The following is a 46,732-nucleotide window of genomic DNA, read 5'->3' on the forward strand; positions in this document are numbered from 1 at the left end:
GGCCGTACCGCGCGCCGAGCCAGTGCCCCAGCTGGGCGCCGGCGATCGCGCAGATCGGCCCACCGATCAGCAGGCCGGCAAGCGAGAGGCGGGTGCCGTCGCCGAAGATCGCGTCCGCCACCGGTGACGAGGCGACCCCGGCGAGGAACAGCAGCGAGTCACCCGGGAAGAAGAAGCCCACCAGCAGGCCGGTCTCGGCGAAGAGGATCACCCACACGCCGATCAGCCCGAAGGTCTGCAACAGATCCTTGGGATCGAGCGGGTTCAGGGCGACGCTCTCCACGAGAGCGCGGGTCTTCTCAGCTGTGTCCACGGCCACAAAGGGTACCGAAGCCCAGGGCCCCGGCCGCGCCGGACCGGCCCGTCACCACCCGCCCGCGTCGTGGGGTCCGACGACAGAGTCCCCGCGCCCTGGGGTCCAACCGACAGCGTCCCGGCGTCGTGGGGTCCAACGACGGTGCCCCGCCGACCGTGGTGGTCGACGGGGCACCGGTGGTGCGGGATGGGTCAGGCGACGAAGCGGGTCCGGCGGCGCTTGGCCACCAGGTAGCCGCCGGCGCCCGCGGCGAGCAGCAGCGCGCCGAGGCCGGCGATCAGCCCGGTGGACTGACCGGTGATCGGCAGGGTGCCGCCGTCACCGTCACCGTCGCCACCGCCCGTGCCGCCGGCCACGTTGACCAGGATCTTGGCGACGTCGTTGGCCGGCTTCAGGTCCTCGGTGAAGCCGTCGCACTCGCACTTGGCGTTGATGGTGACGGTGCCCGCCGCGTTCTCGATCACCTTGTCGATCCGGAGGCCGATGTCGACCAACTGCTTCTCACCGACACCGATGAAGATGTCCGGGTAGCAGCGGTAGAGCTTCGCGCCCGGCTTGCCGGCGTTCTCCCAGTCCTGCTCGTCGCCGTTGAGCGGCGCGCAGAACTCGGGAACCTCGACTGCGGTGGTGCCCGCCGGAACGGCGATGTCGATCTTGGTGACCGGCGTGCCCGAGCGGCCGAAGTCCAGAGCGGCCGGGCCGTCGTTGCGGACTCCGACGGAGGCCGTGACCACGTCGCCGGCCTTGCCGGTCAGCTGGCCGCCGACCGCCACCAGGTCCGTGCCGTTCTTGCCGGTGACCTTGACGTTCATGCCGGACCAGTTGTTCATCGGGTCGGTGTCAGCCTGGAAGCCGCGCGCCCCCATCTCGGACGGGACCTCCGGAAGGCTCAGGACCGGACCGTTACCGGGCTTCCCAACCGAGATGCCCCCGGCCTGGAGGTAGGCGTTGAAGTCCTCGAACTCGGCGATCGTCATCCAGTTGTAGTAGCCGTACTCGCTGCCCGGCGCGTAGGTGTCCTTGCCGAGCACGTAGGACAGCGAAACCGAGCGGGCCTTGCCGGCGGCGGTTACCTCGTCGAAGGCGCAGGTCCGCAGGTGACCGTCCTCGTAGGTGCAGTTGCTGTACTGCTTGTCGGGGCGGATCGCGTAGTCGAGGTCGAAGACCGCGACCGCTCCCTTGGCGGTGGTCTTGCCAGCGTTGCTGAGCGTCAGCGGAGCGCTGAACGTGCCGCCAGGAGCGGACGAGATGTTGGTTTCCTCGCCCGGGGCAGCCAGGTCGACGCCCTCGCCGATCCGCAGCTTGGCGGTGTGGCTGGCCGGAGCGAGGCCTTCGGCGCTGACCGTGACCTTGAGGTTGCCGGTGTCGCCGTCGGCAGCCTTCGCGGCCGGCGTCAGGGCCACCTCGAAGAGGCCGCCGAAGGCCCACTCCTCGAGACCGATCTCGAAGGGGTCGGTGCAGACCAGAACGCCGGCCTCCGGCGACTTGCAGTCGAAGCTCGACGATTCGGGCTTGACCTGGACGACACCGCTCAGGTCCCGGTAGTCGTAGGTGACAGTGAGGCCTTCGACCACCACCGGCTCGGAGGCGAACAGGAGGGGGGAGTCGATCTTGCCTTCGGACTCCGCAGCAATCGTGGTGTCGCTGAAATAGACGCCCAGTTCGATGGGCGCCTCCGGGGCGGCGACGGCCGGGCTGGCGGAGGCAGCGACGAACGCGCCTGCTACGCCCAGTCCGGCGAGCCAACGCCGGGTGGAGTGGGTGAGCATGAGGGGGTTCCTCCAGTTGGGGGATCAGGTGGAGCCTGCGGATCTTAAGGAATCGCTAAGGCTGATTGCAGCCCTCGGAGCCGTCCACTGGATAAGACCAACCAAAAGGTTGATCAGAGTCACCGCAACGTTCGGTCGGTCCGCTTCCGTCATCTGTGGCAGGAACCCCCGGGAGGTGCAGTGACGTACGAGGAGTTCGCGGACGCGCGGCTGGCCCCGCTACTGCGGTACGCGGTGATGCTGACCGGCGAACCACACCAGGCTCAGGATCTGGTCCAGGAGACCATGGTCCGGGTCCAGCTCAACTGGCGTCGGGTCGCCCGCGCGGACTCGCCCGAGCGTTACGTACGCCGGATGCTCACCAACCAGTACGTCGACTGGCGGCGCGGCTCGTGGGTGCGCCGAGTGCTGCTGCGCGGGGAGCCCGACGCGTCGGTGCCGTTGTCCACCGACCACGCCCAGTCCGCCGTGGACCGGGACCAGGTCTGGTCCTGGCTTTCCCGGCTGCCTCGTCGGCAGCGGGCTGCTCTGGTGCTGCGCTACTACGAGGACCTGCCCGACGTCGAGATCGCCGACATCCTCGGCTGTGCCGTCGGGACCGTCCGTTCGTCCATCTCCCGGGCCCTGGCCACGCTCCGGGCCGAGTACGTGGAGGCGTGAACATGATCGAGGATGACCTGCGTGCCGCGTTCGCCCGGCACGAACCGTTGACCCCGTCGACCGGCCCGCTGCGGGTCGCGATCGACCGGCTCGCCGCTGTCCGCCGTCGTCGCCGGCAACGGTTCCAGGCCGCTGGTGTCACGCTGGCCCTGCTCGGCGCGCTCGGAGTCGGGGTGCCGCAGCTGCGACCCGATCGACCAGCTGCGGATCCGTTGATGTCGGGAAAACCGGCTGACGCGCAGTCCGGGGCGCTGAATGTCCTGCTGCTCGGCGTGGACGGATTGGGCGAGCAACCGCCGTACCGGTTGGCGGACTCCGTCCTGCTGGTGCACATCCCGGCGGACCGGAGCCGGCCGTACCTCATCTCGTTGCCGCGCGACCTGGAGGTGTCGATCCCCGGCCGGGGGATCGACAAGCTGAACAGGGCGTTCCACAGCGGTGCCGGCGAGCCCCGGCCCGACCTGGACGCCGGCTACGACCTGACCCGCCAGGTGGTCGCCGACCTGACCGGGGTACGCGTCGACGCCGGCGCGGTGCTGACCTTCGCCGGGCTGCGCCGGATCACCGACGCTGTCGACGGGGTGGAGGTCTGCCTACCGAAGGAGGTTCGTTCCTGGCACACCCGCCGGGTCTTTCCGGCCGGCTGTCAGCGGCTCGACGGAGCTTCCTCCGTGGACCTGCTGCGGCAACGGCGGTACCTGCCCGATGGTGCGTTGGACCGGGACCGTAACGCCCAGCGCTATGTCGCCGGGTTGATCCGAGCGGCGGTCGCCAAGGAGGTGCTGACCAATCCGGTGCGGCTCAACGCACTGCTGTCGGTCCCCGGTAAGGGTCTGGCGGTCGACGACGACGGCCTGCCACTGACCAGGCTGGTGGCGGTGCTGCCCAAGCTGAAGAGCGTCGACCCGGTGGGGCTCAGCCTCCCGGTCGGCCAGCCGGTGGATGACCGTACGCTGCTGCCGCTGGACCCGAAGCAGGGCCGGGCGTTCCTCGCCGCTCTGCGCGAGGATCGGTTGGCGCAGTGGGTGGCGCAGCACCCGGAGCAGGTCAACCCCGCACGATGACGGACGGGGAATTCGCGACGGTGCCCCGCTGTCCAGCTAGGGGACGGCGGGGCACCGGTCGGCGGGTTCGGTCAGGCGCCGAAGCGGGTGTCGCGGCGCCGGGCGAGCAGGTAGCTGCCCACACCGGCGAGGAGCAGCAGGCCGCCGATGCCGGCGATCAGGTTGGTGGGGGCGCCGGTGATGGGCAGCGAACCACCGCCACCGCCACCGCCACCGTCGCCTTGGCCACCGCCGCCCTGGGCCGCGTTGACCACGATGGTGGCCCTGTCGTTGGCCGGCTTGATGTCGTCCTGGAAGCCGCCGCCGGCGGGGCACTCGCACGGCGCGTTGACCCGTACCGCGCCGCGGGCGTTGGGAATGACCTTGTCGATGCGCAGCCGGAACTTCATGGTGTACGTCTTCCCGGCCACCAGGAGCATCTCCGAGGCGCACAGGTACGTGCGGGTGGCGTCCTGCCGCAACCAGCAGTTGTCGGGGACCTCGACGGCGGTGGTGCCCGGCGGTAGCTCGACGTCGGTGTGGGTGGCGGCCTCGTACTCTTCGCTGACGTTGTCGAGCGTCGCCGGGCCGTTGTTCCGGAAGCCGACGGTGGCCGTGACGACGGTGCCGGCCGTGCCCTTGAGCGTGGCGCCGATCGCCGCGAGGTCGGTGCCGTTCGTGCCGGTCGCCTTGACGGTCCACCCGGTGTATTCGTTGCCCGGACCGACGTCGGTCTGGTCGGCCTGCCGCGTTGCTCCGGGCGCCTTGGCCAGAGTCAGTTTCGGGCCGCTGCCGGGGGTGGCCGCGCGGGCGCCGGCTGCTTCCCGCACCCGGGTCAGGTCCTCGAAATCGGCAACGGTCATGAACTGGGCGTAGCCGGAGTGGTTGGCCGGCGCGTAGGTGTCCTTGGCGAGTTCGAGGTTCAGCGTGGTGGCCAGCCCGGTGCCCACCGGGATGTCCACGTCGAACTGGCAGGAGACCAGGTGGCCGTCGGAGTAGCTGCAGTTGCTGAACCGGTCCTTGGTCCGGATCGAGTAGGGGAGGTCGAAGACCGTGACGAATCCGGTGACGGTCTTGTCGCCGGCGTTGACCACGACCAGCGGCACCGTGAACTTCCCCCCCGGCTTGGCGGAGAGGCTGGTGAACTCCCCGCCGGCCAGGTCGACCCCCTCGCCGACCCGGACCCGGGAGGTGTAGCTGCCGCGCCGTCCCCCGGCCGCCTGGAAGCTGACCGCGACGTCGCCGGAGTCGCCGAGCTGCGCATCTTCGGTGAGGCCGAGGTGCACCCGCTTGGCCCCGTTGCGGTAGATCCCGCCGCCGAGCGGCGGCATCTCGTACAGGACGACATCGGAGGGCTCCGTGCAGACGAGAACGCCCGGCTCCGGCGCGGTGCACTTCTGGCCGTCGGCAGGAGTCACAGTGATCTTGTTAGCCAGGGAGCGGTAGTCGTACCGCACGGAGACGTCGCTGAGGACCGTCGGCTCGTCGGAGTACAGCAACAGGCCGCGGATGGTCGCCTCCGAGCCGATGGCAAGGGTGGCGTCCTGGAAGTAGGGCTCGATCGCGGGTGCGGCGACGGCGGGGGTGGCGGAGGCGGCGATCAACGCGCCTGCGGCGCCGAGCCCGGTCAGCCAGCGGAGCGAGTGCTTGAGCATGGGGGTCCTCCCGTGGGGATGCAGGTGGCGCTCGTCCAACTTAGGGACGCCACGACCCCTCCGGTAACCCTCTCGGATCGACATTTGTCTAATGACCCGAACGGGTGAACACCCCTGTCGCAATGGGCAGCCGGAATCAGCGGTAGTCGTCCTCGTCCCCGGTGACCACCCGGGCCTGCTCCATCGCGTCCCAGTCGTCGACCTCCAGGCCGCGGTGCGGCTCACTGTCGACGTCGGCCGGGCCAGCGACCGTCGCCTGATCGACAGCGTCGGCCGGGTCCGTCTCGGGGTCGCGTTCGTCGGGCGTGAGGTGGTCGCCGGGGATGAAGCCCTCGTCGGGCTGACCCATCGTCCCTCCCGGGGGTCTCGGGGCACGTTCCCACCCACCGTACGGGCTGGGCGGGCACACCGCCCGGAAGCGGAGTAGGCGGAATCAGCCCTCGGCGACGCGACCCGATGCCAGGATGGTGCCGTGGGCTTCCTCATCAGACTGGCGATCACCGCGGTTGCGTTGTGGATAACCACGCTGATCGTGCCCGGGGTGGACGTGCACGGCCGCTCGGGTGGCAACACAGTGCTCACCCTGATCGTGGTGGCGCTGATCTTCGGCGTGATCAACGCGGTGCTCAAACCGGTGATCCGGGTCGTCGGTTGCGTGTTCTACCTGCTGACCCTGGGCCTGTTCGCGCTGGTGGTCAACGCGTTGCTGTTCCTGCTCACCGACCGGATCGCCAGCGGGCTCGACCTGCCGTTCCAGGTGGACGGATTCTGGCCGGCGTTCTGGGGAGCCATCGTGATGACCGTGGTGACCTGGTTGATCAGCGTCATCGTGCCGGACAACCTGGACCGCCGGTGAACGGCTAGCACCCGGGTCGGTTGTTCCGGCGCACCTCACCTACGGGATACTTCCGGGTGGAGGACAGCGCGGTCCGGCGCACAAATGAAGAACAGCGGCCAGCACGGCCGAGAGTGGTAAGTAAGGAGCGCATCACATGCCCATCGCTTCCCCCGAGGCTTACGCGGAGATGCTGGACCGCGCCAAGGCTGGCCGGTACGCGTACCCCGCGATCAACGTGACCTCCTCCCAGACGCTGAACGCAGCGCTCAAGGGCTTCGCCGACGCGGAGAGCGACGGCATCATCCAGGTCTCCACCGGTGGCGCCGAATACCTCTCCGGCCCCTCGATCAAGGACATGGTCACCGGCGCGGTCGCGTTCGCCGCGTACGCGCACGAGGTCGCCAAGAAGTACTCGGTGAACATCGCCCTGCACACCGACCACTGCCCGAAGGACAAGCTGGACGGGTTCGTGCGTCCGCTGATGGGCATCTCGCAGGAGCGGGTGAAGCGCGGCGAGGAGCCGCTGTACCAGTCGCACATGTGGGACGGCTCGGCCGTGCCGGTCGCGGAGAACCTGCAGATCGCCGCGCAGCTGCTCGACGAGGCCGCCAAGGCCAAGATCGTCCTTGAGATCGAGGTCGGTGTCGTCGGTGGCGAGGAGGACGGCGTCGAGAACGCCATCAACGACAAGCTCTACACCACCACCGATGACGGCCTGGCCATGGTCGAGGCGCTCGGCCTCGGCGAGAAGGGCCGCTACATGGCGGCGCTGACCTTCGGCAACGTGCACGGCGTCTACAAGCCGGGCAACGTCAAGCTGCGTCCGGAGATCCTCAAGCAGATCCAGGACGCCGTCGGCGCCAAGTACGGCAAGGACAAGCCGCTCAGCCTGGTCTTCCACGGCGGCTCGGGCTCCCTGCTGAGCGAGATCCGTGAGGCTCTGGACTACGGCGTGGTGAAGATGAACATCGACACCGACACCCAGTACGCCTTCACCCGGCCCGTCGTGGACCACATGCTCCGCAACTACGACGGCGTGCTGAAGATCGACGGCGAGGTCGGCAACAAGAAGCAGTACGACCCGCGCGCCTGGGGCAAGGCCGCCGAGGCCGGCCTGGCCGCCCGGGTCGTCGAGGCCTGCGAGCACCTGCGTTCGACCGGCACCACGATGACCAAGTAACGACGTCCCACCCCGACGGCCGACTCCCCGCACGGGGGTCGGCCGTCGTCGTCAATTCGTCAGCAGGCGTACGGCCTCGCGAACGTCGTCGGTGAGGTGAATCGTCGACGACAGGTCACCGAACGGGGACGCGGCCAGCAGCGGACGCAACAGCGCCTCCACCGGCAGCTCGACTGTCCAGTAGGCGCGGTCCAGGAAGATGTAAGCCCCGCTGGCCCCGTCGGTGCCGTAGTAGGTCTTGGTGGCCGCCTGGAACACCTCCTGCACCGTGCCCGCCCGCCCCGGCGCGAAGACGATGCCGCCCCGGGCGAGGCGCAGGATGGTGTCCTCCCGGATCGCGTTCGAGAAGTACTTGGCGATCCGCCCGGCGAACAGGTTCGCCGGCTCGTGCCCGTACAGCCAGGTCGGAATGGCCAGACCACCCGCACGCGCCCAGCCCAGGTCGTCGCCACGTTGCCGGGGCACCCCCGCGTACCGCTGGCGGACCGTCAGCGCCGTGGCCGTGTACCGGTGGTGGTCGGTGAAGTCGGGGGCGGTGGCCAGCAGGTCGATCGCCGCCGTCACATCGGTCGCCGGCCGGTCCGCCAGGTAGGCGCCGAGGTTCGCGGCCTCCATCACACCCGGGCCGCCGCCGGTCACCACCAGCCGGTCGGCCCGCGCCAGCTCCCAACCCAGCACGGCCGCCATCCGGTACGCGGGACTGCCGCGCCGCACCGCGTGCCCGCCCATGATGCCCACCACCGACTGCGGCCCGTGTGCGGCCAACCAGACCCGGGTGGCGTCGGCCAGCGCGTTGTCCACGCCGTGGTCGTGCAGCCGCTGACCCAGCGCCTCCTTGACGTCCGGCAGCGCGCCGCCGTGCGCCCGGTAGTGGTCGTACACCCGGGTGTCGTACATCCCGGTGAACCCGCCCTCGGCGAACCCGGCGGCCAGGTCGTCCGGGGTGTAGAGGTGCGTCGGCTGGGTCGGGTACGGCAACCCGGAGAACGGCGGCACCACGTTCGCGCCGCGCCGGACCAGGTCGGCGCCCACGTCCCGGGACGCGAACCGGCAACCGACGAAGAGGGTGCCGGCGACGTCGACGCCGGTCAGGTCGGGCACCGGCGCGAGGTCGAGCCGCAGGCCCTGCACGGTCAGCCCGGTCAGGCGACCGGTGGTCAGCTGTTGGTCGAACTCGGCCTGGGTCTGAATCTCACCGGCGTGCAGGTGCGGCTCGATGACGTCCGCGGGAGGTGGGGTCGGCACCCGGCCATCCTGCCCCTCCGCCAGGGCCGGTCAAACCTCGGGCCAGGGGTGGAACCGACAGGAGCCCGATGGTCGTGGCCACCGGGCTCCTGCATAACCGGTTCCTGGGGAGGCTCCGGACTATTAGTTGTAGTGGAAAACACCAGGCAGCGGCATAGGCCGCAGGCGTGACCAACTCCTCAGCCGTTCAGCGGGACACGTCGGCCGACCCGCTCGCGTGTCGCCCTGTCCAGCGGGTTGAATGGGGCGATGCAGAACCTTTTGCCAGAGCCACCGGCCACCCGCCTGCCCGTGAACGACGAGGCCGACGCCGCCCTGGCCGCCGCCGACGAGGCCGGCACCGATGAGGCGTACGCCAACGTGGCGGCCGGCTTCCCGACCTACAGCGCGGCCTGGGCGGAGCTCGCGGCGCGGGCGTTCGCGCAGGGCCAGGTGGTGACGGCGTACGCGTACGCCCGCACCGGCTACCACCGGGGGCTCGACCAGCTGCGCCGCAGTGGTTGGAAGGGGCACGGCCCGGTGCCGTGGTCACACGAGCCCAACCAGGGCTTCCTCCGCTGCCTCTACGTGCTGTCCCGCGCCGCGGACGAGATCGGCGAGGCCGACGAGGCGGCCCGCTGTGCCCAGTTCCTGCGCGACTGCGACCCGGAAGCGGCGGACGCGCTCGCGAGCAACTGACCCCGCCCCGACGGCCGGCCCGACATCGGGCCGGCCGTCGGCGGGTCTGGGCTTTGACGCAGGCCCTAAAGCCCTTCGGCGACCGCGGCGGCGATCTTCAGCCAGGCGTCCCGGGTGGCCGAGGAGAGCCCGCCGTACCGGATCGGCTCACCGCTGTCGATGAGCCGCTCGTACGGGGCCAGCAGCACCGCCCGGGTGCGGGCCGCGAAGTGCTCCTGGATGGCCGGCAGGTCGATCTCCTTGCGGGACGGCGGCATCGACACCACAGTCACGGCCTGACGGACCAGCCGTTGCCGGCCGCTCTGCTCCAGGTGGTCGAGCATCCGGGCGGCGGTCTCGGCGGAGTCGTTACGGGCCGACATGGTGACCACCAACTGGTCGGTGGCGTCCATCGACGCCTGCCAGTTCTGCGCCCGGACGTTGTTCCCGGTGTCCACGAAGATCAACTTGTAGAACCGGCTGACCACCTCCCGGATCTCGGCGAACGCGGCAGCCGTCAACATCTCGCCACCGGTCGCCGACTCGTCCGAGGCCAGGACGTCGAACATCCCCTCGCCCTGCGAACGGACGTACTGCGACAGGTCGCCGACCCGCCCGTGCGCGCCCTGGAACTGCCCGAGGTCACGCAGCATGTCCCGCACCGTGCGGGAGTGGAAGTCCTGCTGGGCGCGCATCCCGAGAGTGCCCTGGGTCTCGTTGTTGTCCCAGGCCAGCACGTAGCCGCCGCGCTTCTGACCGAACGTCATCGCGAGCAGCAGGATGGCCACCGTCTTACCGGCGCCGCCCTTCGGGTTGACCACGGTCACCTGCCGCAGGCCGCCGAAGTTGCGGCGCACCATCTCGATGTCCCGCTTGAGCTCCTGCTCGTGCCGCCCCGGAGAGAGCCGGAGCAGGCCCATCTTGTTGACCACCGCGCGTACACCCATGGTCGCCACCGGGTCGGCGGGTCGAACCTGGCGGCGTCGGGCGAAGTCCTCGGCGGTCGGTGCGGCGGTGGTGTCCGGTGTCCAGCTGGCGTCCGGGTACGCGGTCGCGTCCGGGTACGCGGGGGCGGGCATCCGGGTCACCCCGTCGGCCTCCTGGTACGGCTGCCCGGGCGTGCCACCGGGCGAGCCCTGCTGCCAGGGCGGTGGGTACCAACCCGGCGAGGGCGGGAACGGCCCGGGCGGCGTGGTCGCCGCCCCGTCCTGGCCAGGAGCGTGCTGCGGTGCGGCAAGGCCGTGCGGTGGGTTGCTGAACTGCGTCACGTCCGGCGGCGGCGGAATCTGCGCCGGGCCGGCCTGGCCGGGAATGGTCGGGGTGAACGGCTGCCCGGGGTATGCCTGCGCGGGGCCGGCGTGCGGGACGACCGGTGGAGGCGGAATCGGGGGCGTCGCGCCGGCCTCGTCCTGAGCGGGCGCGGTCGTGCCGGCCGGGCGTTGCGGCGGGTACGCCCACGGCGACTCGGCAATCGGCCGCGCCGGCCCGTCAGCCGACCCGTCCGCACCGGGCCCACCAGCCTGCTGCCCCGGCTGGCCAGGCTGTGCTGCCGGCCCACCAGCGGTCCCACCAGCCTGCGGTGTCGGCCCGCCAGCCTGTGGTGTCGGCCCGCCAGCCTGCGGTGCCGGCCCGCCAGCCTGAGGTACGGGTCTACCAGGCTGCGGTGCCGGCCCGGCCGCCGCGAGGGCTGCGGCCGAGGAGTCTGCCGGCGCGGGGCCGGCGGCCGTCGGGCTGTCGGTGGCGTTCGGGTTGGCGGCGGACGCGGTGGCCGCTGGGACGGGCCGGTCGGTGGCTGCGGCCGTGGCGGGGCGGTCGGCGGCCGATGCGGCGGGGCGGTCGGCGGCGGCGGCGGTCGGATGGTCCAGGGTGAACGGCAGGTTCAGGTCGACGCCGCCCGGGGTGATCGACGCGGCGGTCGGACCCCGGTCGCCGGGTTGTACCTGCGCCGCGTCGCCGGCCTGGCTGGCCGCAACGGGCGCGGCCCTGCCCGCGTCGCTCACGGCGGGCCGGCCGTCCCTCGGCGCGGAGGTGGTGCTCGGTGTCGCGGCGACGGAGACGCCGGGGGCGGCTGGCCCGCCGTTGCTCCCCGGGCCGGTCGACGGCGGCGGCTGGGCACCGGTCGCTGGCGCGCCGGTCGGCGGTGGCGCGCCGGGCGGTGATGGCGCGCCGGGCGGCGGTGGCGCGGCGGCCGGGCCGGTCGGCGGAGGCCAACTCGGCTGCGCCGGCGCCCAACCCGACCCGGCGCCGGACGGGCCGCTGGCCCCCCACCCCCCGGGCGCCGGAACGGCGCCGGTGAGCGACGGGTAGTCCGACGGCGAGGGCGGCGACTGGGCCGCAGCGCCGGGCTGGCCGGGAACCGGCGGTCGCCCGATCGGCGGCGCGGCCACCGGTGGCGTGACCGGTGGCGTGACCGACGACGGCCCACCCCGCTGCTCGGCGACCGCAGCCCACGGCGGCACCGCGCCCCGGTCGCCCGGATCTGGCGGCCAGAGTGGTTCGACGTCCCGCTCCGGCACCGGCTGCTGGCCGGGCACCTGCGCCCGGTCGGCGTTCTCGTCCATTACGGCCCTCCCCAGTCCTCCTGCGAGGATAGGCCCAATCGCCCAGCAGGGCCGATCGGCGCAGGCAGGTCGGCCGGTCGTGCCGGTCGAGGTCAGATCGACCAGACCGCCCAGGCGCCCGGCTCGACCCACCAGGAACGCTTACGGGTCAGCTCGCCCTCGACACCATCGTCGAGGTACGGCACCTTGCCTTCCCTGGGCAGCACCGACACCGCCCGCCCGCGGGCCCGCCGGACTTCGAGGCGTACCCGCGTGCGCCCCCACGCCGAGCGGACGACCACCGGCACGGCCACCGCGACCTCGACCTGGCCGTCGGCCGGGTCCGGCGCGGTCAGCAGCGCCACGTCGTTGAGCGTCGCGTACCCGCCGGCGTTGCCGACCGCGCAGGCCAGCAGCGGTTCCGCACCGTCGGAGAGGATGGTGTCGTCGACCTCCACCCGGGCGCGCCAGTGCAGTGGCCGGCCGGCGTCGTCGGCCGCGCCGAGGAGCGCGCCGTCCAGGGTCACCGAGCCGCCGTCGTTGCGCAGCAGGTCCAGCCGGCGCGGCGTGCCGTCCAGCACTGCGGCGGCCACCGCCGCCGGGTCACGGGGCAGCCCGAGCTGCGCGGCCAGGTCCCGGTGGGCGTCGCCACGGGCCGGGTCGAGCGGGAGTACGGCCACCGGCGGCAGGTCGGGCAGGGTCCGGTTGCCGGGCAGATCCGCCGGACGCTTGCTCGGCGCCGGGGCGTACCGCTTGACCAGCCGGCGCAGCACGGCGCGCAACTGCCCGTCGCTGGCCGTGGCGACGACCAGCCGGGTCTTGCTGTCCGGGTCCGGCCAGGTGAGGCCGTCCGGGCGGGCCGGGCCGTCGAGCCGGGCCAGCACCGCGTCGATCTCGGCGTCGGAGCGGGCGGTGACCGTCTCCACCCGGGCGCCCCGGGCGTTCAGCGCGTCGGCGCAGGCCAGCACCGGCACCCGTGGCCGTTCCGTCGCGCACTGCTCTGCGGCGGTCCGGCCGGTGTCGGTCTGGCCGCTGCTGGCCTGGCCGGTGCTGGTCTGGCCGGTGTCGGTCCGGCCGCTGCTGGCTTGGCCGGTGTCGGTCTGGTCGGTGTCGGTCTGGCTCGTCGGGGCGGTGTCGGCCCCGGCCGCGCCGCCGCAGCAGGCCCCGCCGCTGCCACAGCCCCCGGGAGCGTCCCGCTCCGAGCCGAGGGTGAGCAGCACCACGTCGTACACGGAAGGAGCCTCCTGCCTCTCGACGCGACCCCTGCCGGCCACGCCGTCACTACTTGTTAACCTGACACCCCGGGCTCGCCGAGCGGTCGCCACCTGGCACCCGAGCCTTCTGGAGGCGGAAAAGATGCCAGCGATCGTGCTCCTCGGCGCTCAGTGGGGCGACGAGGGCAAGGGCAAGGTTACCGACCTGCTGGGTGAGCGGGTCGACTACGTCGTGCGCTACTCCGGCGGCAACAACGCCGGGCACACGGTGATCACCCCGGACGGCCAGAAGTACGCGCTGCACCTGATGCCGTCCGGCGCGCTCTCGCCGGACGCGATGATCGTCATCGGCAACGGTGTGGTGGTCGACCCGAAGGTGCTGCTCGCCGAGATCGACGGTCTGGCGGAGCGCGGCGTCGACGTGTCCCGGCTGCGGATCTCCGGTGACGCGCACCTGATCATGCCGCACCACCGGGCGCTGGACCGGGTCATCGAGCGCTACCTCGGCTCGTCCCGGATCGGCACCACCGGCCGCGGCATCGGCCCGGCGTACGGCGACAAGGTCGCCCGGATCGGCATCCGCCTCCAGGACCTGCTCGACCCGGGCATCCTGCGCAAGAAGCTGGAACTCGCGCTGCGCGAGAAGAACCAGATCCTGTTCAAGGTCTACAACCGCAAGGCGATCGACCTCGAGGCGACCGTCGAGGAGTACCTGGCGTACGCGGAGCGGCTCAAGCCGTACATCGCGGAGACCCGGGCGATGCTCTGGGACGCCCTGGACCGGGGCGAGACGGTGCTGCTGGAAGGCGCCCAGGCCACCATGCTCGACATGGACCACGGCACCTACCCCTTCGTGACCTCGTCCAACCCGACGGCCGGTGGTGCCTGCGTGGGCGCGGGCATCCCGCCGACCGCGATCAACAAGGTCATCGCGGTGAGCAAGGCGTACACCACCCGGGTGGGTGCCGGTCCGTTCCCGACCGAGCTGTTCGACGCCAACGGTGACCACCTTCGCAAGATCGGCGCGGAGTACGGCACCACCACCGGGCGGGAGCGCCGGTGCGGGTGGTTCGACGCGGTCGTCGCCCGGTACGCCTGCCGCCTCAACGGCGTCACCGACCTGGTCATCACCAAGCTGGATGTGCTCACCGGCCTGCCCAAGGTGCCGATCTGCGTCGGCTACGAGATCAACGGCGTCCGGGTCGACGACATGCCGATGAGCCAGACGGACTTCCACCACGCCAAGCCCGTCTTCGAGGAACTCGACGGCTGGTGGGAGGACATCACCAAGGCCCGCACCATCGACGACCTCCCGGAGAACGCCCGCCGCTACATCGCGAGGGTCGAAGAACTCTGCAACACGAGGGTGAGCGTCGTAGGCGTAGGCCCAGGCCGAGAAGAAAACGTAGTCCTCCACCCCCTCCTCCCCTAACCCCCACCCCACCCCCCCCCGGCCCCACCCCCCACCCCCCTCGTTGATCATGAGGTTGACGGAGTGTTCGATCTACGAATGCCCCGTCAACCTCATGATCAACGGCAGGGCTGGCGGGTGTTGTCCACAGGGTTATCCACAGGGGTGGTGGGGTGGCTGGTGAACGGCCAGCGTGGTCGTCGTGGATCGCACAGACCTCGTACGCGTCATCGCCGGCGACCAGGATGGCTTGATCACTCGGGCGCAGGCGTTGCGTGCCGGATTCAGTCGACACGACATCGACCATCTGGTGACCGTCGGGCGGTGGCGACCACTCGCACGAGCGGTCTACCTGGTCCGCAGCCGGTCCATCGAATCACCCGCCCGTCAGTGTCGTATCCGCGCCGCTGTGCTCTCGTTGGGCCCGCAGGCTCACGCGGTGTTCGGCACAGCGGCAGAGCTGCACGGCATTGCCGGACTGCCGCCTCGGGACGAGATCCATGTGGCGCTGCCGGGCAGGGCGGCGAAGCTGGCGCGGGTGTCGGACCCCGCAATCGTGCTGCACCAACTCGAACACCCTCCGGGCGCGGTGGTGCAGGTGAACGGGATCGCGGCTACGGAGCCACGGCTGACCGTTTCCGAAATCATCCTGCGGGAGTGCCGGTACGCGGCGGTCTCGGTGCTCGATTCCGCCCTCAATCGAGGGCTACTCACGCCCGAATGCCTGGCAACCATTCCAGCGCTGATTCGAGGCCGACGTGGTGCGGTCGCAGCACGCGGCTACCTCTCCGAGGCGGATGGCCGGGCACAGTCGCCACTGGAGACTCGCTCTCGACTGCGATGCGTCGACGGGGGAGTTCCGCCGGACACGCTGCAGTTGGAAGTGCGCGACGATGACGGTTATCTGCTCGGCATTGGCGACCTGGGTTGGCGCGGCCCAAGGCTGATCGCCGAAGCGGACGGCCGAGACGCGCATGGCACCCCGGAGGCCGCCTACGCCGACCGCCGTCGCCAGAACCGCCTGGTCAACGCCGGCTGGACGATCCTCCGTTTCACCTGGCAGGACACCCTCCACCCCACCTACATCCCCAAAACGGTCCGCCAAGCGATCGCAGCCCTTCGCGCCCGTCGATCATGAGGTTGACCGGCAAGTGGATCACCAGTTGGCCCGTCAACCTCATGATCAACGGCGAGGTGGAGGGGGACAGTAGGATCTCGGGCGTGCGGGTTCTTTTGGTTGGTGGCGGTGGGCGGGAGCACGCGCTTGCGCTCGGGTTGGTTGGCGATCCAGGTGTTTCCGCGCTGATTGCGGCGCCGGGTAATCCGGGGATCGCCAGCGTGGCTGAGCTGCGAGCGGTCACTCCGACAGATCCGGCCGCGGTGGCGGCGTTGGCCGTGGAGGTGGCGGCTGACCTCGTGGTGGTCGGGCCCGAGGCACCACTGGTCGCCGGGGTCGCCGACGCGGTACGCGCCAAGGGCATCGCCGTGTTCGGTCCGTCCGGCGTGGCTGCCCAGTTGGAGGGCTCCAAGGCGTTCGCCAAGGACGTGATGACCGCCGCCGGTGTGCCGACCGCACGGGCGTACGTCTGCACGGACGAGGAGAGCACCGCACGGGCGCTGGACGAGTTCGGCGCGCCGTACGTGGTGAAGGACGACGGGCTCGCCGCCGGCAAGGGCGTGGTGGTGACCGACGACCGGGCCGCTGCGCTGGCGCACGCGAACGAGTGTGGCCGTGTGGTGGTCGAGGAGTTCCTCGACGGCCCGGAGGTCAGCCTTTTCGTGGTCACCGACGGCGAGGCGGCGCTGCCGTTGTTGCCGGCACAGGACTTCAAGCGGCTCGGCGACGGCGACACCGGGCCGAACACCGGTGGCATGGGGGCGTACGCACCGCTGCCCTGGGCGCCGGCCGGCCTGGTCGACGAGGTGATGCGCGACGTGGTGCACCCGACGTTGGCGGAGATGCGCCGCCGGGGCACGCCGTTCGCCGGCCTGCTCTACGTCGGGCTCGCGATCACCGCTGCCGGCCCTCGGGTGATCGAGTTCAACGCGCGCTTCGGTGACCCGGAGACCCAGGTGGTGCTCGCGCTGCTGGAGACCCCGCTGGGCGGGCTGCTGCACGCCGCGGCCACCGGCACGTTGGCCGAGCACCCGCCGCTGCGGTGGCGGGACGGCAGCGCCGTGACCGTGGTGCTCGCCTCGGCGGGTTATCCGGCCGCGCCGCGCACCGGCGACGTGATCACCGGCGCGGAGGGTCCGGGCATCATCCACGCAGGCACCGCCCGCCGGGCCGGCGACGGCGCGTTGCTCTCCGCCGGCGGCCGGGTCCTCTGCGGTACGGCCACCGGCGTCGACCTGGCCGCCGCGCGGGACGCCGCGTACGCGCTGGTGGACGGGGTCGAGCTGGCCGGCTCGCAGCACCGCACCGACATCGCCACCGCCGCGATCGAGGATCGGATCACGATTCCCGGCTGAACTCAGGCAACCCCCGGCCACCCCGCTGCCGTTTGAGCGGTGAGACGAGGGGGTGCCGGAATGCCGGTCGATGTCGAGGGTTACCGCGACTACGTCGGTGCGCGGCTGGAGCCGCTGCGCCGCACGGCGTACCTGCTCTGCGGTGACTGGCACACGGCCGACGACCTGGTGTCGACGACGCTGGTCAAGTTGCTCCGGCACTGGTCACGGGTGTCCGTCATGGACAACCCGGACGCGTACGCCAGGCGGATCCTGCTGCGGGTCTGGCTGGACGAGCGGCGTCGGCCGTGGCGGCGGGAGGCCGCCTGGGCCGAGGTGCCCGATCGCGCGGTCGCGGCCACCGGCACCGACGGCGCGGCTGACCGCCTGACCCTTCTCGCTCTGTTGGCCGAGCTGCCGCCGCGCCGCCGCGCGGTCCTCGTGCTGCGCTACTTCTGCGACCTGTCCGTCGAGGAGACCGCGCGGGAACTCGGCTGCACTCCAGGCACCGTCAAGAGCCAGTCGGCGCGTGGCATCGAGGCGATGAGAGCCCGCCTCGCCCCGATGCCGGATCGAGTCGAGGAGGTACGCAAAGATGGATGAGCTCTACGACCAGCTGCGTGCGGCGGTCGCCCAGGCGCCGCCGACTCGGATCGACGTGGACGAACTGATCCTGGCCGACCGGCGTCGCCGCCAGCACCGGGCGTGGGCGTTGACCGGCTCCGGGGTGGCGGTGGCCGTGATCGCACTGACGTCGACACTGGTCACCGGACCGTACCGGGATTCGCGGGAGCCGACGGCGAACACCGGCCCGTCGCTCTGTGCCCCGCTGAACGCGTCTCCCAGTGGGACCGTGCCGCCGTTCGAGCGGTACGGCTCGGCGCCCCCGTTCCCGTCGGAGCAGCCGGCCGCCGCGGCGGTGCGGCTGACCGCGGCGCTGCGCGAGGCGCTGAGCGTCAACCTGCCTCGGGAGCTGACTGTCGAGTCGGGGGTTCCCGGGTGTCCGCTGCCGCAGCTGTCGTACGAGCGCACGGTGACGGGGTACGCCTACGGGGTGACGGTCAAGCTGTCCAGGGGTGGTGATCAGGGCGATCTGGTCATCGGGATGAATCCGACCCTCGGGGCGGTTCTTGGATGCCCGGCCGGCCCGTCCGGTAACGACTGTTCCGTCGATCGGTTCCCGGACGGCAGCGAGGCGGTGTCGGGTACCGATGCCGACTCGGCGGGTGCCGGCTCCCGTACCGCGTTGGTGCTGCGTCCCGATGGGACGTCAGTGACGGTCAAGCTGGATCAACCCGGTGCGTCCGTGGACGAGCTGTTGCTCACCGAGGATCAGCTGGTGACCATCGGCCGGTGGCCGGGCTTCAACCTGTACCCGTGAGCGACGCGGCTGGCCACCGTCAGCCGTAGTAGCGGCGGAGTTCTCGGGTGAGCACCTTGCCGGTGGCGTTGCGGGGCAGGTACTTCACGAAGATCACGTCCCGGGGGACGCTGAACCTGGCCAGGAAGTGCCGGACGTACTCGCGTACCGCCTCGGGGTCGAGGGTTTCGCCTGGGTGCAGGGCGAGGAACGCGGAGAGGCGCTGGCCGTACTCGGGGTCGGGCACGCCGATCACGGCCGCCTCGCGGACCTGCGGCAGTTGCGCGAGCAGGTCCTCCACCTCGGACGGGAAGACGTTCTCGCCCCCAGAGACGATCATGTCGTCGGCCCGGCCGTCGACGAAGAGCAGCCCGTCGGCGTTGAGCCGGCCGAGGTCGCCGGTGTCGAGCAGGCCGTCGTGGGTTTCCCGGTTGGCACCGGAGGTGTAGCCCTCGAAGAGCATCTCGTTGCCGACGAAGATCCGCCCGACCCGTCCGTCCGGTACGGGTTGGCCGTCGTCGTCGAGCAGCGCCAGTCGGGTGCCGTGCGGCGGGCGACCAGCGGCGGTGGGTGCCTGACGTAGGTCCTGCGGGCCGGCGATGGAGGCCCAGGAGACCTCGGTGGACCCGTAGAGGTTGTAGAGGACGTCTCCGTAGACGTCCATGAACTTCGGGGCCAGCCCGCCGGGCAGGGCGGAGCCGCTGACCGCGACGACCTTGAGCGGGGGGCGCGGCTCCGGCGGGGGCACCTCCAGCAGCCGTTGCACCATCACCGGTACGGCGAAGAGCGCGTCGCACTGGTGCGCGGTCAGGGCGGCGAGCGTGGCGGCCGGGTCGAAGCGTCGGTGCAGCACGATGGTGGCCCGTAGTGCCAGGCAGACCTGGAGGGCGGCGAATCCCCAGGTGTGGAAGATCGGCGCGGCGATCATCACCCGGTTGCGGGCGTGCAGGGGAATACGGTCGATGATGGACACCAGTGGGCCGAAGCCGCTGGGCGTCGGCCGGCGGGCGCCCTTGGGCGTACCGGTGGTGCCGGAGGTGAGCACGATGATCCGGCCGTCGCGCTCGGGCGGGTGCAGCTCACCTGGCAGTGCCCCGGCCACCAACTCCTCGCGCGCGCGTTCGTCGAGCCGGGACAGCTCGGCGGGGAGGCCGAGGACCCGCTCGGCGAACTCGTCGTCGTGCACGAGGAGCCGCAGCCGCTGCTCCTCGGCGACGGTGCCCAGCTGGGCGGCGCTGAGCCCGGTGTTGACAAGTACCGCGTCGACGCCGAGCAGGGTGGCGGCGACGATCGTCTCGATCAGCCCGTGGTGGTTGCGGCAGAGCACGCCGATCCGGTCGCCGGCCTGTACGCCGAGCCCGGCCCGCATGGAGCGGGCCATCCGTTCGGCCCGGTCGAGCAGGTCGTGGTAGGTCAGCTCGACGCCGTCCTCGTCGATGACGGCGGGACGGCCCGGGTCCCGGGCGGCTGCTTGGCGTAGCTCGCCTGCCAGGCTCCACCCCCACGTCCGCAACGCGTTGAGCTGCGAGGCGACCCGGACCGGGCTGCCGGGGGTGAGTAGCCCGCGACGGGTCAGCGTGGCAACGATGAACGGCAGGTCCATGCCGCAGACCTCCTCGGGGTGGTGCGCGGACGGGGCGACCGACTCCCCGCCCATCAGGGCTTCTTTCCTTGATCATGCACTGGGGGCGGCTGGGGGCCCAGTTGGCGTCGGCGTGGGGTGACGAAGACGGCACAGATCGTGGAATCCGGGGCCACCGTCGGCCCGACCCGTGGAGATGGCGTCGGGCCGACGGCGGTCAGCGGATCTGCATCCCGGAGATCGCCCGGGAGATGACCAGTCGTTGGATCTCCGAGGTGCCCTCGAAGATGGTGTAGATCTTGGCGTCCCGGTACCAGCGCTCGACCGGGTGGTCACGCAGGAAGCCGGCTCCACCGAGCAGTTGCACGGCCTTCTCGGTGACCGACACGGCCACCTCGCCGGCCTTGAGCTTGGACATCGACCCTTCGCCCGCGGTGAACGGGCGGTTGTTGCGGCCCATCCACGAGGCCCGCCAAACCAGCAGCCGCGCCGCGTCGATCTCCATCCGCATGTCGGCCAGCGCGAACGCGACCGCCTGGTTCTCGATGATCGGGCGTCCGAACTGGACCCGGTCCTTCGCGTAGTCGAGGGCGTACTCGTAGGCGGCCCGGGCCACGCCGAGAGCCTGGGCACCGACGGTGGGTCGGGACAGCTCGAAGGTGCGCATCGCGGCCTGTCCGGTGGCCCGCTGACCGGAGCGGGCCCGGTCCAGGCGTTCCAGCAGGGCGTCCCGTCCGCCGAGCAGGCAGCGGCCGGGTACGCGTACCCCGTCGAGGAAGACGTCGGCGGTGTGTGACGCGCGGAGGCCGAGTTTGCGCAGCTTGCGGGTGGCGGCCAGGCCGGGTGTGCCCGGCGGTACGACGAACGCCGCCTGACCCCGGGAGCCGAGCGCGGGGTCGACGGAGGCGGTGACCACGTGCACTCCGGCGATTCCGCCGTTGGTGGCGTACGCCTTCTGGCCGGTGAGCACCCACTCGTCGGTGGCCTCGTCGTAGACGGCCCGGGTGCGCATCGCGCCGACGTCGGAGCCGGCTTCCGGCTCGCTGGTGCAGAAGGCGGCGACGGCCGGCGAGTCGACGTCGCCGAAGCACTGTGGCACCCATTCGACCATCTGGTCGGGGGTGCCGGCGCCGTAGATGGCGGCGACGGCGAGCGAGGTGCCGAAGATGCTCAGGCCGATGCCGGCGTCACCCCAGAAGAGTTCCTCGCTGGCGATCGGCAGGGAGAGCCCGGTCGGGTCGGCCCAGCAGGTGGCGAGGAACTCGAAGCCGTAGAGGCCGACCTTGGCGGCTTCCTGGATCACCGGCCACGGGGTGTCCTCGCGCTCGTCCCACTCGGCGGCGGCTGGGCGCACGACCTCGGCGGCGAAGCCGTGCACCCAGTCGCGTAGATCCCGCTGTTCCTCGTTCAGGTCTAGCGAGAACTCGGCCATGTCAGGCCTTGGGGATGTCGAACAGGTTGGCGATGTTGGCGGCGAGGCCGAGGTCGCCCTTCGCCTTCAACTTGCCGGTCATGAACATCATCACCGGGTTGGCGCCACCGGAGACGATCTTCAGGAACTCGACCGGGCCCATGGTGAGAGCCAGCTTCGGGTCGTGCTGCGGGGTCTCGTTCACGACGCAGGTGCCGTCGGCGATGACCACCTCGTAGGTGTCGCTGCCGCCGTCGGGGCGACCGGTGATGATCCAGTGGATGACCGCGTTGGTGGAACCGGCCCGGTCCGCGCGGAACAGCGACGGCATCCGGCCGAACACCTCGCCCAGGACCTTGTCGCGCATGTCGCCCGACATCACCTGGGCGATCTTGTCGTCCGGGGTGGACTTGACCAGCTGGGCGAACTCCTTGGGGCCGACGTTGGCGAAGGTGGCCGGGTCGAAGTCAGTCATCAGGTGTGCCTTCCGGAAGATTGGCTACTCGCGCGTAACCCTACGCACGAGTAGGTATGCTCGCAAGGTGTCCAGCGTCCCCGCATTCAAGCGCCTGCCTCGCGCCGTCCGCGAGCAGCAGATGCTCGACGCGGCCGTCAAGGTCTTCTCCCGACGTGGCTTCCACGCCGCCAGCATGGACGAGATCGCCGAGGACGCCGGCATCTCCAAACCCATGGTGTACGCGTACCTCGGCACCAAGGAGGAGCTCTTCGTCGCCTGCCTGCACCGGGAGGGCACCCGGATGATGCAGGCCATCGCCGGGGCGGCGGCCCCCGACCTGCCGGCCGACGAGCGGCTCTGGCGCGGGCTGAAGGCGTTCTTCGGCTTCGTGGGCGCCCACCGGGACGGCTGGGCGGTGCTCTACCGACAGGCCCGGGGCGAGCAGCCGTTCGCCGGCGAGCTGGCCACCATGCGGGCCCGGCTGGTCGAGGTGGTCGCCGGAATGCTCGACCACGCGCTGCGCGTCGAGGGCCGCGAGATCGCCGCCATCGACCTGGAGGTCGTCGCGTACGCCCTGGTCGGCGCCACCGAGTCGTTGGCCGACTGGCTCGCGGACCACCCGGACGCCGACCCGGAGAAGACGGCCACCCGGATGATGAACGTGGCCTGGCTCGGTGCCGCCCAACTGCTGCACGGCGTCACCTGGCGTCCGCCGGCCGACTGACGGCCCCGGCGGGAACAGCGTCGGTGCCCGGCTCGCCGGCCCGCGCCGTACGGCGGCGGTTGCGGAGCCACCGCACCATCTCGACGACCACCGTCACCGTCAGGGCGAGGCCCAGACCGAGCAGGAGACCGCGCAGAGGGTCCTGCTCGAAGGCCAGCCCGCCGACGTAGCCGACCAGCGCCGAGTAGAGCCCCCACGAGCCGGCAGCCAGCGCGTCGAAGGCCAGGAACCGTCGCCGTGGATAGCGCACCGCACCCATGGTGAGGGTGACAGCGGTCCGGCCACCCGGAACGTAGCGGGCCACGGTGAGGATCAGACCGCCCCGGGTGGCGATCCCCCGCCGGGCCCGGTCGATGGCGGCTCGGCGTCGGCCGTCGGGCGGCAGCCGGTCGAGCAGCCGGGTGCCGCCACCCCGCCCGATGGCGTACGAGATGTGGTCGCCGACCAGCGCCCCGGCGGCGGCCACCAGGATCACCGCCGGCAGGTACGGCGCTCCGGAGGCCGCGAACACCCCCGCGGTGATCACCGCCGTCTCGCTCGGCACCACCGGGAAGAAGCCGTCGAGCACCGCGATCGCGAAGATCGCCAGGTACACCCAGGGCGAGGACATCGTGTCGTGCAGCAGGTCGAGCAGATCCATGATCCCGATGCTGGTCGGGGCGGCGGCTCCCGACATCGCCCAGTGGTCAGGTGGGCGGCACTACTTAGGTAGCGGCCGGCCCGGACCGAGCATCGGGGTCATCCCCCACCTCACCCGGGTACGGCGCTGCGGGGCGACCCGATGCGTCGGCTGAGCCCTAGGCTCGCTGCGTGGCCTCCAGCGCCGTCGCCCTCCGGCGGGTCGTCCATCGGTACGCCCCGCCGCTGCTCGCCGTCCTGGTCGCCGCGGCCGTGTGGGCCAGCGCGACCGGTGACATCGGGGTCCGCTCGCCGCTGCCGAGCGTGGTCGTGCTGCTGATCGCACTGGTCTCGGCGTGGGCCGCCGCCACGGTTCGGACCCGCCGCTGGCCGTTGTTCCTGGCTGCGGCGGTCGGCTGGTTGGTGCTCGCCGCGGCGGCCGCCGGGGTGCTGGCCTCGTACCAGGCGGGTCTGCGGTTGCGCGGTCGCCAACTAGCCGGCTACCTCGCCGGGGCGGCAGTGGTGCTGACCGGTGGGGTGCTGGTCGGGTTGGCGGTGGGTGGCGTACGCCGGATCACCACCGCCAGCACCGGCAACGTGCTGCTGCTCGCCGCCTGCCTGGTGGGGCTTCCGTTGGTCTTCGGCCTCTGGGTGCGGGCCCGTCAGGACACGCTCGCCGCTCTGCGGGACCGGGCCGAGCGGCTGGAACGCGAGCAGGAGGCCCGCGCCGACCGGGTCCGCGCCGAGGAGCGGACCCGGATCGCCCGGGAGATGCACGACGTGGTGGCGCATCGGGTCTCGTTGATGGTGGTGCATGCCGGGGCGCTGGAGGTGACCGCCGTGGACCCGGCGACGGTCGAGGCAGCCGCGCTGATCCGGACGACCGGCCGGCAGGCGCTCACCGACCTGCGCGAGGTGCTGGGTGTGCTGCGCCAGGCCGGCCCGGCCGTGACACCGGAGCGAGGGCTCGACACGTTGGACGAGTTGATCGGGGAGTCCCGTGCCGCCGGGCTGCGGGTGTCCCGGCAGGACGAGGGTGTGCCGACGGCCCTTCCGGCGACGCTGGGGCGTACCGCGTACCGGGTGGTCCGTGAGGCGCTGACCAACGTGCGCAAGCACGCGGCCGACGCCGAGACGACGGTCTGCCTGCGCTACCTGCCCGACGGGCTGGAGGTGCTGGTCCGCAACGGCCCGTCCGAGGGCGGGTCGACGCTGCCGGGTGCCGGGCAGGGGCTGCTCGGGCTGCGGGAGCGGGTGGAGCTGCTCGGCGGCCGGTTGGAGGCAGCTCCCGTGGACGGCGGCTTCCTGGTCCGGGCCCTGATCCCGCTGGCGGGTGCGGCGTGATCCGGGTGGTGGTGGTCGACGACGAGCAGCTCGTTCGGGCCGGGCTGCGGCTGATCCTGGAGGCGGCGGAGGACATCACCGTCGTCGGTGAGGCAGCGGACGGCGCCGGAGCGCTGGAGCAGGCCCAGCGGTTACGCCCCGACGTGGTGCTGCTCGACGTGCGGATGCCGGGCGTCGACGGGCTGACCGTGGCGCCCGACGTGGTCGCCGTCGGCCCGAAGGTGATCATGTTGACCACCTTCGACCTCGACGAGTACGTGCACCGGGCGCTGCGGGCCGGCGCGGTCGGCTTCCTACTCAAGGACACTCCGCCCCGCGAGTTGGCTGCCGCCGTTCGTACGGTGGCCGCCGGTAACGCGATGCTCGCCCCGACGGTGACCCGGCGCCTGATCAGCTCGTTCGCCGAGCGTGGTCCGGCCCGCCGGGACGCGGCCCGTGAGCGGCTCGCACCGCTGACCGAGCGGGAGCTGGCGATCGTCCGGGAGGTGGCGCGCGGGCACGGCAACGCGGAGATCGCCCGGCGGCTGACGATGAGCGAGGCCACCGTCAAGGCACACGTCAGCCGGGCGCTGGCGAAACTCCACGCGGGCAACCGTGTGCAACTGGCCATCCTGGTGTACGACGCCGACCTGCTGTGACGCGTGCGCCCGTCAGCGGCGGGCGGCGGCGCGGCGGTGGGCCCGTCGGCGCAGCCAGCGGATCCCCTCCAGGCCGAACGTGATGACCAGCGAGACCCCCACACCGACCAGTACGCCCTTCACGGGTTCACGTTCGAAGGCCAGCCCGCCGAAGTAGCCGAGCAGTCCGCAGTACAACGCCCAGGTGACCGCCGCGATGCTGTCGTAGAGCAGGAACGCCCGGCGGGGATAGCGCACCGCGCCCATGGTGAGGGTGACCGCGGTCCGGCCGCCCGGCACGTACCGGCTGGTCGTCAGGATGACGCCGCCGCGCCGGTCCACGGCCCGGCGGGCCCAGTCGGAGCTGGCCCGCCGCCGGCTGCCGTCGGGCAGCCGGGCCAGCCGGTGTGCCCCGCCGCCTCGACCGATGGCGTAGGAGATGTGGTCGCCGACCAGCGCGCCGATCGCGGCGCTGACGATCACCAGGGTCAGGCTGGGGTGACCGGCGCTGGCCGACAGCACCCCGGCGGTGATCACCGCCGCCTCGCCCGGCACCGCGGGAAAGAACGCGTCGATGGCGGTGAGCCCGAAGATCACCAGGTACACCCACGGCGAGGTGACCGTCCCACGGAGGAGGTCGAGCAGGGCGTCCATGCCCCCATGTTTGATGGCTCGGCGGCGGTCGGTGGCGCTTCGCCGACATTGCGCCGACTGGTCAGCCACTCGCCGCCTCAGCCCTCTCCGTCAACTCATCGTTTCTCGCCGGTAGCCTCGGGGTAGTGGGCGCCGTTGAAGGTGACTCGCAGCGCGTACACCGAGGTACCGGCGGTGATGAACAGGTGGTTGCGTTTCGGGCCACCGAACGTGAGGTTGGCTGCCGGTTCGGGCAGCAGCAGCTTGCCGATGAGGGTGCCGTCCGGGTCGAAGCAGTGCACACCGTCCCAGGCCGCTGCCCACACGCGCCCGACGTCGTCGAGACGGATGCCGTCGAAGCGGCCGAAGTCACACTCAGCGAAGATCTTCCCGTTTTCGAGGGTGCCGTCGGCCATGACGTCGAAGACGCGGATGTGGCTGGGGTCCTGCCGAGTGTCCACGATGTAGAGCTGCTGCTCGTCGGCGGAGAACGCCAGGCCATTGGGGCGGCAGAAGTCGGTCGCCACGACGCGCATCTCGGCCGTGGCGGGGTCCAGGCGGAACACGTAACAGGCGCCGTCGAACTCGCTGTCGCCCTTGTTGCCCTCGTAGTCACCCTGGATGCCGTAGGTCGGGTCGGTGAACCAGATCGTCCCATCGGCGCGGACGACCACGTCGTTGGGACTGTTGAGCCGTTTGCCGTCGAATCGGTCGGCGAGCACGGTGATCGTGCCGTCGTGTTCGGTACGGGTGACCCGCCGGTTGCCCTGCTCGCACGTGACAAGCCGACCCTGGCGGTCCACGGTGTTGCCGTTGGCGTAGCCCGAGCCATGGCGGTAGACGCCGACGGCGCCGGTGGTCTCGTCCCAGCGCAGCAGCCGGTCGTTGGGGATGTCGCTCCACACCAGGTAGCGGCCAGCCGGAAAATACGCAGGTCCTTCGGTCTTACGTGCGCCGGTGTGCAGCCGTTCGACCACGAAGTCGCCGTCGCAGCCACGGAACCGTTCATCCAGCAGGTGGAACTCAGCGGGAACAGTGTCGGCCATCCGTGCCTCCCCGTGTCGGATCATCGTTCGGCAGAAGCATATGTAAGCCGAACCTGATATGGTCAAACCGTTGCTGACTAAATCACATTCGAGGATGCACGAGTGGTGGACGACATCGACCGGGCCCTGTTGGCACACCTGCAGCACGACGCCACGCAGTCCTACGCGGCACTGGCCAAGGCGGTGGGCCTGTCCGCCGGCTCGGCCCATGACCGCGTACGCAAGCTGCGCGAACGCGGCGTGATCCGCCGGACCACCGTCGACGTCTCCCCGGTGCTCGTCGGCCGCGGCGTGTCGGCGTTCGTGATGGTCAGCGCCGACTCCTGGATGGGCGACGTCCCGACCCGCGACGCGCTTGCGGCCATCCCCGAGATTCAGGAAGCGCACATCATCGCCGGCGCGGCATCCCTGTTGGTGAAGATCCGTACCGCGACGACCGAAGACCTGCAAGCGGCGCTGCGCCGCATCTTCGGCATCGACGGTGTCACCGGCACCCAGGCCATGGTGGTGCTGGAGACGTTCTTCGAACGTTCGGTGAGCGTGCTCGACCAGCCCAGCGAACCGCACCCGGCGGATGCCGACGCGCCACTACGTTAGGAGTCGGCCGGCGTGCACCAGGGCCGGTGGGGCCAGCAGTGGGCCGTTTGCGGTCTTGTCGTCGGCGGTGGGGCCGTGCGAGGTCAGCACCACTGGCGCACCCAGTTCGGCGCTCACCGCTTCGGCCCAGTCCGTCGGCGGTTCGTCGTACACCGGTCGGGAGCGCAGCAGGCGGGCGGTGAGTGCGGCCTGCCGGTCCAGGTCGCCGGGCGGGCCCGGGGTCAGCCGGTCGGTGGTGTCGTAACGGCGGCAGATCCGCAGGTCGGGGCCGGCCAGGTCGAGGTGGGTCAGGGCCAGGCCGTCGACGCCGCCGGCCGCGGTGAGGGCGTACCGGTGGGCGACCGCGTCGAAGTGGCCGAACCGGAACCGGCCCTGCCACGGGTTCGTGGCGTTGTGCGCGTCGGCGAACGGCAGGCTCGGGTCCTCGGTCACCAACGGGCCGTGCCCGTGCCGGGTGGTGACCACGCGGAGCACCCCGATCCGGGTCACGTCGCCGGGCCGGCCCGCCTCGGCGAGCAGGCTGTCGACGTTGGCGAACGTGGTGGTGCTCCAGGTGGTGTACGGGTGGAAGCCGTGCCACTCGTCGAGCAGCACCCCCTGCGCGCCCTCGAAGACGCAGGTCCCGGTGCGCAGCGCCCCGGCGAGCCAACTGGCGTCGACGATGGCGACCCGGTCGGCGAACCCGGTGTACGCGGGCAGGCAGTCCTCGACCGGTGGCGCGTCCAGCGGGCCCAGCTCGGCGGTCAGCCGGTCCCGCAGGGTGGTCAGCCTGCGGCGCAGCAGTGCTGGGTGGTGGCAGTCGGAGACACGGGGCGCGTCGTCGGGGTGGGCGAGACCGTACGCGACGGCCTCGCCCACCCCCAGCCCGCAGGAGCCGTGCCGGTCGGCTCCCCGGGCGATCTCGCGGGCCCGGTTGGCGGCCCGGTGGTACGGGGTGGCGAGCAGTGCGTCCCCGTCGACGGTCAGCCGGTCCAGCGCGTCGGGCACCCCGACCGTGGCGAGGTGGTCGGCCTCGGCGGCCAACGCCAGCGGGTCCACCACCACGTGCCGGGACAGGTGCGTACGCACACCGGGATGGAACGTGCCGGCGCCGAACTGTGCGAACGTGTGGTGCCGCCCGTCGCGCAGCACGACGTTGTGTGCCGCCTGCGCGCCCCCGTTGAAGCGGACCACCGTGTGCACCCGACGGGTGGCGCAGAGCCAGTCCACCACCGTGCCCTTGCCGGCGTCGCCGTAGCCGAGGTCGATCACCGCCACGTGGTTCACAGCCGGGTCACCCCGCTGGCCGTGTGGGTGAACGCCGGCAGCGTCGACACCTTGGCCCGCCGTTCCCGGCCGAGGCGGGCCAGCGCCTTCGACACGGTCCCGGTGGCGCTGGAGCCGGCGCGGTCCAGGTCGCGCAGGCCCTCGTCCAGGTCGATGGCCTGTTCGCCGAGGCCGATGGTGAGCGCGATGGTCTCGCAGACCGCGTCGAGGTCGTCGAGCACTACGGCGTTCTGCCCGAACAGGTCCCGCCAGAAGTCGAGCACCTTGGCGTTGCCGGCGTAGTGGCTGCCGGCGGGGAGCAGGTAGTAGGTGTCCCAGCGGCGGGTCACCTCGTCGACGACCTGCCGCAGCGGCACGTCCTCGGAAAGGTCGTCCCCGATCAGGCCGGCCACCTCCCGGGCCTTCACCCGCTGGTACGCCAGCTCGTCGCCGATGATGAACAGGTAGCCGCGCCGGCCGCGCTTCTCCCAGTTGTCGGTGACGGTGTGCCGGGCCATGAAGTACATGGCCAGCTCGTACGACTCGCTCATCTGTCCGCCGCCGCCGCCCTCCAGCACGATCCGGCCGAGGTCGTCGTCCATCCGGTTGTCCGACTCGAACTGGCCCACCTGCAACGGCACCCGGTCGCAGGTGGCGTCGCCGATGGCACCGAACATGATCTGAGGGTCGCTGGCGTAACCCTGCCGTTGCAGCAGCCCGAGCAGTTGCGGCAGCTTGGTCTGCAGGACCCGCGGCACCGTGCGCATCGAGCCGGTCACGTCGAAGAGCACCGCGACGGGAGTCGACCGGGGGTGCTCGTCGGAGTCGCGGCTCTCGCGGGTCGCGTCCCTGGGGTCGAGCGCGGGGTGCACGGTGCGCGCACCGCTGTCGCTGTAGGAGAAGGCGCTCCTGCCGGTGGACCGGCGGTAGCGGTCGGCGGCGTCGTACACGTCGGTGGACCAGATTCCACTGCCCATGACAGCTCCTTAGGGGGTGAGGGTGAAGGGTCGGAAGGTGCGTGGCCCGTAGAGCCGGTCCAGCACCTGGTCGAGTTCGCGCAGCAGGCGCCAGGCGTCGTCGGGTCGGGCGTCCAGGGACCGTTGCCGGCAGCCCCGCGCGAAGGTGTGCAGCTCGCGGGGGACGCGCGGCCCCATCAGCCAGCTCATGCAGTGACTGGCCATCGCGATGTCGGTGCCCGGCCCGCAGGGTTGCTTCTTGAGGACCTCCTCCGGGTCCCAGCCGTGGCCGGGTACGACCGCCGGGATCGTGCTCCCGACGGCTGCGGAGAAGCACCAGTCGATCAGCACCACGCCGTGGGCGTCCGGCTCGATCAGCACGTGCCGGGGCAGGACCGCGCCGTGCACCACGCCCGCCCGGTGGGCCAGGCCGAGCACCACCAGCAGCCGCCGCCACATCCAGGCCACATCCCGGGCGTCCAGCCCGTCGGGGTACGCGCGCCGTACCTCCTCGAGGTCGTGCAGGCCGGGTGCGGCGGCGAGGACGTTGATCCGTCGTTCCGCGCCGGTGGCGGTGTCCCGGTGCCGGAACTCGTCGACCAGCCGGGGCACGTACGGCAGGTAGCGCGGGTCGCCGCGCTCGGCGATGGTGCGCAGGGCGTGCGCCTCGCGAGCCATCAGATCGTTGTCGGCGGGCCGTCGAGGAAGCTTGAGCAGCCGGTCGTCGCCGACGTCGTAGAGGTCGGCCAGGTCACCCGAGTGGGCCGGCGCGCCGAGCCGGTAGTCGCCGAGGACGGTGCTCTGCCGTGCCTGCCACCGGGTGGTGACGTGGATGAACGCGTCGATGGCTTCGGCGCGTACCGTCGGGTCGGTCGGCAGGCGGTCGGGGTGCAGGGCCGCGACCAGCTCGCGGTAGCGGCGGGCGGGCTGGTCGGCGCCGAACAGGTCCGCGTCGGTGCGGGCGGCCGCGACCAGGCGAATGGCGTCCGCGACCCTCACCGCACCGCCTCCTCGTGGGCGGGGCGCAGCAGCGCCGGGTGCAGCAGGCGGGCGTCGCCGGCTCGGTAGAGCCGGGCGCGCGGGCCGCCTCGCGCACCACCGCGCTCGGTGCTGGCGCCGGTGCTCTCCACGAAGCCCGGCACGGAGAGCACCTTGCGGTGGAAGTTGCCGGCGTGCAGCGGGTGCCCCCAGACCGTCTCGTAGACGGCCCGCAGCTCGCTGATCGTGAACTCGGCGGCGAGGAAGCGGGTGGCGAGCGGGGTGTACTCCAGCTTGGAGCGGGCCCGTTCCAACGCGTCGTCGATGATCCGGCCGTGGTCGAAGGCGAGCTGTCGGCTGGTCAGCGCGGTCACCGGCAGCCAGACCGCCTCGTCGGCGTCGCTGCCGGCGGCCGGGTCCGGCAGGTCGGGGGCGAACGCCAGGTGGGCGATCGAGACGATCCGCATGCGCGGGTCACGGTCGGGAGCGCCGTAGCTGCCCAACTGCTCCAGATGTACGCGACGCAGCGCCTCGCCGCCGAGCCCGGTCTCCTCGGCCAGCTCCCGTCGGGCGCCAGCGGGCAGGTCCTCGTCGGGGCGGACGAAGCCCCCGGGCAGCGCCCAGTGCCCCGCGAAGGGTGCCTCGCCGCGCCGGATCAGCAGCAGGTGCAGCGCGCCGTCGCGGATGGTCAGCGCCACCACGTCGACGGTCACGGCGACCGACGGGTAGGCCCGGGGGTCGTACGCGGCCAGGAACTCCTGCTCGTTCATCACGTCTCTCTCATCCTGAGAACATCTCGCTGTGAGAACAACCTAGCGCAGAAGCGCGCGCCTGCCAAGGGCAACTCAGCGCACGAATCCAGTGCGGTGCGCTCAGCGCACGAGACCGGTCAGGTGGGGTCGGCCACGGGAGTCGTGCAGGGCGAACCCGCCGTCGGGCAGGAGCGCGAAGCTCACGGTGCTCGGCAGCGGCACGGGCAGCTTGAAGGCGACCTCGACGGTGTACGCGTCCGGCAGCCGGGCCTCCAGCGCGGCCAGGCAGCGCGCCTTGCTCCACATGCCGTGCGCGATCGGCCGGCGGAAGCCGAACAGCCGCGCCCCGAGTCGGGAGGTGTGGATCGGGTTGTGGTCGCCGGAGACCCGCGCGTACTCCGTACCGATGCGGGGTTCGACCCGCCAGCGGGCGGTGGCCGTCGGCGCCGCCGGACGTTCGCCGGGCTCGCGCCCGCCCGGCTTGCGTTCCCGACCGAGGTACGTCGAGACGCCGCGCCACACCTCCTCCCCGTCGACCGAGCCGACCAGCACCACGTCCACCTGCCGCCCCCGGTCGTGGGGGCGCAGGTCCTCCGCGTACGTGGTGAAGTCGAGGGTCTCGTCGGCGGTGATCGGGCGGTGCGTCGTGATCCGGTTGCCGACGTGCACCAGGCCGATCAGCGGGAGGGGGAAGTCCGGCGCGGTCATCAGGCGCAGGGCCAGCGGAAAGCCCATGACGTGCGGGAACGTCGCGGGCAGCCGGTCGGTGAGCCGGAACCCGCACACCCGATCGTAGTCGGCCAGCTGCGCCCGGTCGACGCGCACCCCGCTGACCGTCAACTCGACCGCCGGCAGGTCGGGCCCGCGCCGCCCACCCCCGAGGCCCGGTAGCGCGCCGCGCAACGCCCGCCGGTGCAGCGCCCCGACCGCCGGCATGCGGGGCAGCTCGACGCGGGTACGGCTGCCCGACTCCGGCCGCGCGCCCATCACGCCCCCAGCAGGCTCTGGCCGCAGACCCGGACCACGTTTCCGCTGACCGCGCCGCTGGCCGGCCAGGCCAGCCAGCCGATCGTCTCGGCCACGTCCACCGGCAACCCGCCCTGGGCCAGGCTGTTCATCCGCCGGCCCGCCTCGCGGACCACCAGCGGGATGCGCGCGGTCAGCCGGGTCTCGATGAAGCCGGGGGCCACCGCGTTGACGCTGATCCCGCGCTCCCGCAGGGCCGGTGCGAGCGAGTCGACCAGCCCGATCACGCCGGCCTTGCTGGTGGCGTAGTTGGTCTGCCCCCGGTTGCCGGCGATCCCGGCGATCGAGGAGACCGAGATGATCCGCCCGCCGGCCGGGATCAGCTCCCGCTCCAGCAGTACGTCGTTGATCCGCTCCTGGCTGGAGAGGTTGACGTCGATCACCTGGTCCCACCGGTCGGCGTCCATCCGGCCCAGCGTCTTGTCCCGGGTGATGCCGGCGTTGTGCACCACCACGTCGACCCGACCGTGCCGGCTGGCCAGGTGCTCGGCGAGTCGGGTCGGCGCCTCCGGCGCGGTCAGGTCGAGTTGGACGGCGGTGCCGCCGATGTCGTTCGCCACCGCGGCCAGCGCGTCACCGGCGGCCGGAATGTCCAGGGCCACCACCTTCGCGCCGTCGCGGGCCAGCACCTTCGCCAGCGCCGCACCGATGCCCCGTGCGGCGCCGGTGACCAGCACGACCTGCCCGTCCAGCGGGCGGTCCCAGTCGGCCGGGACGCTCGCCGCGCCGCCGCCGACCCGGATGACCTGCCCCGACACGTACGCGGACCGGCCGGACAGCAGGAACCGGACTGTCGATTCGAGGCTCGTGATCGTGCCGGCGGAGTGGGCCGGGTCGTCCGCACCGCTCACGTAGACGAGTTGAGCGGTGGTGCCCCGGCCGAACTCCTTGCCGATGCTGCGGACCAGCCCTTCGAGGGCGCGCTGGGCGGTCGCCTCGCGGGGTGTCGGGCACTCCTGCGGCGGGGTGCCCAGCACGATCACCCGGCCGCTGGGCAGCACGGCCCGGGCCTGCGGGTGGAAGAAGTCGTAGAGCTGGCGCAGCTCGGTCGAGTCGGTGATCCCGGTGGCGTCGAACAGCAGTGCCCCGTACCGCTGCGGGGTGTCGCCTGACGGGTCGGCGGCCGGGTCGGCCAGCTCGACCCCGGCGGCGGTGAGGATCTTGGCGATCGGCCCGGCGAGCCGGCCGCCGGTGGCCGCGCCGAGCAGGGCCGGGCCGGCCAGCAGCGGGTCGCCGGGGTGGTGCCGGCGCAGTCGGGGCGGGTCGGGCAGCCCGAGGCGCTTGACCAGCGCGCGGCCGGTGGCCGATTGGACGAAGCTCGCGTACCTGTCGGTCATGGGCGTAGCCTACTGGCGAGTAGGGTTCGAGCAACACATGTCGAGGAGGCGGATCGTGCAGAGCATCCGGCGGGTCGCGGTCATCGGGGGCAACCGCATACCCTTTGCCCGTTCCAATTCCCGCTACGCGGACGCGTCGAACGCGGACCTGCTCGGCGCGGCGCTCGACGGGCTGATCGCCCGCTACGGGCTGGCAGGGCAGCGCGTCGGCGAGGTGGTCACCGGCGCGGTGCTCAAGCACTCCCGTGACTTCAACCTCACCCGCGAGGTGGTCCTCGGCTCCCGGCTCGACCCACACACCCCGGCGTACGACATCCAGCAGGCCTGCGGCACCGGCCTGGAGGCGACCATCCTGGTCGCCAACAAGATCGCCCTCGGTCAGCTCGACGTGGGCATCGCCGGCGGTGTCGACACCACCTCCGACGCCCCGCTCGCCGTCAACGAGGAGATGCGCCGCACGCTGCTCAAGCTCAACTCGGCCCGCACGTTGGGGGAACGGCTCAAGATCGCGGCGAAGCTGCGCCCACTCCAGCCGTTCAAGCCGGAGATCCCGCGCAACGCAGAGCCGCGAACCGGCCTGTCCATGGGCGACCACGCCGCCCGGACCGCGGTGCGGTGGCAAATCGACCGGCGTTCCCAGGACGAGCTGGCGCTGCGCTCACACCAGCGGCTCGCCGCCGCGTACGACAGGGGTTTCTTCGACGACCTGATGACGCCGTACCTGGGGCTGACCCGTGACGCGAACCTGCGCCCGGACACCAGCGTGGAGAAGCTCGGCTCGCTGAAGCCGGTCTTCGGCACCCGCGGCCCGGACGCCGAGCAGGCCACCATGACGGCCGGCAACTCGTCGCCGCTCACCGACGGCGCGTCCACCGTGCTGCTGGCCAGCGAGGAGTGGGCGGCAGCGCACAACCTGCCCGTGCTGGCCTGGTTCAGCTGGTCGGAGACGGCCGCGGTGGACTTCGTGCACGGCGACGAAGGGCTGTTGATGGCCCCCGCGTACGCGGTGCCCCGGATGCTGGCCCGCGCCGGGCTGACGTTGCAGGACTTCGACTACTACGAGATCCACGAGGCGTTCGCGTCCCAGGTGCTGGCCACCCTCGCCGCCTGGGAGTCGCCGGAGTTCTGCAAGGACCGGCTCGGCCTGGACGCGCCGCTGGGCGCGATCGACACCGACCGGCTCAACGTCAACGGCTCGTCGCTGGCCGCCGGGCACCCGTTCGCCGCCACCGGCGGACGGATCGTGGCGACCCTGGCCAAGCTGCTGGCCGAGAAGGGCAGCGGGCGCGGGCTGATCTCCATCTGCGCGGCCGGTGGTCAGGGCGTGACGGCCATCCTGGAGCGTTGAACGCGGGATCGTCCCCTACCGGGGTGACCGCCAGCAGGCGTTAACGGACCGTTCAGAAGCTGGCCCGCTGGTGGAGGGTTTAACACGCAACGGTGATCGAACCGCGCCCCGGGGCGCGGTTCGATCGCTCCTGCGTGCGGAACGGGGCCGTAACACCATGGAGTCCGTCCTCCCACGGACGACCACCCTCTCGGTGGTCATCCCGATGTTCAACGAGACCGCTGTCATTCCGGCGCTTGTCGCCCGGCTCCGGCCGGTGCTCGACGCGCTCGGCGTCGACTACGAGGTGGTCGCCGTCGACGACGGCAGCCGGGACGACACCGTGTCGGTGCTCTTCGACCACGGCCGGGACTGGCCGCAGCTGCGGGTGCTCCGGCTGCGACGCAACAGCGGCCACCAGGCGGCGTTGACCGCCGGCCTGCACCGGGCCGTCGGCCAGTGGGTGGTCAGCCTCGACGCCGATCTGCAGGATCCACCGGAGACCATCGCCGAGATGCTCCGCGTCGCCCGCGAGGACGGCGTGGATGTGGTCTACGGCGTTCGCGCGGACCGCAGCACCGACACGGTCTTCAAGCGCAACACCGCCCGTGGCTACTACTGGGCGATGCGCCGCCTCGTCGGCGTCGACCTGCCCGCGCAGGCCGGCGACTTCCGGATGCTCAGCCGGGACGTGATCGAGGTCCTGCGCCGGCTGCCCGAACGCGCCCCGGTCTACCGGCTGCTGGTGCCGTCGCTCGGCTTCCCCAGCGCCGAGGTGCGCTACGACCGTGAGGCCCGTGCCGCCGGCGAGACGAAGTATCCGCTGCGCCGGATGCTGGCCCTGGCCTGGGAGAGCACTGCCAACTTCTCCGCCGCGCCACTGCGCCTGGCCACCTGGCTGGGGATGTCGAGCTTCCTGCTCTGCCTCGGGTTGATCGTGTTCGGCATGGTCGCTCACATCTCCGGCACCACCATCCCCGGTTGGACCTCGATGTTCGTCGCGGTGCTGCTGCTCAGTGGGGTGCAGTTGGTCTGCCTCGGCCTGCTGGGCGAGTACGTCGGCCGGATCTACGCCACCGTGCAGAACCGGCCCGCGTTCCACATCGGGTTCGACTCCCGCGACGAGGTCCCGGACGCGCAGCCGGTGGCCCGCAGCGGTGACGTCTCCCGTACGCCGAGCTTCGATTCGGCGGTCGGCGTCCGTGGCTGACCTCCTCCTGGCCGAGCGGATCGACACCACGGCGCCGGCGTCGCGCCGGAACGCTCTCCTGCCGGTCCTCAGCACGCTCCCGTGGCTGCTGGTGATCGCCGCGCTGCTCGTGGTCTGGTCCCGTGGCGGTGTGCCCGCCACGGATCTCGCGCGGTTCTCCGCGTACTGGGTTCTCGCGTTGGTGCTCCCCGGGACCCTGGTGCACCGGGCCTTGCGCGGCAGCCGGGGCAACCTCCCGGAGGACCTCGGCTACGGCGCGGCCACCGGCCTGGTGCTGGAGATCATGGCCTGGGCGTTGGCCGCGGCGACCGGTCAGCAGTCCCTGCTGCGGTGGTGGCCGCTGCCCGTCCTCGTGGCGTTCGTCGCCGTCCCCGGGCTGCGCCGGCACTGGCGGGTCGGCGAGCGCCGTCCGCTGCCGCTCGCCTGGCACTGGGGGATGGGCGCGGCGCTGCTGGTGGTGCTGGCCTGGGGATACACCCAGTGGCGGACGGTCCCGCTCCCGCCGGTGTCCGACGGCTACTACCAGGACGTGCTCTACCACCTGGGTCTGGTGCAGGAGTTGACCCGGGCGATGCCGTTCGAGCTGCCGCACGTCGCGGGGGAGGCGCTGCGCTACCACTACCTGTCCGACGCGCACATCGCCAGCGGCAGCATGATCACCGGAATTTCGCCTGCGGTGGTGCTGCTGCGACTCTGGCTGGTGCCGGTGGTCGGTACCGCGGTGCTGCTCGCGGCCGGGCTGGCCCGCGACCTGAGTGGTGCCGTCTGGGCCGGCCCGGTGGCAGCTCTCGCCGCCTTCACCGGGGCCGCGATCACGCTCGGCTCGCCGGTAGGCGCGTCCGGCGAGATGCCGTTGTCGTACGCCAGCCCCTCCCAGACGTACGTGCTGGTGCCGCTGCTGCTGATCGCCGGGCTCGTCGTCGACGTGGTCCGGGCGCGTCCCCTCGGCCCGGCCTGGCCGCTGGTTCCGGCGCTCGGGTTGGTCTGTGCCGGCGCGAAGTCCAGCGCGTTGCCGCCGCTGATCGCCGGCCTGGGTCTCACCGTCGTCGTGTTCTGGTGGCGGAAGCGGCAGGTACCGCGACCCGCCCTGACGGCGCTGGCCTGCCTCGTGGCGGCGATGGCGCTCGGCTTCCGGCTGTTCGCCGGTGGCGGGGCCGGCACGCTGCGCGTGCAGGCGTTGGCGTTGTTGCACTTCATCGCCCCGTACGCCGAGACCGTCGGAACGGGCGACGGAATCTGGCCGAGTGCGCCGCTGCCACCGGGCATCAACGACGGTGGCATCCTCGGGTGGCTGCTGGCGTTCGCCGTGGTGGTCTGGTGGGTGCTGGCTCAGGCACCCCGGTGGGTGGGCATGCGGCTGCTGGTCGACGGTGGGCACCGGGCCGATCCGGCCGTCTGGCTGATCGCCGGCACGGTTCTGGCCGGGGCGGCCGCCACCTGGGTGTTCCAACACCCGTCGATCAGTCAGATCTACTTCTGGATGGGTGTCATCCCGGTCGGCGTCGTGCTGACCACCTGGTCCCTCGCCGAGGCCCGCGCACCCTGGCCGGTGCTGGTGGTGCCCGCCGTGGCCGGCGCGCTGGCGGGGTTCGCCACGGCCGGCACGGTGGCGGGTTTCGCCGTGCCGAGGATCAGCCGTCCCGGCACCCCCACCACCTCGACGATCGAGGGTTGGTTGCGGGTGCTGGGTCTGTCGGCGGCCCGGTACGTGCTGTTCGTGGCGATGGCCGCCGCGCTGGCGGTCGGGGTGGCCGCCCTGTGGCGACGGCGCCACCCGGCACCGGTCTCCGGGCCGGCGGACGGCTCGGCACGTCGTCGGCGGGCGGCGACGATCGCTCTGGCCGGGATCACCGCGGCGATGCTCGGTGCCAGCGCCGCCGTCATCGTGGGCGGTACCGTCCGTTCGGTGCTGACCGAGCCGGTGCGGGTGACCGGGCCCCAGCCGTACTCGCTGACCGCCGACGAGATGCGCGCGGCGCTGTGGCTGGACGACAACGCCGCCGACGACGACGTGGTCGCCACCAACGTGCACTGCCGGCCGGTGCGGACCACCCCGCACTGCGATGCCCGCGCGTTCTGGGTGACCGGCCTGGGCGGACACCGCACGGTGGTGGAGAGCTGGGGTTACACCGACGCGGTAGTGGCCGCGCACGGCGTCGAGAGCCTCGGGTACGCCCGACAGAGCTTCCCCGACCAGGCGCTGCTCGCGCTCAACGACGGGGTGTTCAGCGCGCCGACCCGGGTCGACCTGGACCGGCTCCGCACCGAGTACGGCGTCCGGTGGCTGTTCGCCGACGCCAGGGCGGGTGCGGTGTCGACGGAGCTGGCCGGGCTGGCCCAGGTCCGACTGGTCGTCGGCTCGGTCACCGTCTACGAGCTGAGCCGGCCCTGACCGCCCGGGCACCCCGGCCCGGTCCCGGCGTTCGACCCCCGGCCCGGTCCCGCTCCCGACCAGCGGGTGCGGGACAATGAGGTACGTGACGACGATCCCCAACGTGCTGGCCAACCGGTACGCCTCACCCGAACTGGTCGCCCTCTGGTCCCCGGAGGAGAAGGTCCGGATGGAGCGGCGGCTCTGGCTCGCCGTTCTCAGCGCTCAGCGCGACCTGGGCGTGCCGGTGCCGGACGGCGTGGTCGAGGCGTACGAGCGGGTGCTCGACCAGGTCGACCTCGCCTCGATCGCCGAGCGGGAGCGAGTCACCCGACACGACGTGAAGGCCCGGATCGAGGAGTTCAGCGCGCTCGCCGGGCACGAGCACGTGCACAAGGGGATGACTTCCCGGGACCTCACCGAGAACGTCGAGCAGCTCCAGGTGCGCGCCTCACTGGAGCTGATCCGCGACCGGGTGGTGGCCACCCTCGCCCGGTTGGCCTGGCTGGCCCACGAGCACTCCGAGCTGGTCATGACCGGGCGTTCGCACAACGTGGCGGCGCAGGCCACCACGCTGGGCAAGCGCTTCGCGTCGGCGGCGGAGGAGTTGCTGATCGCGTACGAGCGGCTGGAGGAGCTGATCGCCCGCTACCCGCTGCGGGGGATCAAGGGACCGGTCGGCACGGCCGCCGACCAGCTCGACCTCTTCGACGGCGACGCCGACAAGGTGGCTGAGCTGGAGCGACGGGTCGCCGAGCACCTGGGCTTCTCCCGGGTGCTGGACAGCGTCGGGCAGGTCTACCCGCGCTCGCTCGACTTCGACGTGCTGGCCGCGCTGGCGCAGACCGCCGCCGCGCCGTCGTCGCTGGCCACCACGATCCGGTTGATGGTCGGTCAGGAGTTGGCGACCGAGGGCTTCAAGCCGGGTCAGGTCGGTTCCAGCGCGATGCCGCACAAGATGAACACCCGCTCGTCGGAGCGGGTGAACGGCTTCGCCGTGATCATCCGGGGTTACCTGTCGATGGTCGGTGAGCTGGCCGGTGACCAGTGGAACGAGGGGGACGTGTCCTGCTCGGTGGTCCGCCGGGTGGCACTGCCGGACGCGTTCTTCGCCGCCGACGGGCTGTTCCAGACGTTCCTCACCGTGCTCGACGAGTTCGGCTCGTACCCGGCGGTGATCAACCGGGAGCTGGAGCGCTTCCTGCCGTTCCTGGCCACCACGAAGATCCTGGTCGCGGCGGTTCGGCGGGGCGTCGGCCGGGAGGTCGCCCACGAGGTGATCAAGGAGCACGCGGTGGCGGTGGCCCTGGCGATGCGCGAGAAGGGCTCACCGGAGAACGACCTCTTCGACCGCCTGGCGGCGGACGGCCGGCTCGGCCTGTCCCGCGCCGACATCGACACCCTGGTCGCCGACCGCAACGCCTTCGTAGGTGCCGCCCAAGCCCAGGTGGCGGCGGTGACAAGCCGCATCACCAAGGTGGTGACCGCCCACCCGGAAGCCGCCACCTACAGCCCACCCCCCATCCTCTAACCCCACCCACCCCACCCCCCCTTCCGCGGGTGATCAAGAGGTTTGCGTCAGTTTCGATCTCGCTGATGACCGAAACCTCTTGATCAACTGGGAAGGGGGGCCGGTGGGTGGGTTATTCGCCGGTTGGGGTTTCGGCGGCGGTTCTCAGGTTGGGGGCGCTGGCCGGTTCGGCGATGCCGCCGGGAGACTCGGTGAAGCCCGCGATTTCCGCGGTCTCCGCGGCGACAGCGGGCTGGTCGGCCGGCATGACCTCGGGCATCTTGGGTACGGCGACCACTGCCGTCCCGTACGCGCAGATCTCCATCCACATCTCGCCGCAGTCCCGGCTGTCGAACCGCATGCCGATCACCGCGTTCGCGCCGAGACGCAGGGCCTCCTCGCCGAGGCGGGCCACCGAGTCGGTGCGCCAGCGGGTCAGGTTGTCCGGGGCCATCGGGTCGTACGCGCCACCGCGCAGGTTCTTCACACCCTCGCGGTACGGGTTGCGCGTCCTGGCCATCGATGACACCACCTCACCGAGAATCTGGCGGATCTCGTAGCCGGGCAGTTGCTCTGTCGTCACGACCAGCACGGTTCCGATGCTGTCAGGAGTGGCGCGACCCGATCGTGTGCATTGTTCACCTGATCGGATGCTGCAAAACGACGCGGCGCGGACGGCCGGCACGTGGCCGACCATCCGCGCCGAGCGGGGCGTTAACCGTCAGACACCGGCCACCGAGGTGATCCAGGCCCGGTTGTACGCAACGCTGCCGTAGTTCTGGATGCTCGACCCGTCGGCGGTGGAGGCGACGCCGACCTGCTGGCCGTTGTAGAACTGCGGGCCGCCGGAGTCACCGCGCCAGGCGTTGCCGTTGATCCGGGTGCTGCGGATCGCCTGGCCGCCGTACGCGTCGCTGGCGCTGTTGCTGGTCACCCGGACGCTGGCGGTCTTCAGCTGGGTGGACGCCGAGCAGCCGCTGTAGCAGGTCATGCCCCAGCCGTAGATCGAGTTCGTCGAGTTGATCGGCGGGTTGCTGCTGGCCAGGCTCACCGTGGAGGTGCTGACGGCGCTGGAGAGCCGCATGAGCGCGAGGTCGTTGCGGGTGTAGGTGGCGCTGACCGTGCGGGTGACCCCGCCGGAGGTGCGGTTCACGCTTCCGACGCGCACCGACATGGTGCCGCTGATGCAGTGCCGAGCGGTGAGCACCCACTGCGCGGCGATGACGCTGCCGGAGCAGGTGAACGAGCCGTTGCTGAGCACCGCGGCGGCCCAGGGCGCGGACGAGACGGTGCCGCCACCGATGATGAGCGGGCTGGGCGGGGTGGCGGACGCTGCGGACGTGACGCCGAGGGCGCCGACCAGCGCGGTGCTGAGGACGGCGAGCAGGGGGCGGATGCGCATCGGGTGGACTCCTTGGACGGGGCGGCCCGGGATCGCCGGGTGCGGGCGGGGGCGGCAGCGGGGGTTCCCGCGAGCGCCTGAATCGACTTACGTCGATGTACAGTAGGGCCCGACGCGGTCGTTATCAAGGATTTGATCGAGGCTGGTCAATGTAACGATTTGGCCACCCGTTGCGCCATGTATGCCCTGCTGAGGCCACCTGTAGCGCCTGGCGGGTCACAGTGGGCGTCGGTAATGTCGATCACTGCCTGGACTGCACCCGGCCGGTGCGTCCGCGGCGATATCTGCCAGGTACGCTGGCTGCGCTCGCCCATTGTGGGTCGGCACCCAACTGCGTACACAGTCAGGAGTGCCCAGTGCCTCGCGTCGTCGTCGACGTCATGCTCAAGCCCGAGATCCTTGATCCGCAGGGCCAGGCCGTCGCAAACGCGCTGCCCCGGCTCGGCGTCGGTGACGTCGCCTCGGTTCGGATCGGCAGGCGGATCGAGATCGAGTTCACCGGTGAACCGGACCTGGACCGCGCTCGGGAGATTGCCGACAAACTGCTCGCCAACCCGGTCATCGAGGACTTCACCGTCCGCCTGGTCGAGGCCGACGAGACTGCGGACGCCCGCTCGTGACCGCCCGGGTCGGTGTGGTCACCTTCCCCGGCTCGCTCGACGACGGGGACGCGGCCCGGGCCGTCCGGATCGCCGGCGCTGAGCCGGTCCGGCTCTGGCACGGCGACCCGGAGCTGCACGGTGTCGACGCAGTCGTCCTGCCCGGCGGTTTCTCCTACGGTGACTACCTGCGGTGCGGCGCCATCGCCCGGTTCGCCCCGGTGATGGAGACGATCGTGGACGCCGCCCAGGGTGGTCTGCCGGTGCTCGGCATCTGCAACGGCTTCCAGATCCTCTGCGAGGCGCACCTGCTGCCCGGCGCGCTAACCCGCAACCAGCACCTGCACTTCCGCAACCGGGACCAGGTCCTGCGCATCGAGTCGGCCGGGACGGCGTGGACCAACGCGTTCCAGCCCGGCCAGGAAGTGCTCATCCCGGTCAAGAACGGCGAGGGCTGCTACGTCGCGGACACCGCGACGCTGGACCAGCTCGAAGCCGAAGGTCGGGTGGTCGCCCGCTACCTCGGCGGCAACCCCAACGGGTCCCAGCGCGACATCGCCGCGATCACCAACGCCGCCGGCAACGTGGTCGGCATCATGCCGCACCCGGAGCACGCGGTGGAGGCGCTCACCGGCCCTTCGCTGGACGGCCTCGGCTTCTTCACGTCGGTCCTCAAGCACCTGGTGGGGGCGCCGGCATGACCGGCGGCACGATCATCGGTCAGCTCAACCGCCGGTCTGGCGGGCACGAGCGCAGCGAGGAGAGGTCATGACCACCCATCCGGACCCGGTACGGGACACACCGGAGGCGTACTCCGCCCCGGCGCAGCCGGCCGAGCCGAACCCGGCGCAGCCGGTCGCCCCGGCGACCGCTCCCGCCCAGCCGGCCGCCGCCGTCTGGACCGAGGGCGTGGACACCGTTCCGCGCGCCGGTGGCACCCCGGGCGAGCTTCAGCCGTACACCGAGCTGGGCCTGCGCGACGACGAGTACGACCGGATCCGGCAGATCCTCGGCCGCCGGCCCACGCAGTCCGAGCTGGCGATGTATTCGATCATGTGGAGCGAGCACTGCTCCTACAAGTCGAGCAAGGTGCACCTGCGCCAGTTCGGTGAGAAGGCCCCGCACAGCGACCGGATGCTCGCCGGCATCGGTGAGAACGCCGGTGTCGTGCAGATCTCCGACGAGCTCGCGGTGACCTTCAAGGTCGAGTCGCACAACCACCCGAGCTTCGTCGAGCCGTACCAGGGCGCGGCGACCGGCGTCGGTGGCATCGTCCGGGACATCCTCGCCATGGGTGCTCGCCCGGTCGCGGTGATGGACCCGCTGCGCTTCGGTGCCGCGGACCACCCGGACACCGCCCGGGTGCTCACCGGTGTGGTCGCGGGCGTCGGCGGCTACGGCAACTGCCTGGGCCTGCCCAACATCGGTGGAGAGTTGGTCTTCGACCCCTCCTACCAGGGCAACCCGCTGCTCAACGCGCTCTGCCTGGGCGTGCTGCCGGTCAGCCGGCTGCAGAACAAGGCCGCCGCCGGCCCGGGCAACGTTGTCGTCCTGATGGGCGCCAAGACCGGCCGCGACGGCATCGGCGGCGTCTCGGTGCTCGCCAGCGCCACCTTCGACGAGGGCAGCGAGGCGCGTCGCCCCGCCGTGCAGGTGGGTGACCCGTTCACCGAGAAGCTGCTGATCGAGGCGTGCCTCGAGCTGTACGACGGCCAACTGGTCGTCGGCATCCAGGACCTCGGCGGCGCCGGTCTGACCTGCGCGCTCACCGAGACCGCCGCCGCTGCCGGCACCGGCATGCGGGTCTGGCTGGAGCGGGTGCCGCTGCGCGAGCCCTCGATGGACCCGCACGAGATCCTGGCCAGCGAGTCGCAGGAGCGGATGCTGCTGGTCGTCGCGCCGGACAAGCTCGACGCGGTGCTCAAGACCTGCGAGAAGTGGGGCGTCCTCGCCACCGCGATCGGTGAGGTCACCGCACCGGAGCCGGACGGCAGCCCCGGTCGCCTGCTGATCACCTGGCAGGACCACCTCGTCGTCGACGTGCCGCCGGGTTCGCTGGTCGACGACGGCCCGGTCTACGCCCGACCGATGCGTGAGCCGGCCGACCTGATCCTGCTCCAGGCCGACAGGGCCGAGACGCTGCCCCGCCCGGCCGACCCGGAGGCACTGCGGGAGACCGTGCTGCGCATGATCGCGTCGCCCAACCTGGCCGACAAGTCCTGGGTCACCGAGCAGTACGACCGCTACGTGCTGGGCAACACCGTGCTCGCCCAGCCGGAGGACGGCGGCGTGATCCGGATCGACGAGCGGACCGGGTTGGGTGTGGCGCTCTCGGTGGACGGCAACGGCCGGTACGCCCGGCTCGACCCGTACAACGGCACCAAGCTGGCCCTGGCCGAGGCGTACCGGAACGTGGCGGTGACCGGCGCGAAGCCGATCGCCGTCACCGACTGCCTCAACTTCGGCTCCCCGGAGGACCCGGGCGTGATGTGGCAGTTCGCCGAGGCCGTCCGCGGCCTGGCGGACGGCTGCCTGGAGCTGGGCATCCCGGTGACCGGCGGCAACGTCAGCTTCTACAACCAGACCGGTGCCGCGGCCATCCACCCGACCCCGGTGGTCGGTGTGCTGGGCGTGCTGGAAAACGTCGCCGACCGGGTGCCGATGGGCTTCGTGCCGCGCGCCGGTGGCGACCACGACCAGCTCTACCTGCTCGGCGAGACGAACGTGGAGCTGTCCGGCTCGGAGTGGGCCTGGGTGACGCACGAGCACCTCGGTGGTATTCCGCCACAGGTCGACCTCCTCCGCGAGAAGGCGCTGGCTGAGCTGCTGGCCGAGGCGGCCCGCGTCGGTCACCTGGCCTCCGCGCACGACCTCTCCGACGGCGGTCTCGCCCAGAGCCTGGTCGAGTCCTGCCTGCGTCGCGGCGTCGGTGCCCGGGTCGCGGTGCCGGAGCAGTTCGCCGAGGGTTCGATGCCGTTCGTCTACCTGTTCAGCGAGTCCGCCACGCGGGCGCTGGTCTCGGTGCCGCGCGGCCACGACAAGGCGTTCGCGGCGCTCTGCGCCGAGCGGGGCGTGCCGTTCGAGCTGATCGGCGTCACCGACCCGTCCGGTGGGGCGCTCGAGGTGCACGGCCAGTTCCGGATCGGCCTGGACGAGCTGCGCACCGCGCACACCGAGACGTTGCCGCGCCTCTTCGGGGGTTCGGCGGCCGTCGAGGTGCCCGCGCCGGCTGCCGGCGTGGCGGGTGCGGTCGAGGCCGTCCCGTTGCCGGGCGAGTCGGCCGAGCCGGTCGACGCGGCCGAGGTGGTCTCCGAGCCGATCGCATCCTCGGGTCCGTCTCCGGAGACCGGCGCGGTCGAGCCGATCGGGTCGGAGCAGCCCGGCGAGGTGTCCGAGTCTGACTCTGGTGTCACCGAGCCGTCGCCTGACGAGCGCTGAGGCGTTGACGGCCGCCGTCTACGGCCAACCCGGATCGGGTGCCCGGTTCGACTGGGGGCTGACCGGGGCGGCCGAACTCGGCCGGGTCTGCGCGGCGCTGGTGGTGGTGGACGTTCTCTCGTTCACCACCGCCGTGGAGGTGGCGGTCGCCCGTGGCATGCGGGTGCACCCGTTTCCCTGGGGTGAGCAGGCCGCCGAGTACGCCGTCCGGGTCGGTGCGACCGCTGCGGTCGGGCGACGGCAGACGACCGCGGAACATCCGTGGTCGCTCTCGCCCGCCGCGCTGAGCAGCGCACCGGTGGTGGCGGACCTCGTGCTGCCCTCCCCGAACGGCTCGGCCATCAGCGCCGCCGCCAGCGCCACCGGCCTGCCGGTGGTCGCGGCGTGCCTGCGCAACGCGCGCGCCGTCGGGCATTGGCTGCGCCGCCAAGGGTACGGCACGCTGGACGCCCCGATCGGCGTGATCGCGTCGGGGGAGCGGTGGCCGGACGGGTCGCTGCGACCGTCGGTGGAGGACCAACTCGGTGCCGCCTCGGTGCTGGACGCCCTCTCCGGCGTGCCGGGTGGGCTCTCGGTGGAGGCGGCCATGGCGCTCGCCGCGCTGGCGAGCACCCCGGATCTGCCCGCCGCGGTGCGGGGCAGCGTCTCCGGACGGGAGTTGACCGAGAGCGGCTTCGCCGCGGACGTGGACGTCGCCGTCCGGATCGGCGTGTCGGACGTCGTCCCGGTGCTCCACCAGGGCGTCTTCTCCGCCGCCTGACCGGGCCAGCCCGCGCGGGGCCGCGTCTGACCGTGCCGGGCCCGCGCCCTCTGATCAACTCGGTTTTCAGGAAACCGCGGTGTCCAGGGTTGCGGGATGGCCCGACTTCACCGATCGCGAGTGGGTCTTGCAGCGAAACGGCCACCCGGATCTCCGGGTGGCCGTTTCCATGTGCTGTGGTGGGGTCAGTCGTCCAGCCAGTCGAGGCGGCGACCGCCGCGCTCGGTCGGCGGCGGGGTCTCCGGTCGGTTCCGCCCGGCGGGCTGGCCGTAGCCGCCCTGGTCGTAGCCCCGGTCGTCGTAGCCGCCGCGCTGCTGCGGAGGCTCCTGGCCGTAGTTGCCGCCCTGGTCGTATCCGCCGGCGGGCTGGCCGTAGCCGCCCTGGTCGTAGCCCCGGTCGTCGTAGCCGCCGCGCTGCTGCGGAGGCTCCTGGCCGTAGTTGCCGCCCTGGTCG

Annotated in this window: 43 protein-coding genes and 1 pseudogene (1 of these 44 cut by a window edge); 22 read left to right on the forward strand and 22 right to left on the reverse strand. The window is 71.8% G+C overall.

Annotation, left to right across the window (positions count from 1 at the left end; all coding sequences use genetic code 11):
• Positions 1-319 carry the 5' portion of a DedA family protein gene (locus ACFYP0_RS30625; protein WP_124853728.1) on the reverse strand. Its footprint begins 503 nt before the window's first position, so only the first 319 of its 822 coding nucleotides appear in the window; the start codon lies at positions 317-319; its stop codon lies off the left edge, out of view.
• Positions 320-507: 188 nt separating this feature from the next.
• A complete protein-coding gene (locus ACFYP0_RS30630) occupies positions 508-2,085 on the reverse strand; it encodes an LPXTG cell wall anchor domain-containing protein (RefSeq protein WP_124853727.1) in 1,578 nt (525 codons plus the stop codon).
• 180 nt (positions 2,086-2,265) lie between these two features.
• On the opposite strand from ACFYP0_RS30630, the gene ACFYP0_RS30635 reads away from it, so the two are divergent.
• Together ACFYP0_RS30635 and ACFYP0_RS30640 are read left to right on the forward strand one after the other, a co-directional pair.
• Positions 2,266-2,745, forward strand: coding sequence for a SigE family RNA polymerase sigma factor (locus tag ACFYP0_RS30635; RefSeq protein ID WP_355495754.1), 480 nt, complete (start codon positions 2,266-2,268; stop codon positions 2,743-2,745).
• 2 nt (positions 2,746-2,747) lie between these two features.
• Positions 2,748-3,809: an LCP family protein gene (locus ACFYP0_RS30640; protein WP_355495757.1), complete on the forward strand. Its 1,062-nt coding sequence runs from the start codon at positions 2,748-2,750 to the stop codon at positions 3,807-3,809.
• A 71-nt stretch (positions 3,810-3,880) separates the two neighbouring features.
• Here the strand turns inward: ACFYP0_RS30640 and ACFYP0_RS30645 are convergent, their stop codons facing one another.
• Together ACFYP0_RS30645 and ACFYP0_RS30650 are read right to left on the reverse strand one after the other, a co-directional pair.
• On the reverse strand, positions 3,881-5,443 hold the full coding sequence (locus tag ACFYP0_RS30645; RefSeq protein ID WP_356975669.1) for an LPXTG cell wall anchor domain-containing protein: 1,563 nt from the start codon (positions 5,441-5,443) through the stop codon (positions 3,881-3,883).
• 136 nt (positions 5,444-5,579) lie between these two features.
• On the reverse strand, positions 5,580-5,792 hold the full coding sequence (locus tag ACFYP0_RS30650) for a hypothetical protein (protein WP_356975671.1): 213 nt from the start codon (positions 5,790-5,792) through the stop codon (positions 5,580-5,582).
• Positions 5,793-5,915: 123 nt separating this feature from the next.
• Between ACFYP0_RS30650 and ACFYP0_RS30655 the strand changes: the two genes are divergently transcribed.
• On the forward strand, positions 5,916-6,299 hold the full coding sequence (locus tag ACFYP0_RS30655; protein WP_238677616.1) for a phage holin family protein: 384 nt from the start codon (positions 5,916-5,918) through the stop codon (positions 6,297-6,299).
• A 136-nt stretch (positions 6,300-6,435) separates the two neighbouring features.
• Positions 6,436-7,461: a class II fructose-bisphosphate aldolase gene (gene fbaA / locus ACFYP0_RS30660; protein ID WP_124853722.1), complete on the forward strand. Its 1,026-nt coding sequence runs from the start codon at positions 6,436-6,438 to the stop codon at positions 7,459-7,461.
• A gap of 51 nt (positions 7,462-7,512) precedes the next feature.
• Here the strand turns inward: fbaA and ACFYP0_RS30665 are convergent, their stop codons facing one another.
• Positions 7,513-8,706, reverse strand: a complete 1,194-nt coding sequence (locus tag ACFYP0_RS30665; protein WP_158629538.1) for an LOG family protein — start codon at positions 8,704-8,706, stop codon at positions 7,513-7,515.
• 249 nt (positions 8,707-8,955) lie between these two features.
• On the opposite strand from ACFYP0_RS30665, the gene ACFYP0_RS30670 reads away from it, so the two are divergent.
• Positions 8,956-9,384, forward strand: coding sequence for a DUF3151 domain-containing protein (locus tag ACFYP0_RS30670; RefSeq protein ID WP_112586150.1), 429 nt, complete (start codon positions 8,956-8,958; stop codon positions 9,382-9,384).
• Positions 9,385-9,449: 65 nt separating this feature from the next.
• Here the strand turns inward: ACFYP0_RS30670 and ACFYP0_RS30675 are convergent, their stop codons facing one another.
• Together ACFYP0_RS30675 and ACFYP0_RS30680 are read right to left on the reverse strand one after the other, a co-directional pair.
• Positions 9,450-11,267: a chromosome partitioning protein gene (locus ACFYP0_RS30675; RefSeq protein ID WP_449289058.1), complete on the reverse strand. Its 1,818-nt coding sequence runs from the start codon at positions 11,265-11,267 to the stop codon at positions 9,450-9,452.
• Between the two features lie 749 nt (positions 11,268-12,016).
• Complete coding sequence (locus tag ACFYP0_RS30680; RefSeq protein ID WP_386998391.1) at positions 12,017-13,135, reverse strand: hypothetical protein; 1,119 nt, start codon at positions 13,133-13,135, stop codon at positions 12,017-12,019.
• A gap of 124 nt (positions 13,136-13,259) precedes the next feature.
• Here ACFYP0_RS30680 and ACFYP0_RS30685 point away from each other — a divergent pair, with 124 nt between their 5' ends.
• The 5 genes from ACFYP0_RS30685 to ACFYP0_RS30705 all read left to right on the forward strand — a co-directional run bounded on the left by ACFYP0_RS30685 (position 13,260) and on the right by ACFYP0_RS30705 (position 18,360).
• Positions 13,260-14,549 (forward strand): adenylosuccinate synthase, encoded by a 1,290-nt coding sequence (locus ACFYP0_RS30685; RefSeq protein ID WP_124853304.1) that lies wholly within the window; start codon positions 13,260-13,262, stop codon positions 14,547-14,549.
• Positions 14,550-14,721: 172 nt separating this feature from the next.
• Positions 14,722-15,666: a type IV toxin-antitoxin system AbiEi family antitoxin domain-containing protein gene (locus tag ACFYP0_RS30690; protein WP_356975676.1), complete on the forward strand. Its 945-nt coding sequence runs from the start codon at positions 14,722-14,724 to the stop codon at positions 15,664-15,666.
• Between the two features lie 83 nt (positions 15,667-15,749).
• Positions 15,750-17,000: a phosphoribosylamine--glycine ligase gene (gene purD, locus ACFYP0_RS30695; protein ID WP_356975678.1), complete on the forward strand. Its 1,251-nt coding sequence runs from the start codon at positions 15,750-15,752 to the stop codon at positions 16,998-17,000.
• Between the two features lie 60 nt (positions 17,001-17,060).
• Complete coding sequence (locus tag ACFYP0_RS30700; RefSeq protein WP_355495777.1) at positions 17,061-17,582, forward strand: SigE family RNA polymerase sigma factor; 522 nt, start codon at positions 17,061-17,063, stop codon at positions 17,580-17,582.
• Positions 17,575-18,360: a hypothetical protein gene (locus tag ACFYP0_RS30705; RefSeq protein ID WP_356975681.1), complete on the forward strand. Its 786-nt coding sequence runs from the start codon at positions 17,575-17,577 to the stop codon at positions 18,358-18,360. Before ACFYP0_RS30700 ends, ACFYP0_RS30705 begins: the two co-directional genes overlap by 8 nt.
• Before the next feature lie 19 nt (positions 18,361-18,379).
• Here ACFYP0_RS30705 and ACFYP0_RS30710 read toward each other — a convergent pair whose 3' ends face one another.
• The 3 genes from ACFYP0_RS30710 to ACFYP0_RS30720 form a co-directional block, all read right to left on the reverse strand.
• Positions 18,380-19,942, reverse strand: coding sequence for an AMP-binding protein (locus tag ACFYP0_RS30710; RefSeq protein ID WP_355496141.1), 1,563 nt, complete (start codon positions 19,940-19,942; stop codon positions 18,380-18,382).
• A gap of 196 nt (positions 19,943-20,138) precedes the next feature.
• Positions 20,139-21,353, reverse strand: a complete 1,215-nt coding sequence (locus ACFYP0_RS30715) for an acyl-CoA dehydrogenase family protein (protein WP_112586166.1) — start codon at positions 21,351-21,353, stop codon at positions 20,139-20,141.
• A gap of 1 nt (position 21,354) precedes the next feature.
• Complete coding sequence (locus tag ACFYP0_RS30720) at positions 21,355-21,807, reverse strand: SCP2 sterol-binding domain-containing protein (protein WP_124858911.1); 453 nt, start codon at positions 21,805-21,807, stop codon at positions 21,355-21,357.
• A gap of 67 nt (positions 21,808-21,874) precedes the next feature.
• Between ACFYP0_RS30720 and ACFYP0_RS30725 the strand changes: the two genes are divergently transcribed.
• Entirely contained in the window at positions 21,875-22,513 is a 639-nt protein-coding gene (locus tag ACFYP0_RS30725; protein WP_355495783.1) for a TetR/AcrR family transcriptional regulator, read from the forward strand.
• Here ACFYP0_RS30725 and ACFYP0_RS30730 read toward each other — a convergent pair.
• Positions 22,488-23,153 carry a DedA family protein gene (locus ACFYP0_RS30730; protein ID WP_386998392.1) on the reverse strand — a complete coding sequence of 222 codons (666 nt, stop codon included), beginning with the start codon at positions 23,151-23,153 and terminating at the stop codon, positions 22,488-22,490. The genes ACFYP0_RS30725 and ACFYP0_RS30730 overlap by 26 nt on opposite strands.
• 170 nt (positions 23,154-23,323) lie before the next feature.
• On the opposite strand from ACFYP0_RS30730, the gene ACFYP0_RS30735 reads away from it, so the two are divergent.
• The gene (locus tag ACFYP0_RS30735; RefSeq protein ID WP_355495785.1) at positions 23,324-24,475 is read left to right on the forward strand and encodes a sensor histidine kinase; all 1,152 of its coding nucleotides are present in this window, start codon (positions 23,324-23,326) and stop codon (positions 24,473-24,475) included.
• Positions 24,472-25,113 carry a response regulator gene (locus ACFYP0_RS30740; protein ID WP_091396102.1) on the forward strand — a complete coding sequence of 214 codons (642 nt, stop codon included), beginning with the start codon at positions 24,472-24,474 and terminating at the stop codon, positions 25,111-25,113. The genes ACFYP0_RS30735 and ACFYP0_RS30740 overlap by 4 nt, the downstream gene beginning before the upstream one ends.
• Positions 25,114-25,125: 12 nt before the next feature.
• Here the strand turns inward: ACFYP0_RS30740 and ACFYP0_RS30745 are convergent, their stop codons facing one another.
• Entirely contained in the window at positions 25,126-25,746 is a 621-nt protein-coding gene (locus ACFYP0_RS30745) for a DedA family protein (RefSeq protein ID WP_355495788.1), read from the reverse strand.
• A gap of 95 nt (positions 25,747-25,841) precedes the next feature.
• Positions 25,842-26,771 carry an SMP-30/gluconolactonase/LRE family protein gene (locus ACFYP0_RS30750; protein WP_355495791.1) on the reverse strand — a complete coding sequence of 310 codons (930 nt, stop codon included), beginning with the start codon at positions 26,769-26,771 and terminating at the stop codon, positions 25,842-25,844.
• Positions 26,772-26,873: 102 nt separating this feature from the next.
• Between ACFYP0_RS30750 and ACFYP0_RS30755 the strand changes: the two genes are divergently transcribed.
• Positions 26,874-27,368, forward strand: a complete 495-nt coding sequence (locus tag ACFYP0_RS30755; protein ID WP_355495793.1) for an Lrp/AsnC family transcriptional regulator — start codon at positions 26,874-26,876, stop codon at positions 27,366-27,368.
• On the opposite strand, the gene ACFYP0_RS30760 is transcribed toward ACFYP0_RS30755, so the two are convergent.
• The 6 genes from ACFYP0_RS30760 to ACFYP0_RS30785 all read right to left on the reverse strand — a co-directional run bounded on the left by ACFYP0_RS30760 (position 27,360) and on the right by ACFYP0_RS30785 (position 33,662).
• Entirely contained in the window at positions 27,360-28,634 is a 1,275-nt protein-coding gene (locus tag ACFYP0_RS30760) for an adenylosuccinate synthetase (protein ID WP_355495796.1), read from the reverse strand. The two genes, ACFYP0_RS30755 and ACFYP0_RS30760, sit on opposite strands and share 9 nt — an antisense overlap.
• The gene (locus ACFYP0_RS30765) at positions 28,631-29,590 is read right to left on the reverse strand and encodes a hypothetical protein (RefSeq protein WP_355495798.1); all 960 of its coding nucleotides are present in this window, start codon (positions 29,588-29,590) and stop codon (positions 28,631-28,633) included. The genes ACFYP0_RS30760 and ACFYP0_RS30765 overlap by 4 nt, the downstream gene beginning before the upstream one ends.
• Positions 29,591-29,599: 9 nt before the next feature.
• Positions 29,600-30,568 (reverse strand): serine/threonine protein kinase, encoded by a 969-nt coding sequence (locus ACFYP0_RS30770; RefSeq protein ID WP_356975685.1) that lies wholly within the window; start codon positions 30,566-30,568, stop codon positions 29,600-29,602.
• Positions 30,565-31,317 (reverse strand): NUDIX hydrolase, encoded by a 753-nt coding sequence (locus ACFYP0_RS30775; RefSeq protein ID WP_386998393.1) that lies wholly within the window; start codon positions 31,315-31,317, stop codon positions 30,565-30,567. Before ACFYP0_RS30775 ends, ACFYP0_RS30770 begins: the two co-directional genes overlap by 4 nt.
• A gap of 102 nt (positions 31,318-31,419) precedes the next feature.
• Positions 31,420-32,286, reverse strand: a complete 867-nt coding sequence (locus tag ACFYP0_RS30780; protein WP_356975689.1) for a MaoC/PaaZ C-terminal domain-containing protein — start codon at positions 32,284-32,286, stop codon at positions 31,420-31,422.
• Complete coding sequence (locus tag ACFYP0_RS30785; protein ID WP_386998394.1) at positions 32,286-33,662, reverse strand: 3-oxoacyl-ACP reductase; 1,377 nt, start codon at positions 33,660-33,662, stop codon at positions 32,286-32,288. Before ACFYP0_RS30785 ends, ACFYP0_RS30780 begins: the two co-directional genes overlap by 1 nt.
• 55 nt (positions 33,663-33,717) lie before the next feature.
• Here ACFYP0_RS30785 and ACFYP0_RS30790 point away from each other — a divergent pair, with 55 nt between their 5' ends.
• The 4 genes from ACFYP0_RS30790 (at position 33,718) to purB (ending at position 40,101) form a co-directional block, all read left to right on the forward strand.
• Entirely contained in the window at positions 33,718-35,010 is a 1,293-nt protein-coding gene (locus tag ACFYP0_RS30790) for an acetyl-CoA C-acetyltransferase (protein WP_386998395.1), read from the forward strand.
• A 157-nt stretch (positions 35,011-35,167) separates the two neighbouring features.
• Complete coding sequence (locus ACFYP0_RS30795; RefSeq protein ID WP_356975695.1) at positions 35,168-36,199, forward strand: glycosyltransferase family 2 protein; 1,032 nt, start codon at positions 35,168-35,170, stop codon at positions 36,197-36,199.
• Positions 36,192-38,591, forward strand: coding sequence for a hypothetical protein (locus ACFYP0_RS30800; RefSeq protein WP_356975697.1), 2,400 nt, complete (start codon positions 36,192-36,194; stop codon positions 38,589-38,591). Before ACFYP0_RS30795 ends, ACFYP0_RS30800 begins: the two co-directional genes overlap by 8 nt.
• Positions 38,592-38,676: 85 nt before the next feature.
• Complete coding sequence (purB, locus tag ACFYP0_RS30805) at positions 38,677-40,101, forward strand: adenylosuccinate lyase (protein WP_356975699.1); 1,425 nt, start codon at positions 38,677-38,679, stop codon at positions 40,099-40,101.
• A 112-nt stretch (positions 40,102-40,213) separates the two neighbouring features.
• Here purB and ACFYP0_RS30810 read toward each other — a convergent pair whose 3' ends face one another.
• Together ACFYP0_RS30810 and ACFYP0_RS30815 are read right to left on the reverse strand one after the other, a co-directional pair.
• Positions 40,214-40,777 (reverse strand): YbjQ family protein, encoded by a 564-nt coding sequence (locus ACFYP0_RS30810; protein ID WP_091396061.1) that lies wholly within the window; start codon positions 40,775-40,777, stop codon positions 40,214-40,216.
• Between the two features lie 24 nt (positions 40,778-40,801).
• Positions 40,802-41,482, reverse strand: coding sequence for a S1 family peptidase (locus ACFYP0_RS30815; RefSeq protein ID WP_355495821.1), 681 nt, complete (start codon positions 41,480-41,482; stop codon positions 40,802-40,804).
• A gap of 356 nt (positions 41,483-41,838) precedes the next feature.
• On the opposite strand from ACFYP0_RS30815, the gene purS reads away from it, so the two are divergent.
• The 4 genes from purS (at position 41,839) to ACFYP0_RS30835 (ending at position 46,279) form a co-directional block, all read left to right on the forward strand.
• Entirely contained in the window at positions 41,839-42,102 is a 264-nt protein-coding gene (gene purS, locus ACFYP0_RS30820) for a phosphoribosylformylglycinamidine synthase subunit PurS (RefSeq protein WP_030491392.1), read from the forward strand.
• Complete coding sequence (gene purQ / locus ACFYP0_RS30825) at positions 42,099-42,782, forward strand: phosphoribosylformylglycinamidine synthase subunit PurQ (RefSeq protein ID WP_124853507.1); 684 nt, start codon at positions 42,099-42,101, stop codon at positions 42,780-42,782. The genes purS and purQ overlap by 4 nt, the downstream gene beginning before the upstream one ends.
• A 67-nt stretch (positions 42,783-42,849) precedes the next feature.
• Positions 42,850-45,519: a phosphoribosylformylglycinamidine synthase subunit PurL gene (purL, locus tag ACFYP0_RS30830; RefSeq protein WP_356975704.1), complete on the forward strand. Its 2,670-nt coding sequence runs from the start codon at positions 42,850-42,852 to the stop codon at positions 45,517-45,519.
• A 4-nt stretch (positions 45,520-45,523) separates the two neighbouring features.
• The gene (locus ACFYP0_RS30835; protein WP_112586203.1) at positions 45,524-46,279 is read left to right on the forward strand and encodes a 2-phosphosulfolactate phosphatase; all 756 of its coding nucleotides are present in this window, start codon (positions 45,524-45,526) and stop codon (positions 46,277-46,279) included.
• A 185-nt stretch (positions 46,280-46,464) separates the two neighbouring features.
• Here the strand turns inward: ACFYP0_RS30835 and ACFYP0_RS30840 are convergent.
• A pseudogene (locus ACFYP0_RS30840) lies at positions 46,465-46,732 on the reverse strand (hypothetical protein); the annotation flags it as partial.

The organism is Micromonospora arida (assembly GCF_042873195.1).
In the GTDB taxonomy this organism is placed as follows: domain Bacteria; phylum Actinomycetota; class Actinomycetes; order Mycobacteriales; family Micromonosporaceae; genus Micromonospora; species Micromonospora arida.

Bases quoted from the DNA above. Each gene is read 5' to 3' on its own strand.
- ACFYP0_RS30700 (WP_355495777.1), top strand. From the start codon at position 17,061: ATGCCGGTCGATGTCGAGGGTTACCGCGACTACGTCGGTGCGCGGCTG.
- ACFYP0_RS30645 (WP_356975669.1), bottom strand. From the start codon at position 5,443: ATGCTCAAGCACTCGCTCCGCTGGCTGACCGGGCTCGGCGCCGCAGGC.
- ACFYP0_RS30650 (WP_356975671.1), bottom strand. From the start codon at position 5,792: ATGGGTCAGCCCGACGAGGGCTTCATCCCCGGCGACCACCTCACGCCC.
- fbaA (WP_124853722.1), top strand. From the start codon at position 6,436: ATGCCCATCGCTTCCCCCGAGGCTTACGCGGAGATGCTGGACCGCGCC.
- ACFYP0_RS30710 (WP_355496141.1), bottom strand. From the start codon at position 19,942: ATGGACCTGCCGTTCATCGTTGCCACGCTGACCCGTCGCGGGCTACTC.
- ACFYP0_RS30670 (WP_112586150.1), top strand. From the start codon at position 8,956: ATGCAGAACCTTTTGCCAGAGCCACCGGCCACCCGCCTGCCCGTGAAC.
- ACFYP0_RS30640 (WP_355495757.1), top strand. From the start codon at position 2,748: ATGATCGAGGATGACCTGCGTGCCGCGTTCGCCCGGCACGAACCGTTG.
- ACFYP0_RS30765 (WP_355495798.1), bottom strand. From the start codon at position 29,590: ATGGGCAGTGGAATCTGGTCCACCGACGTGTACGACGCCGCCGACCGC.
- ACFYP0_RS30750 (WP_355495791.1), bottom strand. From the start codon at position 26,771: ATGGCCGACACTGTTCCCGCTGAGTTCCACCTGCTGGATGAACGGTTC.
- ACFYP0_RS30815 (WP_355495821.1), bottom strand. From the start codon at position 41,482: ATGCGCATCCGCCCCCTGCTCGCCGTCCTCAGCACCGCGCTGGTCGGC.
- ACFYP0_RS30720 (WP_124858911.1), bottom strand. From the start codon at position 21,807: ATGACTGACTTCGACCCGGCCACCTTCGCCAACGTCGGCCCCAAGGAG.
- ACFYP0_RS30715 (WP_112586166.1), bottom strand. From the start codon at position 21,353: ATGGCCGAGTTCTCGCTAGACCTGAACGAGGAACAGCGGGATCTACGC.
- ACFYP0_RS30745 (WP_355495788.1), bottom strand. From the start codon at position 25,746: ATGGACGCCCTGCTCGACCTCCTCCGTGGGACGGTCACCTCGCCGTGG.
- purL (WP_356975704.1), top strand. From the start codon at position 42,850: ATGACCACCCATCCGGACCCGGTACGGGACACACCGGAGGCGTACTCC.
- ACFYP0_RS30810 (WP_091396061.1), bottom strand. From the start codon at position 40,777: ATGGTCGGCCACGTGCCGGCCGTCCGCGCCGCGTCGTTTTGCAGCATC.
- ACFYP0_RS30775 (WP_386998393.1), bottom strand. From the start codon at position 31,317: ATGAACGAGCAGGAGTTCCTGGCCGCGTACGACCCCCGGGCCTACCCG.
- ACFYP0_RS30780 (WP_356975689.1), bottom strand. From the start codon at position 32,286: ATGGGCGCGCGGCCGGAGTCGGGCAGCCGTACCCGCGTCGAGCTGCCC.
- ACFYP0_RS30730 (WP_386998392.1), bottom strand. From the start codon at position 23,153: ATGGATCTGCTCGACCTGCTGCACGACACGATGTCCTCGCCCTGGGTG.
- ACFYP0_RS30705 (WP_356975681.1), top strand. From the start codon at position 17,575: ATGGATGAGCTCTACGACCAGCTGCGTGCGGCGGTCGCCCAGGCGCCG.
- ACFYP0_RS30685 (WP_124853304.1), top strand. From the start codon at position 13,260: ATGCCAGCGATCGTGCTCCTCGGCGCTCAGTGGGGCGACGAGGGCAAG.
- ACFYP0_RS30795 (WP_356975695.1), top strand. From the start codon at position 35,168: ATGGAGTCCGTCCTCCCACGGACGACCACCCTCTCGGTGGTCATCCCG.
- ACFYP0_RS30785 (WP_386998394.1), bottom strand. From the start codon at position 33,662: ATGACCGACAGGTACGCGAGCTTCGTCCAATCGGCCACCGGCCGCGCG.
- ACFYP0_RS30630 (WP_124853727.1), bottom strand. From the start codon at position 2,085: ATGCTCACCCACTCCACCCGGCGTTGGCTCGCCGGACTGGGCGTAGCA.